The sequence below is a fragment of the Streptomyces venetus genome, from assembly GCF_039540295.1.
GTDB classification, from domain to species: Bacteria; Actinomycetota; Actinomycetes; order Streptomycetales; family Streptomycetaceae; genus Streptomyces; species Streptomyces venetus.
On record NZ_BAABET010000001.1, the window covers coordinates 1 to 57,399 of the forward strand.

Consider the following 57,399-nt stretch of genomic DNA (forward strand, 5'->3'; position numbering starts at 1 on the left):
CGATCTGCAGCGGCATGATCCAGTTCGCGAAACCGGCGAACAGCGGCGTCGCGAACATCAGCAGCATGATCGTGCCGTGCATCGTGAACGCCTGGTTGAACTGCTCGTTCGACATGATCTGCAGACCAGGCCGGGCGAGCTCGGCGCGCATCAGCAGCGCCATCACGCCGCCGATGACGAAGAACGCGAACGACGTGACCAGGTACAGCGTGCCGATCGTCTTGTGGTCAGTGGTGGTGAGCCACTTGACGACCACACTGCCGCGGTTCTGGCGCCTGACCGGCAGCTCGTCCTCGTAATGGGACCCTGCTGCCGCGGCACCCTGGGGTTCGTTGAGGATGCTCACAGGTTGTTCGTCTCCCGGTTCTTCTCGTGGCTCGTCTGCGCGATGCCGGCAGGAACGTAACCGTTCTGCTGCTTCTCCACGAGGTCCTTGAGGTGCTGCTCGTAGCGCTCGGGGGAGACGACCTTCACGTTGAACAGCATCCGAGAGTGGTCGACGCCGCAGAGCTCGGCGCACTTGCCCAGGAAGGTGCCCTCCTTGTTGGGGGTCACCTCGAAGGCGTTGGTGTGGCCCGGGATGACGTCCTGCTTCATCAGGAACGGCACCACCCAGAAGGAGTGGATGACGTCGCGCGAGGTGAGGACGAAGCGGACCGTCTTGCCCTTGGGCAGCCACAGGGTCGGGCCCGGGTTGCCCGTCTGCGGGTTCCGCGTGCCGGGGGTGCCGCAGTCGTAGACGCCGCCGGCGTCGGCCGGGAAGTCGTCCTTGAATCGGTCCGGGATCGCCGCCAGGTCCGGGGACTTCTTGGCGTCACCGGTGGAACCGGCGACCGGCTCGATGTAGTTGAAGCACCAGCTCCACTGGAAGCCGACCACGTTGACCGTGACGTCGGGCTTCTTCTTCAGGCTGAGCAGCTCGGACTCGTCACGGGCGGTGAAGTAGAACAGCACCGAGACGATGATGAGCGGGACCACGGTGTACAGCGCCTCGATGGGCATGTTGTACCGGGTCTGCGGAGGAACTTCGACCTTGGTGCGGCTGCGCCGGTGGAAGAAAGCACTCCACAGGATCAGACCCCACACCAGCACGCCGACGGCGAGCGCAGCCGCCCAGGAACCCTGCCACAGGGAGAGGATCCGCGGAGCCTCTTCCGTGGTCGGGGTGGGCATACCAAGGCGGGGGAAGTCTTCCCAGTTGTACGAGCAACCGGTGGCTGTCGCCAAGACCAGGCCCGCGGTCAGTGCCTGCAGCAGCTTCCGCCGCATCGGGCGCCGCGGCGAGCGGTCGGAGCCGTTGGGACTCACGTAGCGCCTTCCCGAGAGTCTCGCCCGCGCGGTCGGCTGCGGCCTGGCCTTCTCGCTGGTCGGTCGCCGCCCTGCGTCGGGCAGGGGTTTGGATGTTTATGCGGACCAAACCCTAGCCGACGCCCTCCGGGGGTTATCGAGGAGGGGTGCCTACTCACCCGGGCGGTTAGCCGAATTGGCGGCTGCGGGTGGTTTGTGGCTGTTCGCGCCGTTCCCCGCGCCCCTGAGGTTCGCCGCTCCCACGGACGTTCTAGCGTTGCCGTGTGGGTTACTTCGACGCTGCTTCCGGTGCTCCTCTTCATCCCGTCGCCCGCCAGGCTCTGCTGGCCTCGTTCGACGAAGGGTGGGCGGATCCTGCGCGGCTGTACAGGGAGGGGCGCCGGGCCCGGATGCTGCTCGACGCGGCGCGGGAGGCCACCGCAGAGGCGGTGGGGTGCCGTCCGGACGAGCTGATCTTCACCTCGTCGGGAACCCGTGCCGTGCACACCGGGATTGCCGGGGCGCTGGCCGGGCGGAGGCGGATCGGGCGTCACCTGATCGTGTCGGCGGTCGAACACTCCTCTGTACTGCATTCGGCGGAGGCGCACGAGGCCGACGGCGGATCCGTCACCCAGGTGGCCGTCGACCGGGGCGGGGCGGTGGACCCGGCGGCCTACGGCGACGCCCTGCGCGCGGACACGGCGCTGGCGTGTCTGCAGTCGGCCAACCACGAGGTGGGCACGGAGCAGCCGGTCGCCGCGGTGGCGGAGCTGTGCCGGGAGGCCGGGGTGCCGTTGCTGGTGGATGCGGCGCAGTCCCTGGGGTGGGGGCCGGTGGCGGGGAATTGGTCGCTGCTCACGGCCAGTGCGCACAAGTGGGGCGGTCCGTCCGGGGTGGGGCTGCTCGCGGTGCGCAAGGGGGTGCGCTTCGCGGCGCAAGGGCCGGTGGACGAGAGGGAGTCGGGGCGGGCGCCCGGTTTCGAGAACATCCCGGCGATCGTGGCGGCGGCCGCGTCGCTCAGGGCCGTACGGGCCGAGGCGGCCGAGGAGGCGGTGCGCCTGCGCGAGCTGACGGACCGGATCCGGTCGCGGGTGCCACGGCTGGTGACCGACGCGGAGGTCGTCGGTGATCCGGTGCGCCGGCTGCCCGGGGTCGTCACCTTCTCCTGCCTCTACGTCGACGGCGAGGCCCTGCTGCACGAGCTGGACCGCGAGGGTTTCTCGGTCTCGTCCGGATCGTCCTGCACGAGCAGCACGCTGACGCCGAGCCACGTGCTGCGGGCGATGGGTGTGCTGAGCGAGGGAAATGTGCGGGTCTCGCTGCCGCTCGGGGCGGCCGAGGAGGAGGTGGAGAGGTTCCTGGAGGTGCTCCCCCGGGCGGTGACGGCGGTGCGGGAGAAGCTGGGGGCGCCGGTGCCGGAGACGGTGGTGCGGGAGGCCGACGCGCTCGTCGTGGACTCCCTGGGCAAGAGGTGCCCGATCCCGGTCATCGAGCTCGCCAAGGTCATCGGTGACGTGCCCGTGGGCGGCCTGGTCCGGGTCCTGTCGGACGACGAGGCCGCCCGCCTGGACATCCCGGCGTGGTGCGAGATGCGGGGCCAGGAGTACGTCGGTGAGGAGCCGGCGGACCAAGGAACCTCCTACTTGATCCGCCGAGCGAGCTGAGTCACTCAGGGGCGCGGGGCTGTGTCGGCATGCGGCTGCCGCCGCGGGGCGCGACCGGCCCCCACGCACCCGCAGCCGACGACGGTCAGCCCAGATGCCCCCGAACCTCTTGGGCGGCCTCGTCCCCGTAGGCCTTGGTGAACCGCTCCATGAAGTGCCCCCGCCGCAACTGGTACTCCTGCGTCCCCACCGTCTCGATGACGAGGGTCGCCAGCATGCAGCCGATCTGCGCCGCACGCTCCAGGGACACACCCCACGCGAGTCCGGACAGGAACCCCGCCCGGAAGGCGTCGCCGACACCCGTCGGGTCGGCCTTGCGCTCCTCGTCCGGCGTGCCGACCTCGATCGGGTCCTCGCCGGCCCGCTCGATGCGCACGCCCTGCGCGCCGAGCGTGGTGACCCGGTGGCCCACCCGGGACAGGATCTCCGCGTCGGTCCAGCCGGTCTTGGTCTCGATGAGGCCCTTCTCGTACTCGTTGGAGAAGAGGTACGTCGCCCCGTCGAGCAGGATGCGGATCTCCTCGCCGTCCATACGGGCGATCTGCTGGGAGAAGTCGGCGGCGAACGGAATCGACCGGGAGCGGCACTCCTCCGTGTGGCGGAGCATCGCCTCCGGGTCGTCGGCGCCGATGGAGACCAGGTCGAGACCGCCGACGCGGTCGGCGACGGTCTTCAGCTCGATGAGGCGGGCCTCACTCATGGCACCGGTGTAGAAGGAGCCGATCTGGTTGTGGTCGGCGTCGGTCGTGCACACGAAGCGGGCGGTGTGCAGCGTGTCGGAGATGCGGACGGACTCCGTGTCGACGCCGTGCCGGTCGAGCCAGGCCCGGTACTCGTCGAAGTCCGCGCCCGCGGCGCCGACCAGGATCGGGCGGGTGCCGAGCTGACCCATGCCGAACGCGATGTTCGCCGCGACGCCGCCACGGCGGACGTCGAGCTTGTCGACCAGGAACGACAGCGAGACCGTGTGCAGTTGGTCCGCTACGAGCTGGTCGGCGAAGCGTCCGGGGAAGGTCATGAGGTGGTCGGTTGCGATGGAGCCGGTGACTGCGATGCGCACGGCGTGGATTCTCCTGAGGGAGGCGGACCTTGACAGTTCACGCTATCGGGTGGACGGGGCCGCTCTGAAGGCGACGAAACTACCCGATAGTAGATCTTTCTCCGCGAGGTCCGGCGTGCATACGGTTCCGATATGACGAACCTCAAGATCCAGGTGCCCGCTCCGGTCGACCTCGAAGGTGATCTGGCGTCGCTGCCGGGTGACGGTGCCCGGATGGCTCCGCACTGGGCGGCTCCCGACCGGATCGCCTCCCGGCCGGTGTCCCCGGCCCTGATCCACGGTGTGAAGGTACCGCCGGCGTCGGCGCGGCTGCTCGACGCGATGTCGGACTACGGGGACTGAGCGGCGCCCTCAGGGGAACCGCACGCTCCCCCGCTGCGTCCCATCGCCGTCCCCCGTAAAGGGGAGGCGGGATACGACCTACTCAGCGGCCCGATTGCGACCGGGCAGGGTCCCATGGGACAGCTGTGCAGCCGAAGGAGCGATGCGGTGAACACCGAGCGACCCGAGAACGACGACGACGCCAGGGCAGCGGGCGACGCCGGAACCGCCGACGCCCCGGAGGTCGAGGAGCGGGTTTCGGCAGACGCCGCGGCTTCTGCGGAGACCGGGGAGCACGCGGCGGACGCCGAGGCGGCCGAGGCCGGGGAGAGCGACGCGGCAGCCGGAGCGGCGGAGGCGGCCACGGCCGAGGCGGACACGGCCGAGGACGGGCAGCCCCACGGAGAACCGGCTGCCGCGGAGGCCGGGGCGCGGGAGGAAGACGCGAGGGCCGCGGCACGCGAAGAAGCGAAGGTGGAGGCTCCGGACGAAGCGGAGGCAGAGCCTCGGGACGAGGCGGAGGCGGAGGGGACCGAGTCGGCACCGGCACCAGCAGCGGCACCGGCTCGGGAGGCCGCCCCGGAAAACACCGGTGCCGAGGAGGACCCCGCGTCCGAGGCGGCCCCGGAGCCCGGTCCTGGCACCACCTCGGGCGCTCCGGCGCCGCACGGTGACATCCCGCGCGACGAGGAGGACCAGGCCCGGCACGGCGGTGGGCGTCCCCGGACACCCGCGATCATCGCCTCCGTCGCCGCCGCCGTGCTGCTGATCGGCGGTGGTGGGGCCTGGCTCGCCGCCAACGCCTCGGGCGGGTCCGGCGGAGGTGCGACGCCCGGTGCGCCGGGTGGGGACGGCACTCCCCCGCCGCTCGCGCTCGACGGGTACTCGGAGTCGACGCCGGGCGAGGGCAACGGCATCGCGCCCGGGGAGCCCAACCCGTACGGCGCCACCTACAAGGTCGCGGGCACGCTCCCGGACGGCCCCGGCGAAGCCCCGGTGTACCGGGCGCAGGGCCAGGTCACCAAGGCGGACGTGGCCCGGCTGGCGAAGGCCCTCGGCGTCGACGGGGCGCCGGTCGCGCAGGGTGAGGTCTGGAAGGTCGGTGCCGGTCAGGACGGCACCGGGCCGAACCTCCAGGTGAACAAGGAGGCCCCGGGGACCTGGACGTTCAGCCGGTACACCCCGGGCACCGACGACTGCAAGGGCACCGACCGCTGCGACGCTCCGCGGGGCGACGGCACGCCCGTGAGTGAGGCGGAGGCCGAGAAGGCCGCGGCGCCCGTGCTGAAGGCATTGGGTCAGGACGACGCGAAGCGCGACGCGAGCCAGGTCATGGGCGCCCAGCGGGTGGTGAACGCCGCTCCCGAGGTCGGCGGACTGCCGACGCACGGCTGGACCACCGGGGTGACGGTCGGCTCCGGCGGCGAGGTCGTCGGCGGCAGCGGACAGCTGAGCACGCCGGTGAAGGGCGACACGTACCCCGTGGTCAGCGCCGAGAAGGCGCTGGAGCTGATGGAGGAGCGGCCGCAGAGCGACCACCGCATGGGCATCGGTGGCTGCGCCAGCCCCGTGCCGCAGAAGGACCGGCTGGAGCAGCCCTGCGGGTCGTCGGCGAGCGGCGCTCCCGAGCAGGACGCGGTGACGGTCGAGAAGGCCGTGTTCGGGCTGGCCTCGCACTTCGTGGACGGGCGGCAGGCGCTGGTGCCGTCCTGGCTGTTCGAGGTGACGGCGCCGGGTGCGAAGGACCCGTTCACGGTGACGTATCCGGCGGTCGACCCGAAGTTCCTGGCCACGCCCGAGTCCAGCCGGCCGAGTGACAAGCCGACGTCGGCGCCCGGGCCGCGGAACGTCGAGGTGGACGGCTACCGGGCCGAGGGCTCGGAGCTGACGGTGACCTTCACGGGCGGGGTGTGCGCCGACTACGACGTGAAGGCGACCGGGACGGCGGACGAGGTGACGGTCACAGTGACCTCGAAGGCCTGGCCGGACAAGGTCTGCATCATGATCGCGAAGAAGTTCCAGCAGACGGTGCGGCTGGACGAGCCGCTGGGCGACCGCGCGGTCGTGGGCTCGGACGGCAAGGCGATCCCGCTGGCCAAGGAGGGCGCGCGGCTGCCGGCTCCCCCGACGCGGGCGCGGTAGTACGCACAGCGCGAAGGTAGGTAGTACGCACAGCGCGAAGGCGGCGGCCCCGTCGGAGGGGGCCGCCGCCTTCGTCGTGTCCGATGCCGCCGTGGCGGCGCGGCGGGCTCAGCTGAAGGAGTCGCCGCAGGCGCAGGAGCCGGTCGCGTTCGGGTTGTCGATCGTGAAGCCCTGCTTCTCGATGGTGTCCACGAAGTCGATCGTGGCACCGCCCAGGTACGGGGCACTCATGCGGTCGGTGACGACCTTCACGCCGCCGAAGTCCTTCTCCACGTCCCCGTCGAGGGAACGCTCGTCGAAGAAGAGCTGGTAGCGCAGGCCGGAGCAGCCGCCGGGCTGGACGGCGACGCGCAGCGCGAGGTCGTCGCGGCCTTCCTGGTCGAGCAGGGTCTTGACCTTGTCCGCGGCGGCGTCGGTCAGGATGATGCCGTCGCTGACGGTGGTGGTCTCGTCCGATACGGACATCTACATCTCTCCCGGGTTGTACGGAGACTGCTTGCCGACGGGTCCAACCGGCGGGGCCGCGGATTCATTCCGGGCCGGGCGCTCGATCTCGGCTCCTTTTCATGCTCGCACACGCGCCGGGAACCGGAAAACGGCTCTTTCCGGGTCTTCCCGGGAATGAACGGCCACTCATCGGGATTCACGTCACACAGACGCTATGGCCATCGTCAAAGTGACGTGAAGCGGTTATGATAGATAGCGTCAAATCGACGAAAAGTCGCGGAACAGAAAGGGTGCGTGTAGTGACCACCGCCCAGCCCCAGGAGCTCGACGTACAGCCGACGCCCCTCGCCCTGCTGCTCCTCGGCCGTGAGGCCGACCCGAAGAGTGAGCGCGGCGTGGACTGCCCCGGCGACCTGCCCTCGCCGTCCGACCCGGACCTGGTGGAGCGCGCCCGCAAGGCGAAGGAGAAGCTCGGGGACAAGGTCTTCGTCCTGGGGCACCACTACCAGCGCGACGAGGTCATCCAGTTCGCCGACGTGACCGGTGACTCGTTCAAGCTGGCCCGCGACGCGGCGGCGCGTCCGGAGGCCGAGTACATCGTGTTCTGCGGTGTGCACTTCATGGCGGAGTCGGCGGACATCCTGACGTCCGACGACCAGAAGGTCGTCCTGCCCGACCTCGCCGCCGGCTGCTCGATGGCCGACATGGCGACGGCCGAACAGGTCGCCGAGTGCTGGGACGTGCTGACCGAGGCCGGCATAGCCGAGCAGGTCGTGCCCGTCTCGTACATGAACTCGTCCGCCGACATCAAGGCCTTCACGGGCAAGCAGGGCGGCACGATCTGCACCTCCTCCAACGCCAAGCGGGCCCTGGACTGGGCCTTCGAGCAGGGCGAGAAGGTCCTCTTCCTCCCTGACCAGCACCTCGGCCGCAACACCGCGGTCCGCGACATGGGCATGTCCCTCGACGACTGCGTCGTCTACAACCCGCACAAGCCGAACGGCGGGCTGACGGCCGAGGAGCTGCGCGCCGCGAAGATGATCCTTTGGCGCGGCCACTGCTCGGTGCACGGCCGCTTCAGCCTGGACTCGGTGAACGACGTGCGCGCGCGCATCCCGGGCGTGAACGTCCTGGTGCACCCGGAGTGCAAGCACGAGGTCGTGGCCGCGGCGGACTACGTCGGCTCGACGGAGTACATCATCAAGGCCCTGGAGGCCGCGCCGGCCGGTTCCAAGTGGGCCATCGGCACGGAGCTGAACCTGGTCCGCCGCCTGGCGAACCGTTTCGCGCCCGAGGGCAAGGAGATCGTCTTCCTCGACAAGACGGTCTGTTTCTGCTCGACCATGAACCGCATCGACCTGCCCCACCTGGTCTGGGCCCTGGAGTCGCTGGCCGAGGGCAACCTGGTCAACCGCATCGAGGTGGACAGGGAGACCGAGGCGTTCGCGAAGCTGGCCCTGGAGCGGATGCTGGCGCTGCCGTAACCCGTAGCGGGGCACGAAGGGGTGACATCGACTGTGGGTCGGCGTCGCCCCTTCTCCACGCAGGCCAGAGCGCATTTCGCGTTTCGTGCGGACAAGTTCCGCATTCATCGTGTCCGGCCCACTCCGCCATCATTACGCTGACCCCTCACAGCACGACGCGCACATACAGGGGCGGCATGGCGACACAGCGCGGCCGGGTCGACGATCTCGTGGTCGTGGTTCCGGGGATCATGGGCAGCCGGCTGACGGATGCGGCAACGAGTTATGGGGGCTCTCGGGTAGGGCCCTGTTACGAGGGATCAGGACCTTCGGAAGGTCCGTGACCCGGCTGGTCCTCCCGTCCGACCTGGGAGACGGCCACCCCGGTGACGGCGTGCGGCCCGCCGGACCGATGCCCGATCTCCACGCTCTTCCCGGCGTCGGGCCACTCGTCGACGGCTACAACGGACTGCTGGACTGGCTGGAACGGCACTTCACCCTGCGACGGCGGCTGCCGGGCGACGCCCCTCGCACACCGGTGAACCTGGTGGACTTCTCGTACGACTGGCGGCTCTCCTGCCGGTACAACGCCGAACGACTCGGCGAGCGGGTGGAGGAGGAACTCGGCCGCTGGCGGGCCTCAGCCTCCGCGCGGGCGGAGGCCAGGGTCGTGTTCGTGTGCCACTCGATGGGCGGGCTGGTGACTCGGCAGTACGTCGAGCTGGGCGGCGGCGCGGAGGTCACCCGTCGGGTGATCACGCTCGGGACGCCGTACCGGGGCTCGCTGGACGCCCTGCTGTACCTGGTGAACGGGCTGCGGCCGGGCATCGGCCCGCTTCGGCTGGATCTGGCGCGGTTCGCACGCAGCCTGCCGTCCCTGCATCAGCTCACCCCGGACTACGCGTGTCTGGAGGGTGGCGGCAGGAGTGTGGAAAGCCTGCGGTACGCGCGCGAGGTCACCGGGCTGCCGGGGGTCGACGAAGCCCTGCTCAAGGACGCGGCGCAGTTCCATTCGGCGTTGCGCGAGTCCCGGACGGCAGCCGCGTACGGGGTGGAGTACCTGCCGGTGAGCGGGGTTCTGCAGCCCACTCCGACCACGGCCCGGACGGGGGGCGACGGCCGGCTCTCGCCGCTGCTCACCATCGGTGACGCGGACGAGGGCGGCGACGGGCGCGTACCCCGTCTGTCCAGCGCCCACCTCACGGGCGTACGGCGCCCCGCGTACACCCCGTGGGAACAGCACGGTTCGCTGCAGAACAACCCCGCCGTCCGCTGGGCGCTGTGGGGGTGGCTCACGCCTGAGCTGCCGGTGCACCGGGGTCCGGAGGACTACGCGGCGGCAAGGCCGCTCGGGGTGCGCGCGCCGGAAGTCCTGGCAGTAGGCGAGGCGGCGGAGGTCGAGGTGTCGGTCCCCAGGGACGTCCCGGGTCACGACGAGCTGGCGCTCGCCCTGAGCGTGGACGACGGCCCGGAACGCTCGCTGTGGAACCGGGGCGACGGGCGTTACACCGCTCCGCTCACCGGTCTCGCCCCCGGAGCGCACCGGCTGAGGGTCGGCGCACGGCACGCTCCGGAGGCCTCGGTGACGGCGTTGACGCTGGTGATGGAGCACGCGGGGGAAGAAGGCACCGAGGATGAGTGAGGCTCCGGAGTTCAGGGCCACCGCGCTGTGCGTCGTGTGCGAGTCGTACGACGACTCTCGGACCTTCCCCCAACTGGTGGGCGCCAAGGCCCAGATGGAGGAGATCGCCGGCCTCCTCGAAGGACTGGGCTTCGACGTGCGGCTGGTGGGCGGGGGCAACCCGGACCGGGCTGCCTTCGACCGGGAGGTCGAGGAGTGGAGCGAGGGCTGGCGGCGCTCGGGGGGCCGTAAACCCGCGTTGATCCTCTGGTCGGGGCACGGTGTCCTCGCCGACGACGAACTGCGGCTCGTCCTCAGCGATCTGAATCCCGGCGACCATGTGGGGACGCGGAAGGTCCGGATACGCAGGCAGGGCGTGTCCACCGAAGAGCTGATCGGATACGCGGTCTCCTCGGAAGCCGATCAGATTCTGGTGGTCGTCGACACCTGCTATGCGGGAGACGGTGTCGGGGACGGCGTCCGAACCGCCCTGAAGCACTGGTCCGAGATCTCCCTCCCGCCCGGCCGGACCAAGTGGCTCGGCAGCATGGCGAGCTGCCAGCGAAACGAGACCTCGGACGGCGACGGACCGCTGCTGCGGGCACTGGCGGCGGTGCTGCGGGAGGGGCCACGGACGGACGAGTACCTGAGTGCGTGGAGCGCGCACAACGAGCTGGTCAGTGGGGTCGAGCTGCTGGCGGCACTGCCGACCAGATGGGACGCGGAGGGCGGCCAGCGGCCCGCGCGCGCCGCCGTGGGCGACGAACGTCCGGCGTTTCCCAATCCCCTCGCCCGGCCGGGGACGGCGCCGACCCTCGTGGAGCACCTGGTGCTCGCCGCTCGCGGCGTGGGGCACCGGGAGGAGGGCTGGTTCTTCAGCGGACGGCAGCGGGTGCTCGGGGAGATCATCACGTGGATGGAGGCGGCGGCTCCCGGTCTCTTCCTGGTCACCGGACCAGCCGGGTGCGGCAAGTCGGCGGTGCTCGGGCGCGTCGCGACGCTTGCGGACCCCGAGCAGCGCCAGGAGGCCGTCCGGCAGGGAGCCCTCCGGGAGGGTGACCCGGACCCGGGTGTACGGGACGCCCGGGCCTTCGCGGCCGTGCATCTGCGGGGCCTGGACGCGACACAGGCCGCCGCCGAACTCGCCGCCCGGCTGGGGTTGCGCGAGCCGAGGAACGCGGACGCCCTGAGAGCCGAGCTGCGCGATCTCCCGACGCTTCCCGTCCTGGTCCTCGACGGTCTCGACGAGGTGCCGGCCGAGCACACCCAGGGCGTGATCGAGGAGTTGGTCTTTCCGCTGAGCCGGATGCTCCCGGTGCTGGTCGGCTCCCGCGAACGGCCCTTCCGGGGCAGGCTCAAGGAGGGCGAGACGCTTCCGGACGCCCTGGTCCGCCACATCGGCGACAGCGTCACGACCGTGAACCTGGAGGCCGAGCCGGACACCCGGCAGGACATCGCCGAGTACGTACGGCGGCGTTGCGAGGCCGCCGAGGTCGACGGGTCCGGGGTCGCCGAGGCCCTGGCGGACCGCGCGACGGCACAGGACGGGGGGTTCCTCTTCGCCCGGCTGGTCACGGGCTTCCTCGTGGCACGGCTCCGAGAGCCCGGGGGCGTCCGGGACACCGAGGACCTGCTCGCCGGGCTGCCCGACTCCGTGAAGGCCGCGTTCGAGGAGGACCTGCGTTCCGGCCCACGGCTGAAGCGCGACGACGGCACCGAACTCCCCTCGGCGGCGCGGGACCTCCTCACGGCGCTCGCGTGGGCCGCCGGCCGGGGCATGCCCGCCGGCGGAGTCTGGGAGGCGGTGGCCTCGGCGCTCGGTGGGCAGGGTGTCGTCTACGACGAGGGCGACGTGGACTGGGTCCTGTCCGCCTACGGCCGCTACATCGTCGAGGACGGTGCGGGCGCTCAGGCCGTGTACCGGCTGTATCACCGGGAGTTCGTGTCACATCTGAGGAGGCGCGAGGGGCCCGAGGGGGTGGCCGCCGAGGTGGTCGTGCTGGGGGCGGTGGTGGATGTCCTCAAGCGGCAGGCCGAGGTGGGTGACTGGGAGGGGGTCGATCCGTACGTACGGACCTGGCTGGCCCGCCACGCGGCGCTGGCCAGCGTCCCGGGGCCGGGCATCGACATGCTGCGTGACCTTGTGGTGTGGGACCGGGAGAACGCCCTGCCGCATCTGGCGAAGGCACTGGTCGAGGCCTCCGTCACCTTGTCGGGGAACGCGCATCACACGGCTGCCGTGGAACTCGCTCGCGAGGCGAGCGACATTTACAGGGACCTGGCTCATCTAGACACGGTCTATCTCCCCGAGCTCGCCGGATCACTCAACAACCTCGCCAACCGCCTGGCCGGGACCGGAGACCGACAAGGCGCCCTCGAACCCGCCCACGAAGCCGTACGCCACTACACCCAACTCGCCCGCACCAACCCCGCCGCCTACCTCCCCGACCTCGCCATGGCACTCAACAACCTCGCCAACCGCCTCTCCGAGACCGGAGACCGACAAGGCGCCCTGGAACCCGCCCACGAAGCCGTACGCATCCGACGCGAGCTCGCCCGCACCAACCCCGCCGCCTACCTCCCCAACCTCGCCGGATCACTCAACAACCTCGCCAACCACCTGGCCGACACCGGAGACCGACAAAGCGCCCTCGAACCCGCCCACCAAGCCGTACGCCACTACACCCAACTCGCCCACACCAACCCCGCCGCCTACCTCCCCAACCTCGCCATGGCACTCAACAACCTCGCCAACCGCCTCTCCGAGACCGGAGACCGACAAGGCGCCCTCGAACCCGCCCACCAAGCCGTACGCATCCGACGCGAGCTCGCCCGCACCAACCCCGCCGCCTACCTCCCCAACCTCGCCACATCACTCAACAACCTCGCCAACCACCTGGCCGACACCGGAGACCGACAAAGCGCCCTGGAACCCGCCCACGAAGCCGTACGCATCCGACGCGAGCTCGCCCGCACCAACCCCGCCGCCTACCTCCCCAACCTCGCCATGGCACTCAACAACCTCGCCAACCACCTGGCCGGGACCGGAGACCGACAAGGCGCCCTCGAACCCGCCCACGAAGCCGTACGCCACTACACCCAACTCGCCCGCACCAACCCCGCCGCCTACCTCCCCAACCTCGCCATGGCACTCAACAACCTCGCCAACCACCTGTCCGAGACCGGAGACCGACAAGGCGCCCTCGAACCCGCCCACCAAGCCGTACGCCACTACACCCAACTCGCCCGCACCAACCCCGCCGCCTACCTCCCCGACCTCGCCATGGCACTCAACAACCTCGCCGCCCACCTGGCCGGGACCGGAGACCGACAAGGCGCCCTCGAACCCGCCCACCAAGCCGTACGCATCCGACGCGAGCTCGCCCGCACCAACCCCGCCGCCTACCTCCCCGACCTCGCCGGATCACTCAACAACCTCGCCGCTCACCTGGCCGACACGGGAGACCGACAAGGCGCCCTGGAACCCGCCCACGAAGCCGTACGCATCCGACGCGAGCTCGCCCGCACCAACCCCGCCGCCTACCTCCCCGACCTCGCCATGGCACTCAACAACCTCGCCAACCGCCTAGCCGGAACCGGAGACCGACAAGGCGCCCTCGAACCCGCCCACCAAGCCGTACGCCACTACACCCAACTCGCCCGCACCAACCCCGCCGCCTACCTCCCCGACCTCGCCATGGCACTCAACAACCTCGCCAACCACCTGGCCGGAACCGGGGACCCACAAGGCGCCCTCGAACCCGCCCACCAAGCCGTACGCCACTACACCCAACTCGCCCGCACCAACCCCGCCGCCTACCTCCCCGAGCTCGCCGGATCACTCAACAACCTCGCCAACCGCCTGGCCGACACCGGAGACCCACAAGGCGCCCTCGAACCCGCCCACCAAGCCGTACGCATCCAACGCGAGCTCGCCCGCACCAACCCCGCCGCCTACCTCCCCGACCTCGCCGGATCACTCAACAACCTCGCCGCTCACCTGGCCGACACCGGAGACGAACCAGCCGCCATCCAGGCCTATACGGACACGGCCGCCGGGCTCACTCACAGCCATCCGGCCGCTTCACGCGCGATCGAGTACGAGCGTGCGGCCTTCCAGCTCGGACGTCCCGAGCCCACGCGCACATCCGGTCTGCAGGGTCTCCTCCGCCTTGCCAACGACGAGTCGGTCGACCAATCCGGCGAGATCGTCCTGCGCGCCCGGCGAATGCTCCGGGCCCACGCCCATGGTTCCTGTGACAATCGCGAGTCTCTGGAGCAGCTCTGGCAGCAGGAGACAGACACTCCGACCCCTGACTGGCTGTCACTCTCGGAGGACACTCTGAACCTGGTCGTCGAGTGGGTGAACACGCCCACCTGGACGGACAGCCGTACCTTCTGGTCACGCCACGCCGACGCCCTCGGCGCCGACGAAGCCGCGACAGCACTGGCGGAGTTGGCGCTGGTCTGGCCGGTCGCCGAGCAGCACCAGCACATCAGGGAACTGGTCCTCTCCGAAGGCATGGACGCCGTCTTTGCGGCTCTGATCCTCCGTGACACGCTCTACGGCTGGCTGGCGTGCGAGAGCTGGGACGACTCGAAGCGCTTCTTCCAGGAGCACAGCGAACTCCTCCTCGACGAGTCCGCCGAGAACACCCTCACCGGAACCGACGATGTCACCCCCGGCATCGCGGTTCACGCGGCCCTCCTGCGCATCGCCCGCACCGAGGACATCGACACCGCGTTCCAGTGCGTCCAGCAACGAGACGTTCTCCAGCGGCATGTTCTCCGCGCTCTGAACGACAGTGACGCCCAGGCACTCGCGTATGCCGCCGCCGTCGAAGGCTTGGTCTTCGACGACGAGCTCTCCTCCGCCACACACCACCAGGCCGCCCTCCTCCTCGCCGGCGAAGCCGAGTCACTGGACCTGGACGCCCTCAGCCAAGCGGCATCCGAAGCCGACCCGGAGACCCGCAACCGGCTCACCTCCGAGCTGGCGACCCTGGCCACCCGCTCCCCCGACCCGCAGCACACCGCCCACTGGTTCCGCCTGGTCCAAGCCCTCACCCAGACCCGCCCATGACACCGGCGTACGTGGTCTGCCTGGTCCTGGCCGCCGCCCCCGCCCTCCCGAACGTGCCCAACGTGCTGGAGGAGCACCGCGACGTCCAGCAGAGCATCACGTACTCCCGCTACGGCCACACCGTCCGGCTGGACACCCTCCCAGCCGCCCGCTGGGACGACCTGGCCCAGTACCTGGCCGACACCACACCCGAGGTACTCCACTTCGCAGGGCGCGGCACACGGGACGGCGGCCCGCGATTCGTCACCGACGACGGCGGCGAGGCACCGGTCGCCCTCGACGGCCTGCGCCGCTGTGTCACCGCTGCCACCGCCAACGGCCTCCACCTGCTCGTCCTGAACGCCTGCTGGACCGCCCACCTGGCCAAGGAGTTCAGCGACGCGGTTCCCGCCGTCATCGGCTGGCAGGCCGAGGTCGCCGACGTTCACGCACGCGGATATGCGCGGGTCTTCCACCGCAATCTCGCCGCAGGCGAGTCCGTCGCCAAGGCCCATGCGACCGCTCGCATGATGCTGGACCTCGCCGGTTGCCCGAGCTCGCCGACGCTGCACACCGGCGCTGGGCGCATCCCCGAGGCCCACTTCCTCATCGGTCCGGAGGCACGCTCCGTACCCCTTCGGGCACCGCTCAACCTCCGCTTGCGGCAGTCGGGCCTTCACCTGCGCAAACCCCGCTTCCGCCCGCCACCCCCGCAGTTCTGACTACCCGCCCGGCTCATTCGTCCGACAGCCGGGCCCCCGGGCTCGCCACGATCCGCAGCGCGCCTCGCCGATCAGGCGGTGAGGAGGTCCGTATAGTCGACAAACGTCGTGCTGACCTCGCCGATGTCGGCTACCAGGCGCAGGTGCCCGCCCAGGGCCGCGATGTAGGCGGCAATGGATTCGACCTGCATGCGGTCGATGTCACCGTTCTCCATGTGCGACACGCGAACCTGTGAGACGCCCATCTTCTCCGCCACCTCGGCCTGGGTGAGACCGCGCTGTCGACGGAGTTCGGCCAGATGGTGTCCCAGGGTGGCCGCTTCCCTCGCTGTGCGTGCCGCAGCGATGCGTTCAGCGGCGTCGATCCCCGGATCTGCGGAGCGCCTGGCGTCCAGTGAGGTCTCCCACCGGTAGTGCTTGCTCATTCGATCTCCTCACTCGGGGTCTCGAGATATCGGTTGTACCGTTCCTCGGCAAGCTTGATCGCGTCGCGATACCAGCCGTCCCAGTTTCCCGCCTTGTCCCCGGCCACGAGCAGTACGGCCCGTCGTGCAGCGTCAAACAAGAAGAGGATGCGGATCTCGCTTCTGCCGGATGATCCCGGTCTCAGCTCCTTCAGATTGTGAAGTTGTGACCCATGGATGCGGTCCACGGCAGGCCTGCCCAGCGTCGGTCCATGATCCGCCAGCAACTCGACGGCGTCACGGACCAAGGACGCGCTGGTGTCGTCGAGCCCGAGGAACCAATCGTGGACCTCGGGAGTAAGGATGATCTCCCAGCTCATAGCTCGGAACGTATAACGCACAGGTTATCAACAGGCCCGGGTCACCGCCTCATCACACGAACGGATGGTCCCCGACGCACGACGAGGGGCACCCCGTGAGCATGAGTCACAGGGCGCCCCTCGCCGTGCGTACGGCTGTCAGACCTGAGCCGGTTCCGACACCTGCTCGGCGTCCCGCTGGGCCGGGAGGCCCTTCTTCGCCGCGCGCTTCTTCGCCCGGCGTTCCTTGCGGAGTTCGACCATCGCGTACAGCGTCGGGACCAGAAGGAGGGTGAGCAGCGTCGACGTGACCAGACCGCCGATCACGACCACGGCCAGCGGCTGGGCGATGAAGCCGCCCTCGCCAGTGATGCCGAGGGCCATCGGCAGCAGGGCGAAGATCGTCGCCAGGGCCGTCATGAGGATCGGGCGCAGCCGGTGCCGGCCGCCCTCGATCACGGCCTCGACGACTCCGTGGCCCTGCTTGCGGTACTGGTTGATCAGGTCGATCAGCACGATCGCGTTCGTCACCACGATGCCGATGAGCATCAGCATGCCGATCATCGCGGGGACGCCCATCGGTGTGCCGGTGGCGATCAGCAGGCCGATCGCGCCGGTGGCCGCGAACGGGATGGAGACGAGCAGGATCAGCGGCTGGACCAGCGACCGGAAGGTGCTGACCAGCAGCATGAAGACGATCGCGATGGCCGCCAGCATCGCCAGGCCCAGGTTGGCGAACGCCTCGTCCTGGTCCTCGGAGACGCCGCCGATCGACGCCGTGGCGCCCTCCGGGAGCTTCAGCGCGTTGATCTCGGACTGGAGCTTCGTGCTCACCGCGCCCGTGTTGTCGCCGGTCGGCTTCGCGGTGATGGTGGCCGCGCGCTGGCCGTCGATACGGGTCATGGACACCGGTCCGTCGACCATCCGCACGGTGGCGATGTCGCCGAGCTTGGCCGTGCCGAGGCGCAGGTCCTTCAGCTGCTGGAGCGTCCGCGCGGGCTTGGCGGAGCGGATGACGACGTCGCGCTCGGTGTCGTCCAGGATCGCCTTGGCGGCGTTGGTGCCGCGGACGGCCTGGGCGACGGCGGCGCCGAGGGTCTGATCGTTGAAGCCGGCGGCGGCCGCCTTGTCGTTGGCCTTCACCGAGATGCGCGGCACGCTCTGCGAGAGGTCGCTGGTGACGTCCTTGACGTCGTCGAGCGAGGCGACCGTCTTGCGGACCTCCTCGGACGCCGTACGCAGAACGTCGGAGTCGGCGGCCTTGACCACGACGCTGAGGTCCTGGCTGCCGAAGCCGTCACCGGCGGCGACGGTGGTCGTGCCGATGCCCTTCAGCCCGGCCAGGCCCTTGTCGATGCTGTTCTGGACGTCCTCGGCCGACGCCGAGTCGTCCAGCATCACCTGGTACGACGCCTGGTTGGTGTCCGTGCCGCCGCCGAAGGCCGCCATGAAGCCGGACGAGCCGATCGTGACCTGGTAGTCCTTCACGCCCTCGGTGCGAGCGAGCAGTTGCTCGACCTTCTTCGCCTGGGCGTCGGTCGCCTCCAGGCTGGTGCCGGGCTTCAGCTCCTGCTTGACGGTGAGGACCTCGACCTCCCCCTGGTCGAAGAAGTTCGTCTTCAGCAGCGGCGCCATGCCGAACGTGCCGACGAGGACGACGATCGCGAGGGCCACGCTGGTGAGGCGGCGGCGGGTGGCGAACCGCAGGACCGGGACGTAGACGCGCTGGAGGCGGCTCTTGGCCTCCTTCTCCTCCGCGATCCGGCGGGCCTCGGCCGCGTCCTCCGGGGTGCCCTTCGGCGGACGCAGGAACCAGTACGACAGGACCGGCACGACCGTCAGGGAGACGAGCAGGGACGCCAACAGCGCGGCCGTGACCGTCAGGCTGAACGAGCCGAACAGCTCGCCCACCATGCCGCCGACCAGGCCGATCGGCAGGAACACCGCGACCGTGGTGAGCGTCGAGGAGGTCACCGCCCCGGCGACCTCACGCACCGCGTTGAGGATGGCCGAGTTGCGCTCCTCGCCGTAGCCGAGGTGCCGCTTGATGTTCTCCAGGACCACGATCGAGTCGTCGACGACCCGGCCGATGGCGATGGTCAGGGCGCCGAGCGTCAGGACGTTCAGCGACAGGTCGCGGGTCCACAGCACGATCAGGGCGAGGACCACGGAGAGCGGGATCGACACCGCGGTCACGAGGGTGGAGCGGATCGAGGCCAGGAAGACCAGGATCACCAGGACCGCGAAGAGCAGACCGAGCGCGCCCTCGGTGGTCAGGCCCTTGATGGACTTCGACACGGCCGGGCCCTGGTCGCTGACGACCGTGAGGGTGGCGCCGGAGCCGAGGTCCTTGCGCAGGTCCGGGAGCTTGTCCTGGACGGCGTCGGAGATCGCGACCGCGCTGCCGTCGCGGTCCATGGTGACGGCGACGGCGAGGCTGGGCTTGCCGTCCGTGCGGGTGATGGAGTCGGCCGCGGCCTCCTGCTGCTTCACCTCGGCGACGCTGCCGAGACGCACCGGTTCGCCCTTGCCGGGCTCGCCCGTGACCATCAGGTCCTGGATCTGCTTCAGCGAGGAGAAGCCGCCGCCGACCTGGACCGTGCGGTTGGCGCCGTCCTCGTCGAAGGAACCGGCCGGGACGGTCGCGCCGCCCGCCTGGAGGGCCTGGACGAGGGACTGCGAGGTGAGGCCGGCCTTGGCCAGCTTCGCGTCGTCGGGCGTGACGGCGACCTGGAGGTCCCGCACACCGTCGACCGTCACCTGGCCGACGCCGTCGATGCTCTTCAGGTCCGGCACGACGGTCTTGTCGAGCTGATCGGCCAGGGCCTGCTGGTCCCGGCCGGAGGTCACGGCGAGGACGACGGTGGGGATGTCGTCCGTGGAACCGGCGACGACCTGCGGGTCCACGTCGTCCGGGAGCTGGACACGGGCCCGGTTGACGGCCTGCTGGACGTCGGCGACCAGCTGCTTCGTGTCGTTGCCGTAGTCGAAGGACGCCATGATCACGGCGTTGCCCTCGCTGGCGGTGGAGGTGACGCCGCTGATGCCGTCGACGGCTTCGAGGTTGTCCTCGATGGGCTCGACGACCTGCTTCTCGACCACGTCCGGGGACGCGCCCTGGTACGGCGCCAGCACGGACACCATGGGCAGTTCGATGGTGGGCAGCAGCTGCTGCTTGAGCTGGGGTATCGCGATCGCCCCGAAGACGAGCGCGATGATCGACATCAGCCCGATGAGGGCCCGTTGCGCGAGGCTGAATTTTGACAGCCAGGACATGGGTGAGGGTCTCTCTTCTGTTTAACGGCAGAAGCGGCAGCGAGCGCGCAGATGAGCACCCGCCCTTACACCCTGAGCCATGGTGGAGGGCCGATCCGTAGGCCCCAGGTCCCGTTCCTTATGCGGCGCATACTCCGGCCGCAGTACACCCGGGTCGAGCTCACTCCACCCTTGGACGGACCAGGCCCGACTCGTACGCGATGACCACGAGTTGGGCCCGGTCCCGGGCGCCCAGCTTGGCCATGGCCCGGTTGACGTGCGTCTTCACCGTCAGCGGGCTGACCTCCAGCCGCTCGGCGATCTCGTCGTTGGAGTGTCCACCCGCGACCTGGACCAGCACCTCGCGCTCCCGGCCGGTGAGCGAGGCCAGCCGCTCGCCGCGGGCGGGGTCGCGGTGGCCGAGGTCGTCCGGGTCCTGCTGGGCGAGGAAACGGGAGATCAGTCCCGTGGTGGCCGCCGGGGACAGCAGGGCCTGGCCGCCGGCCGCGATGCGGATGGCGGCCAGCAGTTCCTCGGGCTCGGAGCCCTTGCCGAGGAACCCGGAGGCGCCGGCGCGCAGCGACCGCACCACGTAGTCGTCGACCTCGAACGTCGTCAGGATGACCACGCGGACGTCCGAGAGGTCGGGGTCGGCGCTGATCATGCGGGTGGCCGCGAGTCCGTCGGTGCCGGGCATCCGGATGTCCATCAGGACGACGTCGGCGTGCCGCTCCTTCGTCAGCCGCACCGCCTCGGCGCCGTCGGACGCCTCCCCCACCACCTCCATGTCCGCCTCGGAGTCGACGAGCACCCGGAAGGCGCTGCGGAGCAGCGCCTGGTCGTCGGCGAGCAGGACACGGATGGTCATGCGGGGGCCTCCCCGGTCGCTGTGCGGTTCTCGACCGGCAGGATCGCATGGACGCGGAAGCCGCCTCCGTAGCGGGGACCGGTGGTGAGGGTGCCGCGCAGGGCGGTGACGCGCTCCCGCATACCGAGGAGCCCGTGCCCGCCGCCGCTGTCCGGGGTCGTGTCCTCGCCGGTGCCGTCGTCGAGCACGGTGATCTCGATGTTCGGCCCCACCCGGACGACGCTGACCTCGGCCTTGGCCTGTGGTCCGGCGTGTTTCTGCACGTTGGTGAGGGCCTCCTGGATGACCCGGTAGGCGGCCAGGTCCACGGCTGCGGGGAGGGTGATGCCCTGGTCGGCGCGGGCGACCTCGATGTGCAGGCCGGCGTTGCGGAAGGTGCCGGTGAGTTCGTCGAGCCGGTCCAGGCCGGGGGCGGGTTCGGTGGGGGCCTCGGGATCGCCGGACTGTCTGAGCAGTCCGACGGTGGCGCGCAGCTCGTTGAGGGCGGAGCGGCTGGCCTCCCGGACGTGTGAGAGGGCCTCCTTGGCCTGGTCGGGGCGCTTGTCCATGACGTGCGAGGCGACGCCGGCCTGGACGTTGACCAGGGCGATGTGGTGGGCGACGACGTCGTGCAGGTCGCGGGCGATACGCAGGCGCTCCTCGGCGACCCGCCGGCGGGCCTCCTCCTCACGGGTGCGTTCGGCGCGCTCGGCGCGTTCCCGGATGGCCTGGACGAAGGCGCGGCGGCTGCGGACCGCGTCCCCGGCGGTGGCGCCGATGCCGGTCCAGGCGAAGATCGCGAGGTTCTCCTGGGCGTACCAGGGCAGGGGGCCGGCGGACATGGCCGCACCGGTCAGGACGGTCATGGTGAGCAGGCCGACGCGCCAGGTGGTGGGGCGGTCGGTGGTGGAGGCGACGGTGTAGAGGGCGATGACCGCGGACATGGCGACGGGGGCGCGGGGGTCGCCGGTGACGGACTCGATGACGGAGACCGTGCCGGTGAGGACGAGGACCGTCATGGGGGCGCGGCGGCGGAAGACCAGGGCGGCGGCGCCGAGGGTGATGAGGACGAGGCTGAGGGGGTCGGGGGTGCGGAGGTTCCAGCTGACGTTGCCGGGGTGGCGGGGCTCCACGAACGAGCCGGCGACCATGCAGGTCAGGACGGCTGCGGCCAGGGCGGCGTCCAGGGCCAGGGGGTGGGCCTTGGCCTGGTGTTTGGCCCTTTGGAGGGTGCTCACGGCTGATTACGGTAGCCGGGGTGGGTGTGCGGGGGTATGGGGGGCGGGGCTGGGAGGTCGGCGGGCCGGGTGTTAGGTGCTCGGCGTGGGGGCTGGGGGCGTGGCTGGGAAACCGGGCCCGGTTTGAGGTGCTCGGCGTGGGGGGCTGGGGGCGGGGGTTGCGCAGCCCGGCGTAGCGGGGTGCCGCCTGCGCCCACCCTCCCCCAAGCTCTCGGCTTCGCTCGAGCAGGGGGGACCCCCATCGCCCCAGCGGCACGACTGCCCGCAGCTGGGTGTCTCAGCCGGGGATCAGGCCGTCGTCGCTGAGGAGTTCCCTTACTTCCTCCAGCGTCGCGTCGGGGGACGGGAGGATCAGTTCCGAGGGTTCCAGGGAGTCGTCGGGGAGGGGGTCGCCCAGGTCGCGGACCCGGGTCAGCAGGGCCTGGAGGGTGCGGCGGAAGCCGGGGCCGTCGCCGTTCTCCATCTCCGTCAGGAGTTCGTCGTCCAGCTTGTTCAACTCGGTGAGATGGCCGTCGGCCAGCCTCACCTGGCCCTCCCCCATGATCCGTACGATCATGTCGCCCTCCTAGGCGTGGCCCCTACTGCTTGTCGAAGCGCGGGGTGTCCTGCGGCTGCTGCTGCGACTGCTGCCGGCTCGTGCCACCCTCGATGGCCTGCTGAGCGTCACCGGAGCCCCCGGCCAGCTCGGCCTTCATGCGCTGCAGTTCCAGCTCTACATCCGTACCACCGGAGAGCCGGTCCAGCTCGGCCTGGATGTCGTCCTTCTGCATGCCGGACTGGTCGTCCAGGGCGCCGGAGGCGAGGAGCTCGTCGATGGCGCCGGCGCGGGCCTGGAGCTGGGCCGTCTTGTCCTCGGCGCGCTGGATCGCCAGGCCGACGTCGCCCATCTCCTCGGAGATGCCGGAGAAGGCCTCGCCGATCCGGGTCTGCGCCTGCGCGGCCGTGTACGTCGCCTTGATCGTCTCCTTCTTCGTACGGAAGGCGTCGACCTTGGCCTGGAGCCGCTGGGCCGCGAGAGTGAGTTTCTCCTCCTCGCCCTGGAGCGTCGCGTGCTGGGTCTCCAGGTCGGTCACCTGCTGCTGGAGGGCGGCGCGGCGCGACAGCGCCTCCCGGGCCAGGTCCTCCCGGCCCAGCGCGAGCGCCTTGCGGCCCTGGTCCTCCAGCTTGGTGGACTGCGACTGCAGCTGGTTCAGCTGGAGCTCCAGGCGCTTGCGGGAGGTCGCCACGTCGGCGACGCCGCGGCGGACCTTCTGGAGCAGCTCCAGCTGCTTCTGATACGAGTAATCGAGGGTCTCGCGCGGGTCCTCGGCCCGGTCAAGGGCCTTGTTCGCCTTCGCGCGGAAGATCATCCCCATACGCTTCATGACACCGCTCATGGGCTTCGCGCGCCCCCTTCTGACCGACTCCGGCTCCAGCTCCTGCGACAGAACCCACAGTACGGGCCCTGCATCCATTACCGCACTGTTCGGGGACGGATGCGCTCATCCCCAAGGACGACTGCACCGGCCCCTGCTCCGGCGTAGGGAGTAGGTGGTCCCCGGGGTTACCGGAGGCTTACGTCCCGGGGAACGACCGGAGCCGTACACAACGTCCCCTCTGTCCCCTTACTGACGACTGGTGTTGCCGGATCGTTCCCCAGGGGGCTGGGGTCCATGCCCGGGAAGCCCTTACCCTTGGGTTTTGTGTTCCGTAGCCGTGCGAAGGATGAGAAGGCCCAGGCCGCCGACAAGGCGCCGGTGACCGACTCCAGTCAGCCCCGTCACCCCGAGGCCCCCAAGGGCCGCCCCACGCCCAAGCGCAGTGCGGCCCAGTCGCAGCGCCGCAGTGTGGCCAACACGTCGACGACGCGCAAGGAGGCCGCCAAGCGCCAGCGCGAGGAGCGCCGCACCGCGCTGGAGCGCCAGCGCCAGGCGCTGGCGAGCGGCGACGAGCGGTACCTGCCCGCCCGCGACAAGGGACCGGTGCGCCGGTTCGCCCGCGACTTCGTCGACTCGCGGTTCAACATCGCGGAGTTCTTCCTGCCGATGGCCGTGGTCATCCTCGTGCTGAGCATGGTGCGGGTGGCCTCGCTGCAGAACATCGCGCTGCTGCTGTGGCTCGTGGTGATCGTGCTGATCGTGCTCGACTCCTTCGTCTCGTCCTTCCGTCTGAAGAAGCAGCTGAACGAGCGCTTCGCGGGTGAGAACAAGCGCGGCGCCGTCGCCTACGCCCTGATGCGCTCCCTCCAGATGCGCCGGCTCCGGCTGCCGAAGCCGCAGGTCAAGCGCGGAGAGCGGCCCTGACCACGACGCCGTTCTCCGGGGGTGCGGCGGATGCCTGGCTTGATGAGCTGGGCGGGCTGCGCGATGTCGTCCGGCAGGAGCTGGTGGCCCGCCAGCTGGACGAGCAGATAGTCGGGCGTTTCCCGGTCGGTCAGCGGCTGCGGGTGCTCGACGTGGGCATGGGCCAGGGCACACAGGCCCTGCGGCTGGTCCGGGCCGGGCACCGGGTGACCGGTGTCGAGCAGGACCCCAAGATGGTGGGCGTGGCCAGGGAGGCCCTCGCGGGGGAACCCGAGGGCGTCCGGGAGCGGATGCGGATCGTCGAGGGCGACGGCCGGGACACCGGGGTGCACTTCCTGCCCGGCAGTTTCGACGTGGTGCTGTGCCACGGCGTCCTCATGTACGTGGAGGAGCCTGATCCGCTGCTGGCGGGTCTGGCCCGGATGCTCGCGCCCGGCGGGCTGCTGTCCCTGCTCGTGCGCAACGGGGACGCGCTCGCGATGCGGCCGGGGCTGTCCGGCGACTGGGCGGGCGCGCTGAGCGGCTTCGACACGGTCTCCTACCGCAACCGCCTCGGGCTCGACGTCCGGGCCGACCGGCTGAAGGACCTGACCGCGACGCTCGCCGGGATCGGGGCGCCGCTGCACGCCTGGTACGGGGTGCGCGTGTTCACCGACACGGCGGCGGACGGCGCGGAGGTCCCGGCCGACGTGGAGACGCTGCTCGCGGTGGAGGAGAGGGCCGGGCGGACGGATCCGTACCGCGGGGTGGCGGCGCTGCTGCACCTGTGCGGCGTACGGGGCTGAGCACCCGCACCGCACGGCAGAGGGGGTGGGCGAGGGCCGACGGCCCCCGCCCCCGGGCTCATGCCTCGGCCGCGTGCAGGCTCATCGGCCCGTAGATCTCCGTGGTGTCCTCGAACAGCCGCACCTGGTCGGCACCGCCCTCCTGAAGGGCCTTCCAGTGCTCTCCGATCCAGGACTCGGCGTCCCCCTGGGTGGGGAACTCCTCCGGCGGCACCGCGGGCTGGACCTCCGTCCCGTCGGTCTTCTCGAACCGCCACGTCCATGCCGCCATGTACGCCTCCCATGTGTGTGAGCACACTGCACAGCGAAAAGCCGGATCTTGGTCCGGCTCCCGTCCCGAGCCTATGCGCTCCGTCCCGTGTGGGTCGTCACCGTTGCAGGACTGCGAGTGCCCCGCCGGAGCGCTTCCGCCACGCGGGACCAGTGCCGACGGGTGAGAATCGGGGCGTGGAACTCACTCTCCTCGGCACCGGCGCCCCCGCGGGACTCCCCCGCCCCGACTGTCCCTGCGCGGCCTGCGCGACCGCCCTGGGCCCCGACGCGCGGGCGGCCACCGCGCTGCTCCTGGACGGGGCGCTGCTGCTCGATCTGACACCCGGGGCGGCGTTCGCGGCGGCGCGGGCGGGCCGTTCCCTGACCGGCGTACGGCAGGTACTGCTGTCGCATCCGCACGACGGGCCCGCCGTCGAGGTGCCGGCCGGGCTGCCGCAACCCGGTCGGGTGCCGGACGGGCGGGAGTTGACGCTGCTGACGGGGCACCGGGTGCGGGCCGTGGCGATGGACTCGCCGGGCACGGGGTACGCGGTGGCCGGGCCGGAGGGACAGCGGCTGCTGTATCTGCCGCCGGGCGGCGCGCCGGCGGGGCTCGAGGAGCCCGCCGAGTCGTACGACATGGTCTGCCTGGACGTGGTGGGGCGGCCGGACGCGCTGGCGAAGCTGCGGGCGGTGGGTGCGGTGGGGCCGACGACGGATGTGGTCGCCGTCCACGTGGACCACGACGTGCCGCCGGGGCCCGAGCTCGCGCGGCGGCTCGCGGCGGCCGGGGCGCGGGCCGTGCCGGACGGAGCGACGCTGGCGGTCGGGGCGTACGAGGACGTGCCGGACGTGCCGCGGCGGACGCTGGTGCTCGGCGGGGCGCGGTCGGGGAAGTCGGTGGAGGCCGAGCGGAGGCTGGAGGCCTTTCCGGACGTGCTGTACGTGGCGACGGGCGGGTCGCGGAACGGGGACACCGAGTGGTCGGCGCGGGTGGCCGCGCACCGGGAGCGGCGGCCGGGGTCGTGGCAGACGGTGGAGACCTGCGATCTGGTGCCGTTGCTGGCGGCCGAGGGGCCGCCGCTGCTCATCGACTGTCTGTCGTTGTGGCTGACGGATGCGATGGATTCCGCCGGGGCGTGGGACGACGCGGTGTGGGCGGAGCGCGGGGAGAAGGTGTTGCGGGAGCGGGTGCGGGAGTTGACGGAGGCGGTGCGGGGGACGCGGCGGACGGTGGTGGCCGTGTCGAACGAGGTGGGGTCGGGGATCGTGCCGTCGACTGCGTCGGGGCGGCGGTATCGGGATGAGCTGGGGCGGCTCAATGCGGGGTTCGCGGGGGAGTGTGAGCAGGTGTTGTTGGTGGTGGCGGGGCAGGCGGTGGTGTTGCGGGGGTGAGGGGTGCTCGGCGTGGGGGCTGAGGGCGGGGCGTTGCGCAGCTCGGCGGGGCGGGGTGCCTCCCCCAAGCTCTCGGCTTCGCTCGAGCAGGGGGACCCCCATCGCCCCAGCGGCACGACTGCCCGCAGCTGGGACGGTGGCCCGCAGCTAGGGCGGCAGCCCGCAGGCTAGGTGGTCGGTTTGCGGGCGATCAGGCGGTAGGTGTTGGCGAGGCGGGTGCGGCGGGCCAGGGGGGCGAGGGCGTGGTCTGCTGCCGCTGCCAGAGCCACCAGAGGCAGGCCCGCCCGGAGGAGGGCGCTGCGAGCGTGTCGGCGGACGGGGGGTGGGGGGATCGCCCGCCACGGGGTGTCGGGCGCCGGGACGCTGTGGGCGAGAGCCAGGGCCATGGCACCTGAGAGGTCATGGGGCACGTGAACCGGGCGGTGGTCGAGGGTGAGGATCTCGCAGCCGGCGGCCTCCAGCTCGGCTCTGAGGTTCTGCGGCGGGAGCAGGTGGAGGTGGCGAGGCTGGTCGTAGGAGAGCCACCAGCGGCCCAGCATCGCGGCGAAGACGCTGCGCGGGCTGAGGGTCTCGACGAGCAGATGGCCGCCGGGGCGCAGGACGCCGAGGGCCGCGTGGAGTTCCGCTCGGGGGTCGGTGGTGCCCTCCAGGTGGTGGAGCATGCTGACCACGTCGTAGCGGGCGCGCAGCGGGGTCGCGATCCGAGGGTCCGTCAGGCGGCCCACGTGGGCTTCCTCGACGCGTTCGGCCGTCCGGGCCCGGACCACGCGTGGGGTGGGGTCGAGGCCGTCGAAGGACGTGTAGGGGAAGAACTCCTGCGCCGTCGCCGGGAAGCGGGCGTGGCCCGTGCCCACGTCGAGCCAGCTCTCCGGCTCACCGAAGCGCCGCATCGCGCGGGCGGCCGAGCGGTGGCGGTGCCGGCTCGCGCGCAGGGCGAGGAGCGAGTCGGACGCGGGGTCCAGGGGTGCTCCGCGCGCGGTGCGGTGGTAGAGCGCGAGGCCTTCGAACGTGAGGCGGGGGTTCTGGAAGGTGTGGCCGCAGTCGCGGCACTGGTCGACGGTGAAGCTGCCCGGCTTGTACTGCCGCAGGTCACCGCTGCGCATCCGGTTCCGCAGACGGACGGAGCCGCACCAGGGGCAGTCCTCGCGGCGTGGTTCGTGGACGCGGGTGGTCGCCTGGGCGGCGGACGGCGCGGAGGGGGTGGAGGGTGCGGGCATGGGCGGCTCCCGGGCGCGAGACGTACGGCAGGGACGTACGACAATCCGCTGCAAACCGGAACGTATGGGATGCCGATCTTGGGTGCAACGACGTCCCGGTGCCGGAGTCGCTATGTGGCGCCGTGCTGTTCGATCCGTGCCGGGTACTGTTCGGCGAATGAGCTCGCTTAATCTCGACGACTTCACCGATCTGATCGAGCGTCCGGACGGCGGGGTGCGCCGTGACGCCGAGGCGCGCCGGGAGCGGCAGATCGTGCCGCCCGGAGCGCTGGGCCGCCTCGACGACCTGGGTGAGTGGCTTGCCGCGGCGCAGTCCGCCGTGCCGGTGCGGCCGGTCGAGCGGCCGCGGGTGGTGCTCTTCGCCGGTGACCACGGCGTCGCCGAGCTGGGCGTCTCGGCTCGTCCGGCGGGCGGCGCCGGGGAGTTGGTGCGCGAGGTGCTGGAGGGCGGCCGGCCCGTGTCGGTGCTGGCGCGGCGGCTGGGTGTGCCCGTGCGGATCGTCGACATGGCCCTGGACTGCGACCCGGAGACGCTGCCCGAGGACGTCGTACGGCACCGGGTGCGGCGCGGCAGCGGGCGGATCGACGTCGAGGACGCGCTGACGCTCGAAGAGGCCGAGACGGCGTTCCGGGCCGGGGTCGCGGTGGCCGACGAGGAGGCCGACTCCGGTACGGATCTGGTGGTGCTCGGCGATGTGAGCGTCGGCGGCACCACGGCGGCGGGCGTGCTGGTCGCGGCGCTGTGCGGGGTCGACGCGTCGGTCGTCACCGGGCGCGGCGGGCTGGCCATCGACGACCTGGCGTGGATGCGCAAGTGCGCGGCGATCCGTGACGCGCTGCGCCGGGCCCGGCCGGTGCTCGGGGACCAGTTGCGGCTGCTGGCGGCGGTGGGCGGCGCCGATCTCGCGGCGATGACGGGCTTCCTGCTGCAGAGCGCGGTGCGGAAGCTGCCGGTGGTGCTGGACGGGGTGGTGACGGCCGCGTGCGCGCTGGTCGCGCAGCGGATCGCGTTCCGGGCACCGGACTGGTGGCTGGCCGCGCACGACAGCGGTGAGCCCGGGCAGGCCAAGGCGCTGGACCGGATGGCCCTGGAGCCGCTGCTGACCCACGGTGTGACCGTCGGCGAGGGCGCGGGCGGCCTGCTGGCCCTGCCCCTGGTGCAGGCCGCGGCCGCGCTGGCGGCGGAGCTGCCCGAGAAGCCGAAGGAGTCCGAGAAGCCGGAGGAGCCCGAGGAGCCGGTGGGCCCGGTGGGGCCGGAGGTCTCCGAGGCGGCCGCCGAGCAGTAGCGCCCGAGAGAGCCAGGTCACGCACGCCTGGCTCAACTTCGCCCCGTTCCGGTCGGTCTTGGAACGTGGGGTCGGTCTGACCGAGTCGCGGACTCCCTCGGACATACCGCCGCACGGACGAGGACGACCACCCGATGACCACGCTCGCCCGCTGGGCCCGTGCCGAATGGGGGCCGCTCTGCGCGGCCGTGCGCGGGCCGCTGCGGGAGCGCCGGTGGCGGGCCGTGCCGATGGCGGTCACGGCCGTGTGCCTCACGGCGGTGCTGCACTCGGCACACAACCAGTCGTGGGGCTACCGGTTCGTGCAGGACGTCGGTGCCGTTCGCGCCGAGGACCCGCTGTGGCTCGCGCTCCTGCGGACGCCGCTGTCGCTGTTCGTGCCCGCGCTGGATCTGCCGGTGTGGGGCGCGCTGGCGCAGATCCTGGTGGTGTTCGGTGTCGCGGAGCTCTGCCTGGGCCGGGGACGGACGCTGCTCATCGCCTACGTCGCCACGCTCGCCGGCACCCTGTACGCGCGCCTGGGCGTCCGGCTGGGCCCGGACTTCCCGCTGGGGCTGCCCGCCTCGGACGCCCGCGTGGTGGACAACGGGCCGTCGGCGGCGGTGGTGGGACTTGCCGTGTACCTGGGCCTGCGCCACCGCGCGTACGTCACGGCCGGGGCGGTGATCGCGGCGATGGTGGTCGAGGTCGCCGTGAAGGAGAACCTCGCGGGCAAGGAGCATCTGGCGGCGATCGCGGCCGTGCTGGTGCTGTGCGCGGCCGCGCGCTGCGTCAGCGGCGTTCGAGGGACCGGGTCGGCTCGGGGTCGGGCGCGCCGCCGATCCAGTCCTGGAAGGCGCGCCGGGGGCCCACCCAGCGGCGGTCGTGGTGGTAGGCCCGCAGGGTGGATCTCGCGCGGGCGCGGTAGCGGTTGCGGTAGAACCGCTTGGCCCACGGGGAGGCGGGACGGGCCAGCCGTACGGCGGCGATCAGGGCCACGACCGGGATGACCGCCCCCAGGACCGCGAGACGGATCTTGCCCTTGAACAGCGCGATGAGGGCGAACGCGAAGTTCACGAGGACGGTCGCGAGGGCGACGGCACGGTTCTGCTCCTGGCCCTCGGAGAGGTCGTTGACGCCCAGCGGCGAGAAGCCGAGCAGGAGCAGGCCGACGAGCGAGGCGGTGAGGACGACCATCTCGACGCTCTTGCGGCCGTCCGCGGTCCAGTAGACGTCGGCGAGGTGCAGAACCAGGGCGAACTCGTCGAGGACGAGGCCCGCGCCGATGCCGAAGATCACCGCGGCCAGGCACGAGCCGAGGCCGTGCTGACCGCCGGCGACCGCGCCGAAGCCGCCGACGATCGTCAGGATGACGCCGGGGACCACGTGGTGGACGTGGACGCCTCCGCTGCTGACGTTGCCGAAGGGCCCTTTGCCCGCACGGATGAGGCGGGTGATGGTGCGGGTGATCACGAAGGTCAGGACGAAGGAGATGAGAGCGAGAAGCAGCGGCAGCTTGCCGGGTTCCACGATGTTTCGCTCGAACCATCCCATATGTGAACTTTATCCTCGGCCGCCGTGCCCGCCCTCCTGACCGGCCGGTAGCCTGCGCCGGTGCCCAGAACCTCGCCCTTCGACGGTCTCCGCTTCGCCTTCGGCACCCTCACGGTGTTCCCGGTCCGGGTGACCCGCTGGGACCGGGAGGCTGCGCGCGGCGGGATGCTGTGGGCTCCGGCGGCCGGGCTGGCGGTCGGTGCCGTCGCCGCCGCTGCCGGGCTGGTGACGCTGTTCCTCGGTGCGGGGGGTCTGCTCGCGGCCGTGGCCACCGTCGCCGTGCCGGCCGTCCTCACCCGGGGACTGCACCTGGACGGTCTCGCGGACACCGCCGACGGGCTGGGCAGCGGGAAGCCCGCCGAGGACGCGCTGCGGATCATGAAGCAGTCGGACATCGGGCCGTTCGGGGTGATCGCCCTCGTCCTCACCCTGTTCGCCCAGGTCGCCGCGCTCGCCCAGGCCTACGACGCCTCCTGGGCCCGGGGCGCGTGGGCCGCCGTCGTCTCCGCGACCGTGGCCCGGCTGGCCCTGACCCTGGCGGCCCGGGCCGGGGTGCCGGCGGCCCGGCCGGAGGGGCTGGGGGCGGCGGTCGCGGGCGTGGTGCCGATGCGAGGAGCGCTGCTCGCCGCCGTCGTGGTCGCGGGGGCCGCGGCAGCGGGGAGCGCCGCCTTCGGCCGGTACGACGTGGCCCGGACCGTGCTCGCGGTCGTGCTCGCCCTGGCCGCCGCCGAAGCGCTCCTCGGCCACTGCACGCGCCGCTTCGGCGGGGTCACCGGTGATGTGTTCGGCGGCCTGGCGGAGACGGCGGCGACCACGGCTCTCGTCGTTCTGTCACTGGGCTGAGACGAACTCCTGCGCCCGGCACAGCGACGGGGCTCAGCACGCCTTCCGCCACACCCCCAGTTCGTACTTCTTCAGCAGCGAACTCAGCTTCAGCCTGCGGGACTCGGCGCAGAAGCGGCCGGTCGGCACCTCGTACTCGACGTGGAAGACCGCCTTGCCCGCCTCGACGAACGGTTTCAGGGCCGCGCACTCGCCGTACTGGGCGCACTGTTCGTTGACCGCGAAGTCGAAGTCCCCGACCAGCTCCGGGATCTGGTCCAGGTCGTTCTTCAAGCCCACGGCCAGGCCCCGGTCGTGGGCCAGGCGGGCGACGAGGCGGTTGTAGCGGAGCTGGTCGGCGGCGGTGAGGGAGAAGCCGGTGTCGTTGCGGTAGCCGTCCATGTTGTCGGGTTCCACGGCGTCGAAGCCCTTGTCGCGGCACATGTCGATGCGGGCCGCCATCAGCGGCTCCAGGACGTCGGTGCGGCGGATGTCGAGCCAGCGCTCGCCCTTCCAGCCGTTGCCCCGGCCGAGCACCTTCTTCGGGAACTTCCCGGCGTCCGGGCGGAACTCCTCCCAGGCGCCCGTGGAGAGGTAGCAGATGACCTTGCGGCCGTCGTCGTGCAGCCCGGCGACCGTGTCCTCGGAGTGGTCGAAGCCGTCGATGTCGTAGACCGGCACGTCGACGGAGGTGTCCAGGCGGCCGCTGAGCTGCCACTGCCAGGCGATGCCGGGGCGGGGCTGCCAGCGGGGGCCGGGCTTGTCGTCGGGGTCCTGGGTGCAGCCTGCGAGCAGCAGGAGCAGCAGGGCGACGAGCGGGGACAGACGTCTCACGGGGTGATCTCCGGGTGGTGCAGGGTGTACGGCGGGGGCCCCAAGGATGATCTCCCGTTCCGGGGACCGCGCAGTGCACCGCCGCACCCCAGGCCTTCGCCAGGTCGTTCGGATCGGCGCCGGGCGGCACGCCGTACACCCGCAACTCTCCTGAACGCCCGGCGCACTTCGCCGGATCGCGATGAGCGTGACTCAGCTCACCGGTGTGAGGGATCAAGAAATGGCCACCATGCCACCCAGAGGTGAACGCCCGCAGGAATGAGCGAACCGGGCCGCGCGCGTAGTCTCGACGTCGAGTGTTCGCCGCACCGGGGAAGGCCCCGTGAATTCCGGACCCTGAGGTCGGAATAGGGTCGGCTGTCGGGCCCGGTCGACCCACACCGTTCGACCACCGCAACTTCACATCGGAAGCGAGATTTCACCACCGTGACTGCTCTCACTCTCAGCACCGCCGCGGCGCCCGGTCTGCGGGCCGACGCCATCGTGATCGGTGTCGCCAAGGGTGCCAAGGGGCCGGTCGTCGCGCCGGGCGCCGAGGCCGTGGACAAGGCGTACGACGGCAAGCTCGCCGGCGTTCTGGAGACCCTCGGTGCCTCGGGCGCCGAGGGCGAGGTGACGAAGCTGCCGGCGCCGTCCGGCTTCAAGGCACCGCTCGTGCTGGCGGTGGGCCTGGGCGCGGTGCCCGAGAAGGACGCCGACTACGACACCGAGGTCCTGCGCAAGGCCGCCGGCATCGCCGCCCGCACCCTGACCGGCTCCAAGAAGGCCGCCTTCGCCCTGCCGCTGACCGACGCCGCCGACGCCGGCGCGATCGGTGAGGGCGCGCTGCTCGGCGCGTACGCCTTCGACGCCTACAAGGACAACGGCAAGGACCCCAAGGCGAAGAACGGCAAGGCCCCCCTCGCCGAGGTCGCCCTGCTCGGCGGCAAGCCCCGCGACAAGGCGTACAAGGCGGCCGTCGAGCGTGCCGTCGCCGTCGCCGAGGAGCTCAACCGCGCCCGTGACCTGGTCAACACCCCGCCGAACGACCTGAACCCCGAGGCGTTCGCCGCGATCGCGCAGGCCGCGGCCAAGGAGCACGGCATCAAGGTGCAGGTGCTCGACGAGAAGGCGCTGGCCAAGGGCGGCTACGGCGGCATCCTCGGCGTCGGGGCCGGGTCGGCGTCGGGGCCGCGGCTGGTGAAGCTGTCGTACACCTCCTCGAAGGCGAAGAAGCACCTCGCCTTCGTCGGCAAGGGCATCACGTACGACTCGGGCGGTATCTCGCTGAAGCCGGCCGGTCACAACGAGACGATGAAGTGCGACATGAGCGGCGCGGCGTCGGTGTTCGCCGCGGTCGTCGCCGCGGCCCGGCTGGGGCTGGAGGTCAACGTCACCGGCTGGCTCGCCCTGGCCGAGAACATGCCCTCCGGTACCGCGACTCGTCCGGGTGACGTGCTGCGGATGTACAGCGGCAAGACGGTGGAGGTGCTCAACACCGACGCGGAGGGCCGGCTGGTGCTGGCCGACGCGCTGTGGGCGGCGTCGCAGGAGAAGCCGGACGCGATCGTGGACGTGGCCACGCTGACCGGGGCGATGGTGCTGGCGCTGGGCAACCGGACGTTCGGGATCATGGGCAACGACGACGCCTTCCGTTCGGCGCTGCACGAGGCGGCGGAGGAGGTCGGGGAGCCGGCGTGGCCGATGCCGCTGCCGGAGCACCTGCGCAAGGGGATGGACTCGGCCACGGCCGACATCGCGAACATGGGTGAGCGGATGGGCGGCGGGCTGGTCGCCGGGCTGTTCCTGCGTGAGTTCGTGGGCGAGGGGATCACGTGGGCGCACCTCGACATCGCCGGTCCGGCGTTCAACGAGGGCGGGCCTTTCGGGTACACGCCGAAGGGCGGGACGGGTAGTGGTGTGCGGACGCTGGTGCGGCTGGCCGAGCTGACCGCTGCGGGGGATCTGGGCTGATCGTCGCCCAGTAGCTCGGTCTCGTCCGTTGTGTGGCGAGTGCGGGGGCGTGGGGGCTGTTCGCGCAGTTCCCGCGCCCCTGTGAAGGCGTCACCCTCAGGGCTGGTCGCGCACCGCGGCGGAGCCGCAGATCAGACACAGCCCCGCGCCCCTGTGAAGGCGTCACCCTCAGGGCTGGTCGCGCTCCTATGAACGTGGGGCGTCTCACACAGCAGCCCGGCGTCTCTTTGTGTGTCGACAAGTGCGAAGATGGGGCTCGGCAGGACAGGGCCCCACCTAAGGGCCGAAGAACGAGCGGCCGGACACCAGCCGCCTGCCGGTCAGTGAAGACCGGCGTACGGCGCACATGCATGGAGGACGTGACGTGGCGAACGACGCCAGCACCGTTTTCGACCTAGTGATCCTCGGCGGTGGCAGCGGTGGTTACGCCGCCGCCCTGCGCGGGGCACAGCTGGGCCTGGACGTCGCCCTGATCGAGAAGGACAAGGTCGGCGGCACCTGCCTGCACCGAGGATGCATCCCCACCAAGGCCCTGCTGCACGCGGGCGAGATCGCCGACCAGGCGCGCGAGAGCGAGCAGTTCGGTGTGAAGGCCTCGCTCGAAGGCATCGACATCGCCGGTGTCCACAAGTACAAGGACGGCGTGATCGCCGGTCTGTACAAGGGCCTGCAGGGGCTCGTCGCCTCCCGCAAGGTGACCTACATCGAGGGCGAGGGCCGGCTGTCCTCCCCCACCTCCGTCGATGTGAACGGTCAGCGCGTCCAGGGCCGCCACGTCCTCCTCGCGACCGGCTCCGTGCCGAAGTCGCTGCCGGGTCTGGAGATCGACGGCGACCGGATCATCTCCTCCGACCACGCCCTCGTCCTGGACCGCGTGCCCAAGTCGGCGATCGTCCTCGGCGGCGGTGTCATCGGCGTCGAGTTCGCCTCCGCCTGGAAGTCCTTCGGTACGGACGTCACCGTCATCGAGGGCCTGAAGCACCTCGTCCCGGTCGAGGACGAGAACTCCTCCAAGCTGCTCGAGCGCGCCTTCCGCAAGCGCGGCATCAAGTTCAACCTGGGCACCTTCTTCGAGAAGGCCGAGTACACCCAGGACGGTGTCAAGGTCACCCTCGCCGACGGCAAGGAGTTCGAGGCCGAGGTCCTGCTGGTGGCGGTGGGCCGCGGCCCGGTCTCCCAGGGGCTCGGTTACGAGGAGCAGGGCGTCGCGATGGACCGCGGCTACGTCCTGGTCGACGAGTACATGCGCACCAACGTGCCGACCGTCTCCGCCGTCGGTGACCTGGTCCCGACCCTCCAGCTCGCGCACGTCGGCTTCGCCGAGGGCATGCTGGTTGCGGAGCGTCTGGCCGGTCTGAAGACCGTTCCGATCGACTACGACGGTGTCCCGCGGGTGACGTACTGCCACCCCGAGGTCGCCTCCGTCGGCATCACCGAGGCCAAGGCCAAGGAGATCTACGGCGCGGACAAGGTCGTCACTCTGAAGTACAACCTCGCGGGCAACGGCAGGAGCAGGATCCTGAACACCACGGGCGAGATCAAGCTCGTCCAGGTCAAGGACGGTGCCGTGGTCGGCGTCCACATGGTCGGCGACCGCATGGGCGAGCAGGTCGGCGAAGCCCAGCTGATCTACAACTGGGAGGCGCTGCCGGCCGAGGTCGCGCAGCTCGTCCACGCCCACCCGACGCAGAACGAGGCGCTCGGCGAGGCCCACCTGGCCCTGGCCGGCAAGCCCCTCCACTCGCACGACTGACCCCTCGGTCGAGAAGCGACGACACAGACTTCCGCACTTTCCGTAAGGAGCAACCGAAACCATGGCGGTTTCCGTAACCCTTCCGGCGCTCGGCGAGAGCGTCACCGAGGGCACTGTCACTCGCTGGCTGAAGGCCGAGGGCGAGCGCGTCGAGGCCGACGAGCCGCTGCTCGAGGTCTCCACCGACAAGGTCGACACCGAGATCCCCTCCCCCGCAGCCGGCGTCCTGGCCTCCATCAAGGTCGCCGAGGACGAGACCGTCGAGGTCGGCGCCGAGCTGGCCCTGATCGACGACGGCAGCGGTGCGCCCGCCGCCGCCCCGGCCCCGCAGGCCGAGGAGGTCGCCGAGCCCGCTCCCGAGCCGGCCCCGGCCGCCCCGTCCACCGAGCAGGCCGCCCCGGCGCCCGCTCCCACCGCCGACGCCGCTGCCGGCGGCGGCTCCGCCGAGGGCACGGACGTGGTCCTGCCCGCGCTCGGCGAGTCCGTCACCGAGGGCACCGTCACCCGCTGGCTGAAGTCGGTCGGTGACAGCGTCGAGGCCGACGAGCCGCTGCTGGAGGTGTCGACGGACAAGGTCGACACCGAGATCCCCGCCCCCGCCTCCGGCACCCTGCTGGAGATCGTGGTCGGCGAGGACGAGACCGCCGAGGTCGGCGCCAAGCTCGCCGTCATCGGCGAGGCGGGTGCCGCTCCGGCCGCCGCCCCGGCACAGGAGGCCCCGGCCGCCCCGGCCCAGCCCGAGCCCACCCCGGCTCCGGCCCCGGCGCAGCCCGCCCCCGCCCCGCAGGCTCCGTCCGCCCCGGCCCCGCAGCAGCAGGTCACCCCGGCTCCCGAGCCGGCCCCGGCCGCTCCGGTGCCCGCCCCGGCTCCGGCCCAGGCCCCGGCCGCTCCGGCCGCCGCCAAGCCGGCCGACGACGGTGCCTACGTCACCCCGCTGGTGCGCAAGCTCGCCGCCGAGCAGGGCGTCGACCTGGCCACCGTCAAGGGCACCGGTGTCGGTGGCCGTATCCGCAAGCAGGACGTCGTCGCCGCCGCCGAGGCCGCGAAGACCGCCGCCGCTGCCCCGGCTCCGGCCGCGGCCGCGGCTCCGGCCGCCAAGAAGGCCCCGGTGCTGGAGGCGTCCCCGCTGCGCGGCCAGACCATCAAGATGCCGCGGATCCGCAAGGTCATCGGCGACAACATGGTCAAGGCCCTGCACGAGCAGGCCCAGCTGTCCTCGGTCGTCGAGGTCGACGTCACCCGCCTGATGAAGCTGCGCGCCCGGGCGAAGGACTCCTTCGCGGCCCGCGAGGGCGTCAAGCTCTCCCCGATGCCGTTCTTCGTCAAGGCCGCGGCCCAGGCGCTGAAGGCGCACGCGCCGATCAACGCCAAGATCAACGAGGCCGAGGGGACCATCACCTACTTCGACACCGAGAACATCGGTATCGCGGTGGACTCCGAGAAGGGCCTGATGACCCCGGTCATCAAGAACGCCGGTGACCTCAACCTGGCCGGCATCGCCAAGGCCACGGCGGAGCTCGCGGGCAAGGTCCGCGCCAACAAGATCACCCCGGACGAGCTGTCCGGCGCGACCTTCACCATCTCCAACACCGGTTCGCGCGGTGCGCTCTTCGACACGATCATCGTGCCGCCGGGCCAGGTCGCGATCCTCGGCATCGGCGCCACGGTCAAGCGCCCCGCCGTCATCGAGACGGAGGAGGGCACGGTCATCGGCGTCCGCGACATGACGTACCTGACCCTGTCCTACGACCACCGCCTGGTGGACGGCGCCGACGCCGCCCGCTACCTGACGGCGGTCAAGGCCATCCTGGAGGCAGGCGAGTTCGAGGTCGAACTCGGCCTCTGACCTCCCTCGTCGGTACGGCTGTACGGTGCCCCCGCTCGGATCATCTCCGAGCGGGGGCACCGCGCTTCGGGGGCGCGGGGAACTGCGCGATCAGCCACACCCGGCCGTGAGCCGAACGACAAGGCCACACCCCCCGTGTAAGTCTCGTCTCACCTGCACCAAGACACCCCCACCCACCCCACCCGCGGAGCGAACCGGCCGTATTGTCTAAACGTCAATCCCGCCTAAGGAGCTCACATGACCGCGCCCGTCATCCACTCGCTGCGCGAGCAGATCCGCGAGCACATCCTGGAGGGGATCATCAGCGGTCGCTGGCAGCCGGGCGAGCGGATCGTGGAGCGCAGGATCGCCACCGAGCTGGAGGTCAGCCAGACCCCGGTCCGTGAGGCCCTGCGGGAACTGGAGTCCCTGCGCCTCATCGAGTCCGCCCCGAACAAGGGCGTCCGCGTACGCAACCTCACCGCCGCCGACCTGGAGGAGAGCTACCCGGTCCGGGCCGGTCTCGAGGCCATCGCGGCGGAGCTGGCCGCGCAGGGCCTCGCCACGGACTGCTCGGCGCTGGAGCCGCACGTCACCGCCCTGTACGAGGCCGATCGCGTCGCCGACGGCACCGCCCAGGTCCGCCACACCGTCGCCTTCCACCGCGAACTGGTCCGCGCCGCCGGCAACTCCGTGCTGCTGCACACCTGGGAGGGTCTCGGCATCGAGGTGTTCACCGCCCTGTCGATCCGCTGGCTGGGCACCCGGCAGCAGTCGTACGCGGAGGAGCACGAGGAGCTCGTCGCCGCTTTCAAGCGCCGCGACGCCCGTATCGCGGAACTGGTGAAGGCCCACGTCCTGGGCTGCGCGCCCCGGGCGTGACACCCGAGCACGACCTCGCTCAAACGCCTTCCGACCTGCGAAAACCCCGCCGCATCAAGGTCACTGCGTGCCGCCGCCGAAGGCACCCCGTGCCGACTTTCTCGTGATCAAGAGGTTTTGCCCCTCAACCCTTTGATCGATCATCGATCAGGGAGTTACAGTCACCCACGGGCTTGCCACCCAAGCCTCAGCCCTGTCCTGCCAAAGACAAAGGGCACCCCCGATCCCCTTACCGATGAGGGAACCCCCTTCGACTGAGGAAGGCGGCGACATGACCGACCCCAACGCCATCCAGCCGAGCGAGCTCGACCAGCTCCCGGACCGCGACCCGGAGGAGACCGCCGAATGGCAGGCCTCGCTGGACGCGGTCACCAAGGCTGCCGGGCCGCACCGTGCCGCGTACCTGATGCGCCGCACGCTGGAGCGCGCAGAGGGCGCCGGCATCGCGCTGCCGAAGCTCCTCGAGACCGACTACGTCAACTCCATCCCCACCGCCGCCGAACCGGCCGTGCCCGGTGACGCGGCGCTGGAGCAGCGCATCACCGCGTGGAACCGCTGGAACGCGGCCGCGATGGTGACCCGCGGCAGCAAGTACGGCGTCGGCGGCCACATCGCCACCTTCGCCTCCGCCGCGTGGCTGTACGAGACCGGTTTCAACCACTTCTTCAAAGGCAAAGAGGCCGACGGCTCCGGCGACCAGCTCTACATCCAGGGCCACGCCTCCCCCGGCATCTACGCCCGCGCCTTCCTCGACGGCCGCCTGAACGAGACCCAGCTCGACAACTTCCGCCGCGAGGCGGGCGGCGACGGCCTGCCGTCCTACCCGCACCCGCGCCGGCTGCCGTGGCTGTGGGAGTTCCCGACGGTCTCGATGGGCCTCGGCCCGCTCTCGGCCATCTACCAGGCGCGCTTCAACCGCTACCTCACCAACCGCGGCATCAAGGACACCTCCGCCTCGCACGTGTGGGCGTTCCTCGGCGACGGCGAGATGGACGAGCCCGAGTCGACGGCGGCCCTCGCGCTGGCGGCCCGTGAGGAGCTGGACAACCTCACCTTCGTCATCAACTGCAACCTGCAGCGCCTCGACGGCCCGGTCCGCGCCAACTTCAAGATCGTGCAGGAGCTGGAGGCCCAGTTCCGCGGCGCCGGCTGGAACGTGATCAAGACGCTGTGGGGCACGGCCTGGGACGAGCTGTTCCAGCTCGACACCACGGGCGCGCTGGTACGCCGTCTGCGCCAGGTACCGGACGCGCAGATCCAGACGTACCAGACCCGCGACGCGGCGTACATCCGCCAGGACTTCTTCGGCGCCGACCCGGCGCTCGTGGAGATGGCGAAGCTGCTGAGCGACGACAAGATCCTCGAGTGTTTCCACCTCTCGCGCGGTGGTCACGAGTCCCGCAAGGTGTTCGCCGCGTACAAGGCGGCCGTCGAGCACAAGGGCGCGCCGACCGTGATCCTGGCCCAGACGGTCAAGGGCCACACCCTCGGTGAGGGCTTCGCGTCGAAGAACGCCAACCACCAGATGAAGAAGCTGACGGTGGACGAGTTCAAGAACATGCGCGACCTGCTGGAGCTGCCGATCTCCGACAGCGCGTTCGTCGACGGCGTGGTGCCCTACGGCCACCCGGGCGCCGACTCCCCCGAGGTCCGCTACCTCCAGGAGCGCCGCGCCGCCCTCGGCGGTCCGGCCCCGGCCCGCCGCGTCCACCCGGTCGCGCCGCTGCCCGCCCCGGCGGAGAAGGCGTTCGCCTCCTTCGACAAGGGCTCCGGCTCGCAGAACGTGGCCACCACCATGGCGTTCGTCCGCCTCGTCAAGGACCTGGTCCGCGACAAGGAGTCGGGCAAGCGCTGGGTGCCGATCGTCCCGGACGAGGCGCGCACCTTCGGCATGGAGTCGCTGTTCCCCTCGCTCGGCATCTACTCGCCCAAGGGCCAGACGTACGAGCCGGTCGACCGCGACCAGCTGATGTACTACAAGGAGGCCCAGAACGGCCAGATCCTCAACGAGGGGATCACCGAGGCCGGTTCGATGGCCGACTTCATCGCCGCTTCGACGTCGTACGCGACGCACGGCGAGGCGATGATCCCCTTCTACATCTTCTACTCGATGTTCGGCTGGCAGCGCACGGCCGACCAGATGTGGCAGCTCGGCGACCAGCTCGGCCGCGGCTTCCTCGTCGGCGCGACGGCCGGCCGTACGACGCTGACCGGTGAGGGCCTCCAGCACGCCGACGGCCACTCCCCCGTCATCGCGGCGACCAACCCGGCGGCGCTGACGTACGACCCGGCGTTCGCCTACGAGGTCGCGGCCATCGTCAAGGACGGTCTGCGCCGGATGTACGGCGAGGCGGCCCCGGGTGAGGACCAGAACGTCTTCTACTACCTGACCGTATACAACGAGCCGCTGCCGCAGCCCGCGAAGCCGTCCGCCGACGGTGTCGACGAGGGCATCGTCAAGGGCCTGTACCGCTTCAACACGGCGGAGTCGGCGGGCGTGACCGTGCCGGCGAACGCCCCGCGCATCCAGCTGCTCGGCTCCGGTACGGCGATCCACTGGGCGCTGAAGGCGCAGCAGCTGCTCGCCGAGGAGTGGGGCGTGGCGGCCGACGTGTGGTCGGCGACGTCCTGGAGCGAGCTGCGCCGGGACGCCCTGGAGGCCGACGAGGCCCTGCTGCGCGGCGAGGAGCGGGTGCCGTTCGTGCGGCAGGCGCTCCAGGGTGCCGAGGGCCCGGTGCTGGCGGTCTCCGACTACATGCGCCAGGTCCCCGACCAGATCGCGCAGTGGGTCGAGCAGGACTGGTCCTCGCTGGGCGCCGACGGCTTCGGCCTCTCGGACACCCGTGAGGCGGCCCGCCGCCACTTCGGTGTGGACGCCGAGTCGATCGTCGTCGCGGCCCTGGCCCAGCTCGCCAAGAAGGGCGAGGTCAAGGCGACGGCCGTGAAGGAAGCGCGCGAGAAGTACGGTCTGTAAGGACCGGCCACCGGCAGGCCCCCGCCCGAGGACCCCTTGGGCGGGGGCCTGCTGCATGATGTGGCCATGCGTGCTGCCCGGCTCATCAAGATGGTGCTGCTGCTCCAGTCCCGGCCCGCCATGACGGCCGCCGAACTCGCCCGTGAGCTGGAGGTGTCGGAGCGGACGGTCACGCGGGACGCGCAGGCGCTGTCGGAGGCGGGAGTGCCGGTCTACGCGGACCGGGGCCGGGCCGGCGGGTACCGGCTGGTCGGCGGGTACCGGACGCGGCTGACCGGGCTGCACCGCGGTGAGGCCGAGGCGCTGTTCCTGTCCGGGGTGCCGGGGGCGCTGCGCGAGATGGGCCTGGAGGACGCGGCCTCGGCGGCCCGGCTGAAGGTGTCGGCGGCGCTGCTGCCCTCCCTGCGGGACGCCTCCCGGACGGCGGCCCAGCGGTTCCACCTGGACGCGCCGAACTGGTTCAAGGAGCCGAGGACGCCCGCGCTGCTGCCGGCCGTCGCCGACGCGGTGTGGGACGACCGGCGGATCGGGGCGCGCTACCGGCGCGGGGAGGACGAGGTCGTCCGCGAGCTGGAGCCGTACGGGCTCGTGCTGAAGGCGGGCGTCTGGTACCTGTGCGCGCGGGTGACCGGGGGCGGGTCCTTCCGGGTGTACCGGATCGACCGGTTCACGGCGGTGGACGCGGACGGTGAGCGCTTCGAGCGGGAGCCCGAGTTCGACCTGCCCGCCTTCTGGGAGGAGCGGGCGGAGCAGTTCGCGCGGTCCATCCTGCGGGCCCGGGTCGTGGTGCGGCTGTCCCCCGACGGCGTGCGCGCACTGCCGTACGCCCTGGACTCGCTGTCCGCCCGGGAGGCCCTGGCGGAGGCGGAGGGCCCGGACGGCGACGGATGGGTGACGGTGGACCTGCCGGTGGAGTCCGAGGAGGTCGCCCACACCCAGCTGACGGCGCTGGGCCCGGAGGTGGAGGTGCTGGCGCCGGAGAGCCTGCGCGAACGGTTCGCCGGGGACGCGCTGCGGCTGGCCGGGCTGTACCACCCGGGGCGCCACGGCACCCGGGGCGGCGCATAACGATCCCGCGCACTCCGGGTGCGCCCCTGTGCCCCAGGGCCGATGCTTGACCCGTGATGGACGAGACGGAGTTCTGGGAGCTGGTGGACGACGCCCGGGAGGCCGCCGAGGGCGACCCGGAGGAGCAGGCCGACCTGCTCGTGGCGCGGCTTCTGGAACTGGACCCCGACATGGTCCTGGACTTCGCCCGTCACTTCGAGTCGCGCTACAACCGGGCCTACCGCTGGGACCTGTGGGGTGCCGCGTGGGTGCTGCTCGACGGGGCGAGCGACGACGCCTTCGACTTCTTCCGGTGCTGGCTGATCGGCCAGGGCCGTGAGGTCTTCGAGGGCGCCCTGCACGACCCGGACGCGCTCGCCGAGCTGCTGGGCGACTTCGACGAGGAGATCGACGGCGACGGCGAGGAGCTCGGCTACGTGGCCGACGAGGCCTACGAACAGCTCACCGGTGTGGTCGCCCCCGACCTGGAGATCCCGCCCGCGCCGGCGGAACCGGAGGGCACGCCGCTCGACTTCGAGAACGAGCGGCGGCTCGCCGAGCGCTATCCGCGGCTGTGGGAGCGCTTCAGGGGCTGATCAGGCGGCCTCGCGGCGGCTGGTGTCCGCCGGGATGTACGCGTGCGTCCCGGCGGCCTTCACCGCCTGGTGCAGGGGCGCGGCGTTGGCCTGGTCGAGGGCGGACGCCGTGGCCGCCGCCGGGCCCAGGACGACGGTGGCGACCGCGCAGAGCACCGCCCAGGGGCCACGGGGCGCCCCGGGCCGGGTGCGCACCGCCGTGTTCTTCTCCCCGCGGCTGCTGTTCATGATCCCCACCTCCGGTCGGCTGGCTGTGGGGACGACCGTAGGGCGCCGGGATCTGAGGACACTGCGCGCCGGCTGTGGTCTTGCTGTGGGTCCTCCGTCCGGCCCTGCATCCGGGCGGCCAGCTCCCTGATCTCCGGCAGGCGGGCGTGCAGGGCGGCGCCCGGGCAGCTGGTCATGTAGCCGTCGCTGTGGCCCGCCAGGGCGGGCAGCTCGGCGGCGGTGCCGGCCGCGTACCGGCTCAGGCCGTTGCTGGAGACCAGGCGGACGTCGGCCCTCGGGTCGATGCCGGTCAGACCCAGCTTCCAGGCGGACAGCGCGGCGATGGCGTGAATCATGGCCTTCGGTACGGGCAGGCCCTCGGTGAAGGTGCCGAGGGCCGCGATGCCCGTGGTGCGGTGGTTGAAGCCCTGGGTGTGGGCGCCGGTGACGGCGCGCTCGACGCCGCCGGCGCGGCCCTCGTAGATGGTGCCGCAGCGGTCGACGACGAAGTTGTAGCCGATGTCGTCCCAGTCGCGGGTGCCGGTCTGGCCGGTGTACAGGTCCTGGATGATGCCGGGCGCGTCGGCGCAGTCGTAGCCGTTGGGCGAGTCGGTGTGGTGGACGAAGACGGCGGCGACACGGTCGTCGTAGCGCGGGCGCGGCTGCGCGTGGGCGGCGTCGTGCAGCCAGTGCGATCTCGGCACGATGTGCGGCCGGGGGGCGGCGTAGGGCGTGGCGGTGGGGCGGGGCGTGGCCGGGCGTGCGGTGGTGTCGGCGGCGTTCTCGACGCCGTACGCGCACAGCACCAGGGCGGCGACGGCGGCGAGGCCCGGCAGGCAGCCGAGTGCGACCCGGGCGGCGCGCGGCAGGCCGGCTGAGCCGGGTGTCCGGGCGGCGTGGTGCCGGTGCGCACCTCGCCGTCTTCGGAAGACACGCATAGACCCACTGTCGGCCTGATCCGGTGGGTCCGCGATGTGTGATGTGCCACCCGGTGGAACCATCGTCACGGTCCGCGACGTTTTTCCGAGTGCACGATGCGTGGCCGGTTCTGATCATCCGCGCGCGTGCGACTGATCACCGGGCCCTCCCCCCACGTACTAAGGGGTTCCGAGAGAAAGAAGGCGTGCGTGGACCTGCTCGACATCCTGCTGTTGCTGGTCGTCCTGGCGTATGCGGCGTCCGGGTACCGGCGCGGGCTGGTGGCCGGCTGCGTGTCGCTGGCGGGTTTCGTCGGCGGCGCGGTCGTCGGCGTGTGGGTGCTGCCGTGGGTGATGGACCTGGTGGAACCGGGGACGACGCGCGCGACGCTGACGGCGGTGTTCACGGTGCTGCTCCCGGCGGTGGTGGGGCACGAGCTGGCGGGGCGTCTCGCCCTCCGGTTGCGGCGGGAGCTGGACAGAGGCCCGCTCAGGGTGGCGGACGGGATCGGCGGGGCCGTGGCCAACTCGGTCGCCGTGCTGATCGTGGCGTGGGTGGCCGCGAGTGTCCTGGGCGCCTCCTCGTCGCCGCTGGTCACCTCGGCGATCCGGGACTCCCGGCTGCTGGGCGCCGTGCAGCGGACGATGCCGGACACCACGCCGGCGTGGTTCTCGGGGGCCACGTCCGCGCTGACCGAGGCGGGCTTCCCGCAGGTCTTCAACCCCTTCGAGAACGAGTCGACGGCCGAGGTCGCCGAGCCCTCCGGCGACAGCGTCACGGCCGCCGCCACCAACGCCGCCAAGCTGAGCACGGTGAAGGTCGAGGGCGTCGCCGGCACCCAGGGCCGTGAGGGCAGCGGCTTCGTGTACGCGCGCGAGCACGTGATGACCAACGCCCACGTGGTGGCCGGCATCGACGAGCCGACCGTGCAGATCGGCGGGGTCGGGCGGACGTACGAGGCGAGGGTGGTGCTCTTCGACCCGCAGAAGGACGTGGCCGTGCTGTACGTGCCCGGTCTCGAGGCGCCCGAGCTGCGCTTCGACGACGACGCCGAGCGCGGCGACTCGGCGGTCGTCGCGGGCTACCCGCAGGACGGCGACCTGAATCTTCAGGCGGCCACGGTGGCGAACCGGGTCCGCGCGACGGGCCAGAACATCTACAACGACGACACCGTCACCCGGGAGATCTACTCGATCCGCTCCACGGTCCGCCCCGGCAACTCCGGAGGCCCTCTCCTGACCACGGACGGCCGGGTGTTCGGCGTGGTCTTCGCCCGCTCCACCTCGGACGCGGAGACGGGCTACGTGCTGACGGCGGCCGAGGTCTCCTCCGACGCGAAGCGCGCCGCGAGCGCGACGTCACCGGTGGACACGGGGGACCTCGCCCCGTCCTGACCCCCGAGCATGGGCCCGTGAGACGGCCTGAGACGGCCGTCAGGGGCCGTCAGGGGCCGTCAGGGGGCGTCGGGGGCCGTGAGGGAGCGCCCCATGAACACGTCGTCGACGTACGCGCCGTCGAGCAGGAACTCCTCCGGCAGGACCCCTTCCACCACGAACCCCTCGGACTCGTACAGCCCCCGGGCCGGGGCGTTGTGCCCGAGCACGCGCAGGGTGAGGCGCCGCGCCCCCTGCCGCCGCGCCTCCTCCCCCGCCGCCCGCAGCAGGGCCCGCGCGACGCCGTGGCCGCGCGCCTCCTCCGCGACGGCGAGCCCCCGGATCATCCGTACGTGGGCGTTGCAGGCGAGCGGTGTGGCGGACCCCAGCCGGAGGTAGCCGGCGACGGCCCCGGCGAGCTCGGCGACGAGAACCTCCCGCGGCGGGTGCTGCTCGTCGAAGAAGGGGCCGTACGGCGGCTCGGGGCGGGGCTGGACGGAGTGCAGCGGCGACCAGGTGGCACGGTCGAGGTGCCCCAGCGCCTCCTCGTCGTCGAGTCGTGCCTGGCGTATGCGCGGAGTGGGCATGGCGGCAATCTACGTCGGCGGCCGCGGCTGCCGACGGGGGTTTTCCGGGGGCGACCGGCAAGATTGAGTCATGCGACGCATCGCGGTGACCGGCGCCTCCGGTCTCATCGGCAGCGCCCTGGTGCGGTCCCTGACCGCGGACGGGCACGAAGTGGTGCGCCTCGTGCGCCGAACGCCCCGGGCGGCGGACGAGGTCCGGTGGGACCCCGAGGGCGGGCGCGCGGACGCGGCCGGGCTCGCCGGGTGCCACGCGGTGGTCAACCTGGCGGGGGCCGGGGTCGGCGACCGCCGCTGGACGGACGCCTACAAGCAGCGGATCCGCGACAGCAGGGTGAACGGCACCGCGGCGCTCGCCCGGGCGGTCGCCTCGCTGGACGAGCGGGACCGGCCGCGGGTCTTCGTGAACGGCAGCGCCATCGGCTACTACGGCGAGACCGGGGACCGTGCCGTCGACGAGAGCGCACCGGCGGGCGAGGGCTTCCTGCCGTCCCTGTGCGTGGAGTGGGAGGGCGCCACGGCACCGGCCCAGGAGGCCGGCGTGCGCACGGTGTTCTGCCGGACCGGGCTGGTCGTCTCCCGCCGGGGCGGGGCGTGGGGGCGGCTGTTCCCGCTGTTCCAGGCGGGACTCGGCGGGCGCATGGGCGACGGGCGGCAGTACTGGTCGTTCGTCGCGCTGCACGACGAGGTGGCGGCGATCCGGCATCTCATCGACACCGACGGGCTGTCGGGACCGTTCAACGTCACCGCCCCGAACCCCCTGACGAACCGTGAGATCACGGCGGCCATGGGGCGCGTGCTGCACCGTCCCACCCTCTTCGCCGTGCCCGCGCCGGTGTTGCGGTCCGTGCTCGGCGAGATGTCCGGCGATGTGCTCGGCAGCGCCCGGGTGCTGCCGGCACGACTGCTGGAGTCGGGGTTCCGGTTCGCCTTCCCGGAGATCGAGGGGGCGATCCGGGCGGCCCTGTGAGGGCGTTCGCGCGCACCGCGACCGGTCGTTCTGAGACAGCACTTCGCGCCGCACACCAGCCCCCTGCGACCACTTCATGCCCACCAGGCGTCCATATGCGACCGTTGTGCGACCGTGCCCTGTCCATGCGCGACTCCCCCTGACCGATCACGGTCCTACCCTCGACCAGAACTCGCGTATCCCTGCGGCCTGTTGAGGGCATGACGTCTCCAGCGCCCGCGCAACCTCGAGGAGGGGCACGTGCTTGAGCCCGCGTACCAGGCGGACGTGGTCGTCGTGGGGGCCGGGGTCGCCGGACTCTCGGCCGCGCACCGGCTGACCAGCGCAGGAGTGACCACCATGGTCCTGGAGGCCGCCCACGGCATCGGCGGCCGCATGGCGACGGAGAAGATCGACGGCTTCCGGCTCGACAGGGTCGGCCAGTTGCTGTCCACGGCGTATCCGGAACTACGGCAGACACCCGGCCTCGGCGGGCTCGTGCTGCGCCCCTTCGCGCCCGGTGTCCTGCTGCACGGCGACGGACGCCACCATCGGGCGGGCCTCCAGCCCGGTGCAGGGGGCGCACGGGGCGCATTGCACGCGGTGCGTGCTCTGGCGAGCGCCCCTCGTCCGCCGTCGGCGCCCCGCCCGCCCAGGAGGCCGGCGGCCGTGCCCGGCCGGCAGGTGTCGGTGCCCCGGAGCCGGTCCGGCGCCCCGCTGGGCACGGCCGTCGACCAGGCCCGGCTGGGAGCCGCGCTGACCCGGCTGGCGGGCACCCCGGCCGAACGGCTGCTGGCCCGCCCGGAGCTGCCCGCCGGCGAGGCCCTGGCGGCCCGCGGGCTGCCCGCCCGGACGATCGACGGCTTCCTGCGTCCGCTGCTGGCCGCCCTGCTGTGCGACCCGGACCTGACGACGTCCAGCCGGTGCGCGGACCTGGCGCTGCGCTCCTTCGCGAGCGGGCGGCTGTGTGTGCCCGAGGGCGGCGCGGAGGCCCTGCCGGAGCTGCTGGCGAGCACGCTGCCGCCCGGCTCCGTGCACACCGGCGTGCGCGTCACCTCCGTCTCCACGACCTCGGTGACGACCGCCGAGCACGGCGAGATCCGCTGCCGGGCGGTGCTGGTGGCCACGGATGCCAGAGCCGCGGCCGAGCTGCTGCCCGGATTGCGGGTGCCGGACTTCCACCCGGTGACGGTGGTGCATCACACGACGGACGAGCCTCCGGGGACCGGGGCGTCCCTGCTGCTCGACGCGGACCTCGGTGGGCCGGTCGCCCATACGGCCGTGGTCAGCCGGGTCGACCCGTCCCGCGCCCCGGCGGGGCGGGCGCTGGTGTCCTCGACGGTTCTCGGACGGCCGCCGGGTGGCGTCGACACGGCTGTGCGGATGCATCTGGCACGGCTGTACGGGGTGTCGACGGCCCGGTGGGAGACGTTGGCCGTGCGTCACACGGCGGAGGCGGTGCCGGCGATGCGGCCGCCGCATGATCTGCGGCGGCCGGTGCGGTTGCTCGCGGGCCTGTACGTGTGCGGGGATCACCGGGACACCAGTACGGTCCAGGGCGCTCTGCACTCCGGGCATCGGGCGTCGGCGGCGATCCTGGCCGACCTCGGGGCCGGGCGGCCCATGCATGTCGCCGACCCCGTGCCGACCGTGCCCCGGGCCGCGTAGGCGGTCTTTCGGGTGCGGGTGCGCTGTGGCTTGTCGCGCCCACCCGGCGAAGCCGCACACGGGCACAGCCCCGCGCCCCTGGGTCGGCCCACAGCCGCTGCCAATGGCGCCACCCGGCGAAGCTGCACACGGGCACGGCCCCGCGCCCCCGAGGTCGGCCCGTGCCCGCTGCCGACGGTGCCACGGGCCGCATAGGCGGTCTTTCGGGTGCGGGTGCGCTGTGGCTTGTCGCGCCCACCCGGCGAAGCCGCACACGGGCACAGCCCCGCGCCCCTGGGTCGGCCCACAGCCGCTGCCAATGGCGCCACCCGGCGAAGCCGCACACGGGCACGGCCCCGCGCCCCCGAGGTCGGCCCGTGCCCGCTGCCGACCGTGCCGCGGGCCGCGTAGGCGGTCTTTCGGGGGCGGGTGCGCTGTGGCTTGTCGCGCCCACGCGGCGCAGCCGCACACGGGCACAGCCCCGCGCCCCTAAAGGAGGGCCGACACCTTGTCCCGGTAAGTCCGCACCGGGGCCGCGTCCTTGTACGGCTCCAGCCTTCGCTCGAAGTCCCTCACGTATTCCACCGCCCGCACCGAGCGCATCTCCGCCGCCTGGCCCGCCGCCTCCGCGGCGAGTTGGCAGGCCTGGTCGAGTTCGCCCAGGCCCAGGCGGGCGGTGGCCAGGACCACGCGGCAGAAGAGGCGGCTGCGGGCGTAGGAGGGGGCGCGGAGCTGGAGTGAGCGCTCCGCGTGCTGGGCGGCGGCGCGGAACTGCTGAAGGTCCCGGTGGCAGTGTCCGAACTCGTCGGCGAGCTGGGCCTCGTCGAAGAACTTCGCCCAGTGCGGTACGTCGTCACCGGGCCGGGCCGTCTCCAGGGCGCGCTCGGCCCGGACCAGTGCGGCCGTGCAGGCCCGCACCTCGCCGAGCACCCCGTGCCCGCGCGCCTCGCTGGCGTGCAGCAGCGTCTGGACGACGGGCGGGGCGGAGGTGCCCACGCCTTGCTGCGCCACGCGCGCGAGCTGCACGGCCTCCCGTCCGTGTCCGAGGTAGACGGCCTGCCGGCTCATGGTGACCAGCACGTACGCCCCGTACGCCCGGTCCCCGGCCGCCTGGGCGAGCCGGAGCGCCTGGACGAAGTAGCGCTGGGCGAGTCCGTGCGCAGCGATGTCGTACGACGTCCAGCCCGCGAGCCGGGTCAGGTCGGCGGCGGCGGCGAAGAGGCGGCGGCCGGTCTGCTCGCCGTAGGTGCCGCGCAGCATCGGCTCGCACTCGTGCTCCAGATAGCGCACCAGGGCCTGGCGGGCGTGGCCGCCGCCGTAGGCGTCGTCGAGGGTGCGGAAGAGCTCGCCGACCGAGCGCAGGGCGGCGATGTCGCCGGCGGTCACCTTCTGGCCGGGGCCACGTTCGGCCTGGGCGCGCTGGCGGGGCAGGGACGGCAGACCCTGCTCGGCCGCGGCCGGGGGCCGGAGGGCGGTGCGGCCCTGCGCCGGGATACGGGTGGCGGGCGGCTCGCCCCGGGCCACCTTGTCGTCGGCCCGGCCGATCAGCCAGTCCCGGCTCGGCACGACGAGCCCGGCCGGCGTGAAGGCGATCTTGCGCAGCTCGGCGTGGCTGCCGGAGTCCTTGCGCCACAGCCCGCTGACGATGTCGACGGCCTCCTCGGGGGTGGCGGCGAACTCCAGCCCCGCGTAGACGGGGGCGCAGGCGTCCAGGCCGAGGTCCTGGGCGGTGAGGCGGCGGCCGAGGCGCCGGGTGAAGACCTCCGCGATCAGCGCGGGAGTGGTGCCCCGGGGCTGCTGACCGCGCAGCCACCGTGTGACGGAGGTCTTGTCGTATCTGAGGTCGAGGCCGTGTTCGAGACCGAGCTGGTCCACGCGACGGGCGAGACCCGCGTTGGAGAACCCCGCTTCTGCGATGAGCGCGGCGAGCTGTCGGTTGGGGGTGCGCTGCGCGGGTCGTTCCGTCATCTGCGGTGCGGTCTCCTGCCTTCCGGCCTTCGTGATGTTTCGCGATGTGCGCGGATTGCCTGTGAGCTGGCCTTATGCCTTGCTGAACGGCGCGAATGTAGCGGAGAGTAAGCACCCCATCACACATTTTCCCGCACATTCATCCGATCGTGTGAGGATTGACCCCGGGACTGACGCGTGCGAGCCGGACGTACAGTGGCTTGGGCGCTCCACGTGCCTTACACACCCGTTCGAGGGAGGCGCTTGCCGTGAGTGAGTTGCGGTTCGTCCGCATGGGGTTCGGCGACGAGGCCGTCGAGTACCAGGAGGCGTGGGACGAGCAGCGCCGGGTGCACGCGGCGCGCTTCGCGGACGAGACCCCCGACACCGTGCTCCTGCTGGAGCACCCGCCGGTCTACACGGCGGGACGGCGCACGGCGGACAACGAGCGGCCCCTCGACGGCACGCCGGTCATCGACGTGGACCGCGGCGGCAAGATCACCTGGCACGGCCCCGGCCAGCTGGTGGGCTACCCCATCCAGAAGCTCCCGCGCCCGGTGGACGTCGTGGCCCACGTGCGCCGGCTCGAAGAGGCCCTGATCCGCACGTGCGCGGAGTTCGGCCTGGAGACCACCCGGGTCGAGGGGCGCAGCGGGGTGTGGATCCTCGGCGACCCGGTCGAACAGCGCCCCGCGCCATATGGAGGGGCAGCGCGCAGCGCTTCGGCTGAGGGTGGTGGCGGGCGACGGGCGGGACTGTCGCTGGACCTCGACCCCCGTCTGGACGACGAGGAGTTCGACCCTCGTATGAACGGCCCGGAGTACGCGCCCTCCAACGCGGGCCAGCGCCGGGAGGACCGCAAGATCGCGCAGATCGGCATCCGGGTGGCCAAGGGCGTCACGATGCACGGCTTCTCGTTCAACGTGAACCCCGACATGAAGTGGTTCGACCGGATCATCCCCTGCGGCATCCGTGACGCGGGCGTGGCGTCGCTGGCCTACGAGCTCGGCAGGGACGTGACGATCGAGGAGGTCCTGCCGGTGGTGGAGCGCCATCTGCGGGAGGTCCTGGAGAACGCCGAGCTGAAGCCGCGGGAGATCGAGAGGACACCGGCGGCATAAACGCGCCCGTGGAGGGGCTAGCACCCACACAGGCATTCAAATCGACGGGCGTACCCTTGAGGGCGCCGAAGAATCAAACGCTAGGGAGCCGGTCGTGTCCGCAGTCGCACCCGACGGACGCAAGATGCTGCGCCTGGAGGTCCGCAACAGCCAGACCCCCATCGAGCGCAAGCCCGAGTGGATCAAGACCCGGGCGAAAATGGGTCCCGAGTACACGAAGATGCAGAACCTCGTGAAGAGCGAGGGCCTGCACACGGTCTGCCAGGAAGCCGGCTGCCCGAACATCTACGAGTGCTGGGAAGACCGCGAGGCGACCTTCCTCATCGGCGGCGACCAGTGCACCCGGCGCTGCGACTTCTGCCAGATCGACACCGGCAAGCCCGAGGCGCTCGACCGTGACGAGCCCCGCCGGGTCGGCGAGTCCGTGGTCACCATGGACCTGAACTACGCCACCATCACCGGCGTCGCCCGCGACGACCTGGAGGACGGCGGCGCCTGGCTGTACGCCGAGACCGTGCGCCAGATCCACCAGCAGACCGCGGACCGCGAGGCGGGCCGGACGAAGGTCGAGCTGCTGGCCCCCGACTTCAACGCCGTCCCGGAGCAGCTGGCGGAGGTCTTCTCCTCCCGCCCCGAGGTCTTCGCGCACAATGTCGAGACGGTCCCGCGGATCTTCAAGCGGATCCGCCCCGGCTTCCGCTACGAGCGCTCCCTGAAGGTCATCACCGAGGCCCGCGACTACGGCCTCGTCACCAAGTCGAACCTGATCCTCGGCATGGGCGAGACCCGCGAGGAGGTCAGCGACGCGCTCAAGCAGCTGCACGACGCGGGCTGTGAGCTGGTCACCATCACGCAGTACCTGCGGCCCTCCGTGCGCCACCACCCCGTGGAGCGCTGGGTGAAGCCGCACGAGTTCGTGGAGTTGCAGCAGGAGGCCGAGCAGATCGGTTTCTCCGGCGTGATGTCCGGCCCGCTGGTGCGCTCCTCGTACCGCGCCGGGCGGCTCTACAAGATGGCCATGGAGCAGCGGGACGCGCGCGTCGCGGCCCAGGCCGTCTGACGAACCGTCACCCCCTTGCCCCACACCGGGCGGGACAAGCGTGTGAATTCGCGCACTAGAGGCTACTCGTCGGTAGCGACCGATATGACGCGGTCCTGACCGTCCTCGCAGATGAGGGCACATGTCAGGACCGCGTCCGCGTTCCACCGCTCCCCGCCAGGGCTTCATGGGTGTTTGACCGGTCGGTCACGCCCTGGTAACACCAATCAGTGACGCTGGACTCACAGCACGTACACCCGCTTCCGAGGGGGGACCTCACCCATGCAGGCCGCGCCCGTTCGCGCCACCGCGATCCCGTCGTTCACCACCGCCCTGCGTGCGGTCGAGTCGCTGCTGATGAGCAGCGGTCAGCGCACCGCCCGCCGCAACGCGTGGACCTCCGTGCTGGAGGACCGCCGCCGCGCCAAGGACCGGGTCGAGGCGCAGCGCGTCCTCGAGCAGTCCGTGTCCGTTTCCGTTCGTCACTGACTCCGGACCGACCTCCGGCGCCCCTTCCGCGCCGGCCCCCGCGGACACTGCCGTCGTCGGCGTTTGTGGGGCCACGTAGACTTCGTGCCATGGCGAGGAAGGAACCTGCAGCGGACGCTGCGAATCCCGGGCGACTGAAGCAGATCGCCCTGACCTACAAGATGACCCGCAAGGTCGACAAGAAGATCGGTCTTGTACTCGCGGCTATCGGCATCGTCACCTTCGGTGTCTTCCTCGCGATCGGTTTCTTGATCGGTCACCCCATCTATCTCGGCATCCTGGGCCTCCTGCTCGCCTTCCTCGCGACGGCGATCGTGTTCGGGCGCCGGGCCGAGCGGGCCGCCTTCGGGCAGATGGAGGGCCAGCCCGGCGCCGCCGCGGCGGTGCTCGACAACATCGGCCGGGGCTGGACGACGACCCCCGCGGTGGCGATGAACCGCAACCAGGACGTGGTGCACCGCGCGGTCGGCAAGGCCGGCATCGTGCTGGTCGCCGAGGGCAACCCGAACCGGGTGAAGTCCCTGCTCGCCGCCGAGAAGAAGAAGATGAACCGCATCGTCGCGGACGTCCCGGTGCACGACCTGCTGGTGGGCACGGGCGAGGGCCAGGTCGAGCTGAAGAAGCTGCGCACGACCATGCTGAAGCTGCCGCGCGTACTGACCGGCCCGCAGGTCACCTCCACCAACGACCGGCTGCGCGCCCTCGGCGACCTGATGAGCAACATGCCACTGCCGAAGGGGCCCATGCCGAAGGGCATGCGGATGCCGAGGGGCGGGCCGAACGGTCGCTGACCGCCCGCACACGGCATGAGTGACCCGCACGACATGAGTGAAGGGGCGCCCGGAGTGATCCGGGCGCCCCTTCACTCGTGCCAGGGTGCGCTTCGTGTCAGATGCGGACCTCGACGGTACCGGCCAGCCGGTCGTGCAGGCCGCGACCGTCGCGGTCCCAGATCAGGGCGGGGATCGCCAGGAAGAGCAGGATGGTGCGCAACACCGCGCGCCACGGGCTGACACGGCCCGTGTCCAGGGCGACCACCCGCAGGCCGAGGAGCCGCTTGCCCGGCGTGAAGCCGACCGTACCGACCGTGAGCACCATCAGCGCGAACATGATGAGCGGCGCCCAGATCTGGGCCGCCTCGTTGTAGCTCTGCGTGATGAGGCCGTATGCGATCAGGAGGCTCAGCCCCCAGTCCACGGCGAGGGCGCCGAGCCGCCGGCCGGGGCGGGCGATCGAGCCGGACCCCTCCTCGGGCAGACCGAGCTGCTCGCCCCGGTATCCGAAGTCGACACCGGCCTCTTCCGCGGCCGCGCGGGGCCCGGAAAGCCACGATCCGAGTGCTTGCCTGTTGTCCACCCGTCCACGGTACTGCGCCCGTAAATGACCAGGGCACGTCGGGGTGTGTCCGGGCTACGGTGGGTGGGAGCCGGTTAACTTGTGCGAAACAAATGAGTCACGCCAGAGAAATCACCCGTCCCTAGGGTCTAGGTCAGCGTGTGCCACCCGCACTGGCCGCACGATCGAACTACCACCCCGGCGGGACGGTCGGGAGTAGGAGGAGCTGGATGTTCCAGAACGCCGACGAGGCCAAGAAGTTCATCGCGGACGAGGACGTCAAGTTCATCGACGTCCGCTTCTGCGACCTCCCGGGCGTGATGCAGCACTTCACAGTGCCTGCGGAGGCGTTCGACGCTGACGAGGAGCTCGCCTTCGACGGCTCCTCGATCCGCGGCTTCCAGGCCATTCACGAGTCCGACATGGCGCTGCGCGCGGACCTGTCGACCGCCCGGGTCGACCCGTTCCGCCGTGACAAGACGCTGAACATCAACTTCTTCATCCACGACCCGATCACCGGCGAGCAGTACTCCCGTGACCCGCGGAACGTGGCGAAGAAGGCCGAGGCCTACCTCGCGTCGACCGGTATCGCGGACACCGCGTACTTCGGTCCCGAGGCCGAGTTCTACGTGTTCGACTCCGTCCGTTTCGCGACCGCCGCGAACGAGTCCTTCTACCACATCGACTCCGAGGCCGGCGCCTGGAACACCGGTGCCCTCGAGGACAACCGTGGTTACAAGGTCCGCTACAAGGGCGGCTACTTCCCGGTCCCGCCGGTCGACCACTTCGCCGACCTGCGCGCCCAGATCTCCCTGGAGCTGGACCGGGCCGGCCTGAAGGTCGAGCGCCAGCACCACGAGGTGGGCACCGCCGGCCAGGCCGAGATCAACTACAAGTTCAACACGCTGCTCGCCGCGGCCGACGACCTCCAGCTCTTCAAGTACATCGTGAAGAACGTGGCGTGGCAGAACGGCAAGACCGCGACCTTCATGCCGAAGCCGATCTTCGGTGACAACGGCTCGGGCATGCACGTCCACCAGTCGCTGTGGACCGGCGGCCAGCCGCTCTTCTACGACGAGGCCGGTTACGCGGGCCTGTCGGACACCGCCCGCTACTACATCGGCGGCATCCTCAAGCACGCCCCGTCGCTGCTGGCCTTCACCAACCCGACGGTGAACTCGTACCACCGCCTGGTGCCGGGCTTCGAGGCGCCGGTCAACCTGGTCTACTCGCAGCGCAACCGCTCCGCGGCCATGCGTATCCCGATCACGGGCTCCAACCCGAAGGCCAAGCGCGTCGAGTTCCGCGCGCCCGACTCCTCCGGCAACCCGTACCTGGCCTTCTCGGCGCTGCTGCTCGCGGGCCTGGACGGCATCAAGAACAAGATCGAGCCGGCCGAGCCGATCGACAAGGACCTCTACGAGCTGGCTCCCGAGGAGCACGCGGGCGTCCCGCAGGTCCCGACCTCGCTCCCGGCCGTCCTCGACTCCCTCGAGGCCGACCACGAGTTCCTCCTCCAGGGCGACGTCTTCACGCCGGACCTGATCGAGACGTGGATCGACTACAAGCGCACGAACGAGATCGCCCCGCTCCAGCTGCGTCCGCACCCGCACGAGTTCGAGCTGTACTTCGACGTGTGATCGACGTGTGATCGGCGCCTGACCCAGGCAGATCGACCGCGCCCCCGCCGGCTTACGCCCGGCGGGGGCGCGGTCGTATGTTCTATTCTGCTGAGAGGACCACACGGGGGTGGAGCGGGTATGCCCGAGCATGAACAGGACGGCCAGGAGCGCGAGTTCGACCTCAGATGGGCGGACCGGGCCGAACACAAGGAGCCCTCGGCACGGGCCCGTATGCTCGCCGCCCGCTGGAAGCACAACCCACCGGACCCCGTCCCCTTCCGCCCCGACCCCGACCACAGGTCCTCCGGCCGCCGCTCCTGGTCGCCGTGGATCTCCACGGCCATCGTCCTCGGCAGCATCGCGGCGGTGATCCTGCTGCTCGGGTACCTCGACTTCCGGGCGCCGTACTGAGGCCGGAATAATCGCGCGACCGGCCGCTTGCGTTTCCCCCTACTATTCCGGGAAACAGCAGCTCAAGCGGGGGCGGGGATGAACGAGGACACACTGAGCGGAGAAGCGGCTGCGGCGCGGCTGGCTGCCGGAGAGCCGCTCGACCAGGTTCTCGACGTGGCGGATCCCGGCGCCTGGACCTCCTTGGACCTCGGTGTGCGGGCCTGGGCGTGGTACCGCCCCGGGGAACTGCCGGACCGAGCCTGGGTCGAGGGCCGAGGCCAGGTGCCGAGGTCGGCGGGGGCATGGGGCCGCGGTCTCTTCGGGCTCGTCCGGCAACGGTCCGGCTCCGGTCGCGTCGAGCCCGCTCACGCCGAGACGGCGATCGAGTCGCGGCTCGCGCTCGCCCTGTGCCACCCGGACGGCCGGACCCGCGAAGCGGCCCTCGCCC

Annotated in this window: 50 protein-coding genes (1 of these 50 only partly in view); 29 read left to right on the forward strand and 21 right to left on the reverse strand. The window is 71.5% G+C overall.

The genetic code is table 11. The features are described 5' to 3' along the window. Nucleotides 1-346: cbb3-type cytochrome c oxidase subunit I (locus ABEA82_RS00005; RefSeq protein WP_345659205.1), on the reverse strand; the 346-nt coding region annotated here is incomplete at its 3' end. Then, nucleotides 343-1,308, reverse strand: a complete 966-nt coding sequence (gene ctaC / locus ABEA82_RS00010) for an aa3-type cytochrome oxidase subunit II (RefSeq protein WP_345659206.1) — start codon at nt 1,306-1,308, stop codon at nt 343-345. The genes ctaC and ABEA82_RS00005, both read right to left, overlap by 4 nt. 263 nt (nt 1,309-1,571) lie before the next feature. Here ctaC and ABEA82_RS00015 point away from each other — a divergent pair, with 263 nt between their 5' ends. After that, nucleotides 1,572-2,951, forward strand: coding sequence for a cysteine desulfurase/sulfurtransferase TusA family protein (locus ABEA82_RS00015; RefSeq protein ID WP_345659207.1), 1,380 nt, complete (start codon nt 1,572-1,574; stop codon nt 2,949-2,951). A gap of 85 nt (nt 2,952-3,036) precedes the next feature. On the opposite strand, the gene ABEA82_RS00020 is transcribed toward ABEA82_RS00015, so the two are convergent. After that, entirely contained in the window at nt 3,037-4,011 is a 975-nt protein-coding gene (locus ABEA82_RS00020) for a carbohydrate kinase family protein (RefSeq protein WP_345659208.1), read from the reverse strand. Nucleotides 4,012-4,143: 132 nt separating this feature from the next. Here ABEA82_RS00020 and ABEA82_RS00025 point away from each other — a divergent pair, with 132 nt between their 5' ends. Both ABEA82_RS00025 and ABEA82_RS00030 read left to right on the forward strand, forming a co-directional pair. Beyond that, the gene (locus ABEA82_RS00025; RefSeq protein WP_345659209.1) at nt 4,144-4,353 is read left to right on the forward strand and encodes a hypothetical protein; all 210 of its coding nucleotides are present in this window, start codon (nt 4,144-4,146) and stop codon (nt 4,351-4,353) included. 147 nt (nt 4,354-4,500) lie between these two features. After that, nucleotides 4,501-6,474: a hypothetical protein gene (locus ABEA82_RS00030; RefSeq protein ID WP_345659210.1), complete on the forward strand. Its 1,974-nt coding sequence runs from the start codon at nt 4,501-4,503 to the stop codon at nt 6,472-6,474. A gap of 108 nt (nt 6,475-6,582) precedes the next feature. Here the strand turns inward: ABEA82_RS00030 and ABEA82_RS00035 are convergent, their stop codons facing one another. Beyond that, nucleotides 6,583-6,939, reverse strand: a complete 357-nt coding sequence (locus ABEA82_RS00035; protein ID WP_003989692.1) for a HesB/IscA family protein — start codon at nt 6,937-6,939, stop codon at nt 6,583-6,585. A gap of 281 nt (nt 6,940-7,220) precedes the next feature. Here ABEA82_RS00035 and nadA point away from each other — a divergent pair, with 281 nt between their 5' ends. From nadA to ABEA82_RS00055, 4 genes are all read left to right on the forward strand, one after another. Next, complete coding sequence (gene nadA / locus ABEA82_RS00040; protein ID WP_345659211.1) at nt 7,221-8,405, forward strand: quinolinate synthase NadA; 1,185 nt, start codon at nt 7,221-7,223, stop codon at nt 8,403-8,405. Nucleotides 8,406-8,724: 319 nt separating this feature from the next. Continuing rightward, complete coding sequence (locus ABEA82_RS00045; protein WP_345659212.1) at nt 8,725-10,026, forward strand: esterase/lipase family protein; 1,302 nt, start codon at nt 8,725-8,727, stop codon at nt 10,024-10,026. Further along, nucleotides 10,019-15,088 carry a tetratricopeptide repeat protein gene (locus ABEA82_RS00050; protein ID WP_345659213.1) on the forward strand — a complete coding sequence of 1,690 codons (5,070 nt, stop codon included), beginning with the start codon at nt 10,019-10,021 and terminating at the stop codon, nt 15,086-15,088. Before ABEA82_RS00045 ends, ABEA82_RS00050 begins: the two co-directional genes overlap by 8 nt. Continuing rightward, on the forward strand, nt 15,085-15,789 hold the full coding sequence (locus ABEA82_RS00055) for a CHAT domain-containing protein (protein ID WP_345659214.1): 705 nt from the start codon (nt 15,085-15,087) through the stop codon (nt 15,787-15,789). The genes ABEA82_RS00050 and ABEA82_RS00055 overlap by 4 nt, the downstream gene beginning before the upstream one ends. Nucleotides 15,790-15,860: 71 nt before the next feature. Here ABEA82_RS00055 and ABEA82_RS00060 read toward each other — a convergent pair whose 3' ends face one another. The 7 genes from ABEA82_RS00060 to ABEA82_RS00090 all read right to left on the reverse strand — a co-directional run bounded on the left by ABEA82_RS00060 (nt 15,861) and on the right by ABEA82_RS00090 (nt 23,268). Further along, nucleotides 15,861-16,214, reverse strand: a complete 354-nt coding sequence (locus tag ABEA82_RS00060; protein ID WP_345659215.1) for a helix-turn-helix domain-containing protein — start codon at nt 16,212-16,214, stop codon at nt 15,861-15,863. Then, nucleotides 16,211-16,573, reverse strand: coding sequence for a type II toxin-antitoxin system RelE/ParE family toxin (locus ABEA82_RS00065; protein WP_345659216.1), 363 nt, complete (start codon nt 16,571-16,573; stop codon nt 16,211-16,213). Before ABEA82_RS00065 ends, ABEA82_RS00060 begins: the two co-directional genes overlap by 4 nt. A gap of 138 nt (nt 16,574-16,711) precedes the next feature. Beyond that, on the reverse strand, nt 16,712-19,828 hold the full coding sequence (locus ABEA82_RS00070; protein ID WP_345659217.1) for an efflux RND transporter permease subunit: 3,117 nt from the start codon (nt 19,826-19,828) through the stop codon (nt 16,712-16,714). Between the two features lie 160 nt (nt 19,829-19,988). Continuing rightward, a complete protein-coding gene (locus ABEA82_RS00075; RefSeq protein ID WP_345659218.1) occupies nt 19,989-20,675 on the reverse strand; it encodes a response regulator in 687 nt (228 codons plus the stop codon). Next, entirely contained in the window at nt 20,672-21,892 is a 1,221-nt protein-coding gene (locus tag ABEA82_RS00080) for a sensor histidine kinase (RefSeq protein WP_345659219.1), read from the reverse strand. Before ABEA82_RS00080 ends, ABEA82_RS00075 begins: the two co-directional genes overlap by 4 nt. A 277-nt stretch (nt 21,893-22,169) precedes the next feature. Continuing rightward, nucleotides 22,170-22,448 carry a PspA-associated protein PspAA gene (gene pspAA, locus ABEA82_RS00085; protein ID WP_003989705.1) on the reverse strand — a complete coding sequence of 93 codons (279 nt, stop codon included), beginning with the start codon at nt 22,446-22,448 and terminating at the stop codon, nt 22,170-22,172. A 22-nt stretch (nt 22,449-22,470) separates the two neighbouring features. Next, on the reverse strand, nt 22,471-23,268 hold the full coding sequence (locus tag ABEA82_RS00090) for a PspA/IM30 family protein (RefSeq protein WP_003989706.1): 798 nt from the start codon (nt 23,266-23,268) through the stop codon (nt 22,471-22,473). A 306-nt stretch (nt 23,269-23,574) separates the two neighbouring features. Here ABEA82_RS00090 and ABEA82_RS00095 point away from each other — a divergent pair, with 306 nt between their 5' ends. Together ABEA82_RS00095 and ABEA82_RS00100 are read left to right on the forward strand one after the other, a co-directional pair. Continuing rightward, nucleotides 23,575-24,174, forward strand: coding sequence for a DUF3043 domain-containing protein (locus ABEA82_RS00095; protein ID WP_345659220.1), 600 nt, complete (start codon nt 23,575-23,577; stop codon nt 24,172-24,174). An 83-nt stretch (nt 24,175-24,257) separates the two neighbouring features. Then, nucleotides 24,258-24,959, forward strand: coding sequence for a class I SAM-dependent methyltransferase (locus ABEA82_RS00100; RefSeq protein WP_345659221.1), 702 nt, complete (start codon nt 24,258-24,260; stop codon nt 24,957-24,959). Nucleotides 24,960-25,017: 58 nt separating this feature from the next. Here the strand turns inward: ABEA82_RS00100 and ABEA82_RS00105 are convergent, their stop codons facing one another. Beyond that, nucleotides 25,018-25,230: a hypothetical protein gene (locus ABEA82_RS00105; RefSeq protein ID WP_345659222.1), complete on the reverse strand. Its 213-nt coding sequence runs from the start codon at nt 25,228-25,230 to the stop codon at nt 25,018-25,020. Between the two features lie 176 nt (nt 25,231-25,406). Here ABEA82_RS00105 and ABEA82_RS00110 point away from each other — a divergent pair, with 176 nt between their 5' ends. Further along, nucleotides 25,407-26,606 carry a bifunctional adenosylcobinamide kinase/adenosylcobinamide-phosphate guanylyltransferase gene (locus ABEA82_RS00110; RefSeq protein WP_345659223.1) on the forward strand — a complete coding sequence of 400 codons (1,200 nt, stop codon included), beginning with the start codon at nt 25,407-25,409 and terminating at the stop codon, nt 26,604-26,606. A gap of 167 nt (nt 26,607-26,773) precedes the next feature. On the opposite strand, the gene ABEA82_RS00115 is transcribed toward ABEA82_RS00110, so the two are convergent. Then, nucleotides 26,774-27,823, reverse strand: a complete 1,050-nt coding sequence (locus ABEA82_RS00115; RefSeq protein ID WP_345659224.1) for a class I SAM-dependent methyltransferase — start codon at nt 27,821-27,823, stop codon at nt 26,774-26,776. Nucleotides 27,824-27,980: 157 nt separating this feature from the next. Between ABEA82_RS00115 and cobT the strand changes: the two genes are divergently transcribed. Next, nucleotides 27,981-29,108, forward strand: coding sequence for a nicotinate-nucleotide--dimethylbenzimidazole phosphoribosyltransferase (cobT, locus tag ABEA82_RS00120; protein ID WP_345659225.1), 1,128 nt, complete (start codon nt 27,981-27,983; stop codon nt 29,106-29,108). Nucleotides 29,109-29,589: 481 nt separating this feature from the next. Here cobT and ABEA82_RS00125 read toward each other — a convergent pair whose 3' ends face one another. After that, entirely contained in the window at nt 29,590-29,823 is a 234-nt protein-coding gene (locus ABEA82_RS00125) for a hypothetical protein (protein ID WP_345659226.1), read from the reverse strand. Between the two features lie 56 nt (nt 29,824-29,879). Continuing rightward, nucleotides 29,880-30,641 (reverse strand): hypothetical protein, encoded by a 762-nt coding sequence (locus tag ABEA82_RS00130; RefSeq protein ID WP_345659227.1) that lies wholly within the window; start codon nt 30,639-30,641, stop codon nt 29,880-29,882. A 60-nt stretch (nt 30,642-30,701) separates the two neighbouring features. On the opposite strand from ABEA82_RS00130, the gene ABEA82_RS00135 reads away from it, so the two are divergent. Then, nucleotides 30,702-31,484, forward strand: coding sequence for an adenosylcobinamide-GDP ribazoletransferase (locus tag ABEA82_RS00135; protein ID WP_345659228.1), 783 nt, complete (start codon nt 30,702-30,704; stop codon nt 31,482-31,484). Nucleotides 31,485-31,517: 33 nt separating this feature from the next. On the opposite strand, the gene ABEA82_RS00140 is transcribed toward ABEA82_RS00135, so the two are convergent. Then, nucleotides 31,518-32,297 carry an endo alpha-1,4 polygalactosaminidase gene (locus ABEA82_RS00140; protein ID WP_345659229.1) on the reverse strand — a complete coding sequence of 260 codons (780 nt, stop codon included), beginning with the start codon at nt 32,295-32,297 and terminating at the stop codon, nt 31,518-31,520. A gap of 426 nt (nt 32,298-32,723) precedes the next feature. Here ABEA82_RS00140 and ABEA82_RS00145 point away from each other — a divergent pair, with 426 nt between their 5' ends. From ABEA82_RS00145 to ABEA82_RS00175, 7 genes are all read left to right on the forward strand, one after another. Beyond that, entirely contained in the window at nt 32,724-34,250 is a 1,527-nt protein-coding gene (locus ABEA82_RS00145; protein WP_345659230.1) for a leucyl aminopeptidase, read from the forward strand. Nucleotides 34,251-34,614: 364 nt separating this feature from the next. Continuing rightward, nucleotides 34,615-36,003 (forward strand): dihydrolipoyl dehydrogenase, encoded by a 1,389-nt coding sequence (gene lpdA / locus ABEA82_RS00150; RefSeq protein WP_345659231.1) that lies wholly within the window; start codon nt 34,615-34,617, stop codon nt 36,001-36,003. 61 nt (nt 36,004-36,064) lie between these two features. Further along, nucleotides 36,065-37,849, forward strand: a complete 1,785-nt coding sequence (gene sucB, locus ABEA82_RS00155; protein ID WP_345659232.1) for a 2-oxoglutarate dehydrogenase, E2 component, dihydrolipoamide succinyltransferase — start codon at nt 36,065-36,067, stop codon at nt 37,847-37,849. 237 nt (nt 37,850-38,086) lie between these two features. Then, the gene (locus tag ABEA82_RS00160) at nt 38,087-38,710 is read left to right on the forward strand and encodes a GntR family transcriptional regulator (protein ID WP_345659233.1); all 624 of its coding nucleotides are present in this window, start codon (nt 38,087-38,089) and stop codon (nt 38,708-38,710) included. Nucleotides 38,711-38,981: 271 nt separating this feature from the next. Continuing rightward, nucleotides 38,982-41,684 (forward strand): pyruvate dehydrogenase (acetyl-transferring), homodimeric type, encoded by a 2,703-nt coding sequence (gene aceE, locus ABEA82_RS00165; RefSeq protein ID WP_345659234.1) that lies wholly within the window; start codon nt 38,982-38,984, stop codon nt 41,682-41,684. Between the two features lie 66 nt (nt 41,685-41,750). Beyond that, entirely contained in the window at nt 41,751-42,752 is a 1,002-nt protein-coding gene (locus ABEA82_RS00170; protein WP_345659235.1) for a helix-turn-helix transcriptional regulator, read from the forward strand. Between the two features lie 56 nt (nt 42,753-42,808). Further along, a complete protein-coding gene (locus ABEA82_RS00175; protein ID WP_345660089.1) occupies nt 42,809-43,327 on the forward strand; it encodes a DUF4240 domain-containing protein in 519 nt (172 codons plus the stop codon). On the opposite strand, the gene ABEA82_RS00180 is transcribed toward ABEA82_RS00175, so the two are convergent. Both ABEA82_RS00180 and ABEA82_RS00185 read right to left on the reverse strand, forming a co-directional pair. Further along, nucleotides 43,328-43,555, reverse strand: coding sequence for a hypothetical protein (locus tag ABEA82_RS00180; protein ID WP_345659236.1), 228 nt, complete (start codon nt 43,553-43,555; stop codon nt 43,328-43,330). It abuts the gene before it with no gap. Then, nucleotides 43,552-44,472: a peptidoglycan recognition protein family protein gene (locus ABEA82_RS00185; RefSeq protein ID WP_345659237.1), complete on the reverse strand. Its 921-nt coding sequence runs from the start codon at nt 44,470-44,472 to the stop codon at nt 43,552-43,554. The genes ABEA82_RS00180 and ABEA82_RS00185 overlap by 4 nt, the downstream gene beginning before the upstream one ends. A gap of 189 nt (nt 44,473-44,661) precedes the next feature. Between ABEA82_RS00185 and ABEA82_RS00190 the strand changes: the two genes are divergently transcribed. Next, nucleotides 44,662-45,846 (forward strand): MarP family serine protease, encoded by a 1,185-nt coding sequence (locus ABEA82_RS00190; RefSeq protein ID WP_345659238.1) that lies wholly within the window; start codon nt 44,662-44,664, stop codon nt 45,844-45,846. A gap of 59 nt (nt 45,847-45,905) precedes the next feature. Here the strand turns inward: ABEA82_RS00190 and ABEA82_RS00195 are convergent, their stop codons facing one another. Further along, a complete protein-coding gene (locus ABEA82_RS00195) occupies nt 45,906-46,412 on the reverse strand; it encodes a GNAT family N-acetyltransferase (RefSeq protein ID WP_345659239.1) in 507 nt (168 codons plus the stop codon). Between the two features lie 70 nt (nt 46,413-46,482). Here ABEA82_RS00195 and ABEA82_RS00200 point away from each other — a divergent pair, with 70 nt between their 5' ends. Then, nucleotides 46,483-47,379 carry a TIGR01777 family oxidoreductase gene (locus ABEA82_RS00200; RefSeq protein ID WP_345659240.1) on the forward strand — a complete coding sequence of 299 codons (897 nt, stop codon included), beginning with the start codon at nt 46,483-46,485 and terminating at the stop codon, nt 47,377-47,379. Between the two features lie 240 nt (nt 47,380-47,619). Then, nucleotides 47,620-49,026, forward strand: a complete 1,407-nt coding sequence (locus ABEA82_RS00205; protein ID WP_345659241.1) for an NAD(P)/FAD-dependent oxidoreductase — start codon at nt 47,620-47,622, stop codon at nt 49,024-49,026. 468 nt (nt 49,027-49,494) lie between these two features. On the opposite strand, the gene ABEA82_RS00210 is transcribed toward ABEA82_RS00205, so the two are convergent. Then, nucleotides 49,495-50,973: an NsdA family TPR-like regulatory protein gene (locus ABEA82_RS00210; RefSeq protein ID WP_345659242.1), complete on the reverse strand. Its 1,479-nt coding sequence runs from the start codon at nt 50,971-50,973 to the stop codon at nt 49,495-49,497. A 248-nt stretch (nt 50,974-51,221) separates the two neighbouring features. On the opposite strand from ABEA82_RS00210, the gene lipB reads away from it, so the two are divergent. From lipB to ABEA82_RS00230, 4 genes are all read left to right on the forward strand, one after another. After that, entirely contained in the window at nt 51,222-52,073 is an 852-nt protein-coding gene (gene lipB, locus ABEA82_RS00215; protein ID WP_345659243.1) for a lipoyl(octanoyl) transferase LipB, read from the forward strand. 94 nt (nt 52,074-52,167) lie between these two features. Next, the gene (gene lipA / locus ABEA82_RS00220; RefSeq protein ID WP_345659244.1) at nt 52,168-53,133 is read left to right on the forward strand and encodes a lipoyl synthase; all 966 of its coding nucleotides are present in this window, start codon (nt 52,168-52,170) and stop codon (nt 53,131-53,133) included. A 261-nt stretch (nt 53,134-53,394) separates the two neighbouring features. Beyond that, a complete protein-coding gene (locus ABEA82_RS00225) occupies nt 53,395-53,601 on the forward strand; it encodes an SCO2195 family GlnR-regulated protein (protein WP_345659245.1) in 207 nt (68 codons plus the stop codon). Nucleotides 53,602-53,690: 89 nt separating this feature from the next. Next, nucleotides 53,691-54,392, forward strand: a complete 702-nt coding sequence (locus ABEA82_RS00230; RefSeq protein ID WP_345659246.1) for a DUF4191 domain-containing protein — start codon at nt 53,691-53,693, stop codon at nt 54,390-54,392. 97 nt (nt 54,393-54,489) lie between these two features. Here ABEA82_RS00230 and ABEA82_RS00235 read toward each other — a convergent pair whose 3' ends face one another. After that, the gene (locus tag ABEA82_RS00235) at nt 54,490-54,957 is read right to left on the reverse strand and encodes an RDD family protein (protein ID WP_345659247.1); all 468 of its coding nucleotides are present in this window, start codon (nt 54,955-54,957) and stop codon (nt 54,490-54,492) included. A 209-nt stretch (nt 54,958-55,166) separates the two neighbouring features. Here ABEA82_RS00235 and glnA point away from each other — a divergent pair, with 209 nt between their 5' ends. From glnA to ABEA82_RS00250, 3 genes are all read left to right on the forward strand, one after another. Continuing rightward, nucleotides 55,167-56,576 carry a type I glutamate--ammonia ligase gene (gene glnA / locus ABEA82_RS00240; RefSeq protein ID WP_345659248.1) on the forward strand — a complete coding sequence of 470 codons (1,410 nt, stop codon included), beginning with the start codon at nt 55,167-55,169 and terminating at the stop codon, nt 56,574-56,576. A 120-nt stretch (nt 56,577-56,696) separates the two neighbouring features. Next, nucleotides 56,697-56,969 carry an SCO2583/SCO2584 N-terminal domain-containing protein gene (locus ABEA82_RS00245; protein ID WP_345659249.1) on the forward strand — a complete coding sequence of 91 codons (273 nt, stop codon included), beginning with the start codon at nt 56,697-56,699 and terminating at the stop codon, nt 56,967-56,969. Nucleotides 56,970-57,047: 78 nt separating this feature from the next. Then, nucleotides 57,048-57,399 carry the beginning of a hypothetical protein gene (locus ABEA82_RS00250; protein WP_345659250.1) on the forward strand. 1,115 nt of this gene lie beyond the right edge of the window, so the window shows 352 of its 1,467 coding nt (coding positions 1-352); its start codon is at nt 57,048-57,050; its stop codon lies off the right edge, out of view.

Coding starts and splice junctions, on each gene's coding strand:
- ABEA82_RS00025 (WP_345659209.1), top strand. CDS start 4,144: ATGACGAACCTCAAGATCCAGGTGCCCGCTCCGGTCGACCTCGAAGGT.
- ABEA82_RS00035 (WP_003989692.1), bottom strand. CDS start 6,939: ATGTCCGTATCGGACGAGACCACCACCGTCAGCGACGGCATCATCCTG.
- ABEA82_RS00050 (WP_345659213.1), top strand. CDS start 10,019: ATGAGTGAGGCTCCGGAGTTCAGGGCCACCGCGCTGTGCGTCGTGTGC.
- ABEA82_RS00055 (WP_345659214.1), top strand. CDS start 15,085: ATGACACCGGCGTACGTGGTCTGCCTGGTCCTGGCCGCCGCCCCCGCC.
- ABEA82_RS00060 (WP_345659215.1), bottom strand. CDS start 16,214: ATGAGCAAGCACTACCGGTGGGAGACCTCACTGGACGCCAGGCGCTCC.
- ABEA82_RS00065 (WP_345659216.1), bottom strand. CDS start 16,573: ATGAGCTGGGAGATCATCCTTACTCCCGAGGTCCACGATTGGTTCCTC.
- ABEA82_RS00070 (WP_345659217.1), bottom strand. CDS start 19,828: ATGTCCTGGCTGTCAAAATTCAGCCTCGCGCAACGGGCCCTCATCGGG.
- ABEA82_RS00075 (WP_345659218.1), bottom strand. CDS start 20,675: ATGACCATCCGTGTCCTGCTCGCCGACGACCAGGCGCTGCTCCGCAGC.
- pspAA (WP_003989705.1), bottom strand. CDS start 22,448: ATGATCGTACGGATCATGGGGGAGGGCCAGGTGAGGCTGGCCGACGGC.
- ABEA82_RS00090 (WP_003989706.1), bottom strand. CDS start 23,268: ATGAGCGGTGTCATGAAGCGTATGGGGATGATCTTCCGCGCGAAGGCG.
- ABEA82_RS00105 (WP_345659222.1), bottom strand. CDS start 25,230: ATGGCGGCATGGACGTGGCGGTTCGAGAAGACCGACGGGACGGAGGTC.
- ABEA82_RS00115 (WP_345659224.1), bottom strand. CDS start 27,823: ATGCCCGCACCCTCCACCCCCTCCGCGCCGTCCGCCGCCCAGGCGACC.
- cobT (WP_345659225.1), top strand. CDS start 27,981: ATGAGCTCGCTTAATCTCGACGACTTCACCGATCTGATCGAGCGTCCG.
- ABEA82_RS00130 (WP_345659227.1), bottom strand. CDS start 30,641: ATGGGATGGTTCGAGCGAAACATCGTGGAACCCGGCAAGCTGCCGCTG.
- sucB (WP_345659232.1), top strand. CDS start 36,065: ATGGCGGTTTCCGTAACCCTTCCGGCGCTCGGCGAGAGCGTCACCGAG.
- ABEA82_RS00160 (WP_345659233.1), top strand. CDS start 38,087: ATGACCGCGCCCGTCATCCACTCGCTGCGCGAGCAGATCCGCGAGCAC.
- aceE (WP_345659234.1), top strand. CDS start 38,982: ATGACCGACCCCAACGCCATCCAGCCGAGCGAGCTCGACCAGCTCCCG.
- ABEA82_RS00170 (WP_345659235.1), top strand. CDS start 41,751: ATGCGTGCTGCCCGGCTCATCAAGATGGTGCTGCTGCTCCAGTCCCGG.
- ABEA82_RS00175 (WP_345660089.1), top strand. CDS start 42,809: ATGGACGAGACGGAGTTCTGGGAGCTGGTGGACGACGCCCGGGAGGCC.
- ABEA82_RS00180 (WP_345659236.1), bottom strand. CDS start 43,555: ATGAACAGCAGCCGCGGGGAGAAGAACACGGCGGTGCGCACCCGGCCC.
- ABEA82_RS00185 (WP_345659237.1), bottom strand. CDS start 44,472: ATGCGTGTCTTCCGAAGACGGCGAGGTGCGCACCGGCACCACGCCGCC.
- ABEA82_RS00195 (WP_345659239.1), bottom strand. CDS start 46,412: ATGCCCACTCCGCGCATACGCCAGGCACGACTCGACGACGAGGAGGCG.
- ABEA82_RS00200 (WP_345659240.1), top strand. CDS start 46,483: ATGCGACGCATCGCGGTGACCGGCGCCTCCGGTCTCATCGGCAGCGCC.
- ABEA82_RS00210 (WP_345659242.1), bottom strand. CDS start 50,973: ATGACGGAACGACCCGCGCAGCGCACCCCCAACCGACAGCTCGCCGCG.
- ABEA82_RS00225 (WP_345659245.1), top strand. CDS start 53,395: ATGCAGGCCGCGCCCGTTCGCGCCACCGCGATCCCGTCGTTCACCACC.
- ABEA82_RS00230 (WP_345659246.1), top strand. CDS start 53,691: ATGGCGAGGAAGGAACCTGCAGCGGACGCTGCGAATCCCGGGCGACTG.
- glnA (WP_345659248.1), top strand. CDS start 55,167: ATGTTCCAGAACGCCGACGAGGCCAAGAAGTTCATCGCGGACGAGGAC.
- ABEA82_RS00245 (WP_345659249.1), top strand. CDS start 56,697: ATGCCCGAGCATGAACAGGACGGCCAGGAGCGCGAGTTCGACCTCAGA.